This window comes from Janthinobacterium lividum (assembly GCF_034424625.1).
In the GTDB taxonomy this organism is placed as follows: domain Bacteria; phylum Pseudomonadota; class Gammaproteobacteria; order Burkholderiales; family Burkholderiaceae_D; genus Janthinobacterium; species Janthinobacterium lividum.
In genome coordinates this window covers 5,315,863-5,370,609 of record NZ_CP139976.1, presented here as the reverse complement: position 1 = coordinate 5,370,609, position 54,747 = coordinate 5,315,863, and the positions used below count along the sequence as shown (strand labels likewise).

The following is a 54,747-nucleotide window of genomic DNA, read 5'->3' as shown; positions in this document are numbered from 1 at the left end:
TACAACTTGGGACTATAGTAATCCCGCCAGACGGGGACAAGTGTTTCGCATGGCAACAAAATGTAACAGCCCAAGCCCCTTGCCCCACAGTCTGTAACATGCACTTTCAATCGATACAAGATGTTGAAATGACTTGAAACCAGCGGTTTGTAACAAATCTTGCGTTTGACATCATATTCGGGTTGATTCATGCAGGACAACACGTTACCCTAATACGCGTATGGCTTATATAAAATCGCACTGAATCGCATAAAAGTTGATACAGATCGAATCACCGCGTGCGCATTGACCCGCGTGCGGGGATGCAATAAGAAGAGCAGCTAGAAGAGATCCATACATAACAGGTCGATTTGAGGGAAAAATGAGTTTGTTACTAACCGTGCCGCCCAACCTTGTCCAGTCCATCCGTGCCTTTCGCGTGACCGAATTACAAGACGAGGCGATCCGTCTCGGGCAGCACTTTTTATATGCGCATTGCAACGCTGGACAGACCAAACAACAAGTCATCGGCATTATTGCAGAAGCATTCCTGTTTCCGAAAAACCTGGCGAAGAATTTCGATGCCCTGCGCCTGTGCCTGACGGACACCATGTCCAAGGCCGGCACGCAAACGGGTTTCCTGGTGGTGCTCGAGCAATTGCCAAATACACAAAAATTCGACAAGGAAGCGCGCGAGATCCTGCTCGACGTGTTCCGCGACGCGGCCGACTACTGGGCCGAGAAGAAAGTCCCGTTCCGCGTCTTCTATTCGTTCGAGTAAATACTTACTCTTGCCGCGGCGCCGTCAAACCGGCTTCCCGCGCAGGTGAGAATCGGCATCTTCGGGCGGCTGCGGCGCGCCGGCGCCCATGTTGCGCCGCAACAATAATGCCGGCCTTTCTAGATTCGCATCGCCATAGCGGGTACAATGCGCGCTATGAAAAATATCGTTATCCTCATTTCCGGACGCGGCAGCAACATGGAAGCGGTCGTGCGCGCGGCGCAAGCCGAGCAATGGCCAGCCCGTATTGCCGCCGTCATCAGTAACCGGGCCGATGCCCAGGGACTGGTTTTTGCCGCGGAACACGGGATAGCGACGGCAGTCGTTGCCAACAAGGATTATGCCAGCCGCGAACAGTTCGATGCGGCGCTGCAAGCTGTGATCGACGGCTTTGCCCCCGACCTGGTCGTGCTGGCCGGTTTCATGCGCATCCTGACGCCGCCCTTCGTCGAGCATTACGCGGGGCGCATGCTCAATATCCACCCGTCGCTGCTGCCGCTGTTCCCGGGCATGGCGACGCACCGCCAGGCGCTCGAGGCAGGCGTAACGGAACACGGCGCGACCGTGCATTTCGTGACTGCCGAGCTCGATCATGGCCCGGCCGTGGCGAGCGCGAAAGTCCCCGTCTTGCCAGGCGACACAGAAGAGAGCTTATCGGCGCGCGTGCTGGTAGAGGAACATCTGCTTTACCCGCGCGCCATCCGCCTGTTCATTGACGATAAACTGTCAGTCGAGCATGGCCAGGTCCGCGTGGACCCTCAATAAAATATTACAGGAAGAATAACAATGAGATTGCCACCAGCGATACTTGCCAATGCTGAAGAAGTATTGCGCGAAATTTTACGTTTCACGGCCCCGGCCGACACCACCCTGTCGCGCTATTTCCGCGACCATCCGCGCCTCGGTTCGCGCGAACGCGGCGCCATCGCCGAAGGCATTTATGCCGTGCTGCGCAACAAATCGTTCTTCACGGACTTCGCCGAAGCGGGCAGTGGCCCGACCATGCGCCGCCTGACCATCCTCGGCCTGGCCGAAGCCGTCGGGGCGGACTCCCTGGGCGGCCTGACGGAAGAAGAAGTGGAATGGCTGGAACGCATCACGCAGATCGACCGCAGCCTGATGCCGTCGAATATGCGCGCCAACATGCCGACCTGGCTGTTCGACAAGCTGATCGCCCAGTTCGGCGAAGCGGAAACCATGAAGCTGGCCGATGCGCTGAACGCGCCGGCGCCGCTGGACTTGCGCGTGAACTCGCTCAAGGCCACGCGTGAGGACGTGATGCTGGCCCTGGCCGAAGCGCCTATCCTCAGCACGCCGACGCCGTTTGCGCCGCTGGGCTTGCGCGTGATCAAGAAGCCATCGTTGCAAAACCTGCCATTGTTCCAGAGCGGCGCCATCGAAGTGCAGGATGAAGGCAGCCAGATCCTGTCGCAGATCGTCGGCGCCAAGCGCGGCGAGATGGTCGTCGATTTCTGTGCCGGCGCGGGTGGCAAGACCCTCGCATTGGGTGCGCTGATGCGCAACACGGGCCGTCTGTACGCTTTCGACGTGTCGGAAAAGCGTTTGGCCAAGCTGAAGCCGCGCATGGCCCGCAGCGGCCTGTCGAACGTGCATCCGGTGCAGATCGCGCATGAGCGCGATGCCAAGATCAAGCGCCTGGCCGGCAAGATCGACCGCGTGCTGGTCGATGCGCCATGCAGCGGCCTGGGCACCCTGCGCCGCAATCCGGACGTGAAATGGCGCCAGCAGCCGAACTCGATCGTGGAATTGCAAGCCAAGCAGGCTGCCATCCTGGCCGGCGCGGCGCGCCTGGTCAAGGGCGGCGGCCGCCTGGTGTACGCTACCTGCAGCTTCCTGAACGAAGAAAACGACTTTATCGCCGAGCAATTCCTCGCGGCCCATCCGGACTTCACCCTGGTGCCGATGAGCAAAGTGCTGGCCGAACAGAAGATCGAGCTGGAAATGGGCGACTACCTGAAATTGTTGCCGCATCTGCACCAGACCGATGGCTTCTTCGCCGCCGTGTTCGAACGCAAGGTCATGCCGAAAAAAGTCTACGCCGATGAAAAGCCGGCCGACGACGTTGACGCTGAACCAGCCGAATAAGGCAGTCACGGGCCGCCGCTGCAGCATCGCAGCGGTGGCCATGCACTTGCGCCGGCCTGTCTGGCACAAGCTGTGGGCACCCCGCCCGGATATTTCCCCGCACCATCTTCCAGACCCCATCCGCCATGAACGAAACCCCGCTGCTCAACCTGATCACTGACTTTGTCGACGATTTCCGTCAACCGGCCATCCTGTGGCAGGCGCTGGTCATCGTCGCCTGCCTGGCGCTGAGCTGGCTGCTGGTGCGGCAGTTGCGCGTGTTCCTGCACCAGCGCGCGGAAGCGGCCGCCACGCCGGCCACGCCGGAAACCTTGCAGCGCACCGATAGTTTCATCCGCATCCTCACGCCCGTGCTGGCGGCCATGCTGCTGGGCATTGCGCAGCATTTCCTCGCCAAGTTCCAGTCGGTCAATCTGCTCAGCATTGCCATCCCCCTGTGCACCTCGATGGCGCTGGTGCGCTTCGGTTTTTATGTGCTGCGCCGCATTTTTGCCCGCCATGGCGACATCAGTCCCACCATGCTGCTGCTGGAAAAGATATTTACAGTCGTGGTGTGGGCCGGCATGGCCCTGTACATCACGGGCCTGTGGCCGGAATTGCATACCTTCCTGGAAAGCATCGTCGTGCCGCTGGGACGCAACAAGGTGTCCGTGGCTGCCATCTTGCAAGCCGCTATTTCCGTGGCCGTGCTGCTGGTGCTGGCCATGTGGGCCGGCACCTCGCTCGACGAGCGCCTGATGAAAATGCAGGGCCTGCACACTTCCTTGCGCGTGGTGATGTCGCGCATGGGCCGCGCCGTGCTGATCCTCGTTTCCGTGCTGGTCAGCCTGTCGCTGGTGGGCATCGACCTGACGGTGCTGTCCGTGTTTGGCGGCGCCTTCGGCGTGGCGCTGGGCTTTGGCTTGCAAAAGATCGCCGCGAACTTCGTGTCCGGCTTCATCATCCTGCTGGACCGCAGCCTCACCATCGGCGACATGATCACGGTGGGCCAGTTCACGGGCAAGGTCACGCAAATCAATACGCGCTATACTGTGTTATTGGGTGGCGATGGCGTTGAATCCATCGTGCCGAATGAAATGCTGATTTCCGGCGGCGTGCAGAACATGTCGCTGAGCAACCGCATGGTCTGGCTGTCGACGGCCGTGTCGGTGGGCTATGAAACGGATCTAGATGTCATCTTCCCCTTGCTGGAAGCGGCGACGGCCAAGGTGCCGCGTGTGTCGCAAAGCAATCCGCCATCGGCCACCCTCGTGCGTTTCGGCGCCGACGGCCTCGATGTGCAGATCGGCTTCTGGATCGCGGACCCGGAAAACGGCACCGGCGGCGTGAAGTCGAATGTGAACCGCGCCATCTGGCGCACCTTGCAGGAACATAAGGTCACTGTACCGTTTCCGCAACGCGAATTGCGTATTGTTGGTACGCCTCCTGCCCCGCTCGCCAGCGCGGCAGAGGGTGAGTCCGCCCCATCCGGCACCCAGCCTTAACCTCGCTGCCTGCCTCCGATTTTGCCTGACCGCACCCATTAGGGCGTACAATCACGCCTAAAATTAACTCTGCCGGACCTCCAGAATCACTGGAGCGACCGTGCGCACGCCCTGTCCACTTGGAGTAGCAGTAATGACATTGAGTTCCGTTTTACACGACGTTTTGCAGTTCATGGCAACTGGCATTACCGATCTGTCCGCATGGCAAGTTTTCCTGTACACCATGGTGGTCACGCATATCACGATCGCCAGCGTCACGATTTACCTGCACCGCCACCAGGCCCACCGGGCGCTGGAGTTGCACGCCATCCCTAGCCATTTCTTCCGTTTCTGGCTGTGGCTGACGACGGGCCAGGTGACCAAGGAATGGGCGGCCATCCACCGCAAGCACCACGCCAAATGCGATACGGAAGAAGATCCGCACAGCCCCGTGACGCGCGGCATCAAGAAAGTCTTCTGGGAAGGCGCCGAGCTGTACCGCGCTGAATCGAAGAACATGGAAACCATGGCCAAGTACGGCCATGGCACGCCGACGGACTGGATCGAGCGCAACCTGTACACCAAATACAGCTGGCTGGGCGTGGTGTCCCTGTTCGTCATCAATTTCATCTTGTTCGGCGTGATCGGCATTTCCGTGTGGGCCGTGCAAATGATGTGGATCCCGATCACGGCGGCCGGCATCATCAACGGCATTGGCCACTACTGGGGCTACCGCAACTACGACTGCGCGGACGCGGCCACCAACATCATTCCGTTCGGTATCCTGATCGGCGGCGAAGAGTTGCACAACAATCACCATACATATGCGACGTCGGCCAAGCTGTCGTCGAAATGGTATGAAATCGATATCGGCTGGGCGTATATCCGCGCGCTGGAAATGTTGGGCCTGGCGAAGGTGAAAAAGCTGGCGCCGGAGCCGAAGTTCTCGCACGGCAAGCTGGAAGCGGATTTCGAGACCTTGCAGTCCGTCATCGCCAACCGCTACGACGTGATGGCCAAGTATGCGAAATCGATCAAGCATGCCTGGAAGGAGGAGCTGGAACACCTGAAGCACAAGGCCGAGCTGGAAAAGCGCTTCCTGAAATCGTCGCGCAAGCTGATGCAGCGCGAGCCGGGCAAGCTGGCCGATGCGCACCATGAGCAGTTGTCGGAGTTGTTCCAGCACAGCAAGGCGCTGGAAACCATGCACCACATGCGCGTGGAGCTGGGCGCCATCTGGGAACGTTCGCACTTTACGCGTGAGCAATTGCTGCAAAAGCTGCAAGACTGGTGCACGCGCGCCGAAGCGTCTGGCATCAAGTCGCTGCAAGATTTCTCCTTGCGCCTGCGCAGCTATGCCTGAGTAAGCTGTCGCGTCATATCAAGGCCCTGGTTTCCAGGGCCTTTTTTTTCGTCCAGGCAGAAGGGGAGAACGGCGAGATGAAAATCAGGGCGAAAAAAAACCGCTCATCGGAGCGGCTCTTTTTACAGAACACAATATCAATTACTTGATTTTGGTTTCTTTGTACGTTACGTGCTTGCGTGCTTTAGGATCGAATTTCATGATCTCCATTTTCGCAGGCGTCGTACGCTTGTTTTTGGTGGTCGTGTAGAAGTGACCCGTACCGGCGGTCGATTCTAACTTGATTTTGTCGCGGCCTGATTTTGCCATGATAGCTCCCTTATTCTGCTAATTAGACTTTTTCGCCACGAGCGCGCATATCGACCAATACGGCGTCGATGCCGACTTTATCGATGACGCGCAGACCGGCGTTGGACAAACGCAGGGAGACCCAGCGGTTTTCAGATTCAACAAAAATACGACGATTCTGCAAGTTAGGCAAAAAACGACGTTTGGTTTTGTTGTTTGCATGGGAAACATTGTTGCCGACCATCGGCTTCTTCCCAGTGACTTGGCAAACACGTGCCATGGCGCACTCCTTAAAGATATTCCAAATTGGAAAAACGAGAGTATATCCAAAATAAGCAGATTTATCAATGACTTGCGAAAAACAATTGTGTCATGTTGTATTGAAATAATTTAACAATTTGACTTTTCCCCTTCGTCATAGGTGGAAGCACTGGTAAACAGCCCTGTTTACTGTTAGATAAGCGTCTTGCTGCTGTCACGTATGTCCTTGTTTACACATGGTTAACTGCTGCCTGGCCAGCCCCGGCCTAGATCTGGCCGTGTTCCGAGAAGGAATGTACTTGCCGCCCGGCCACGACGAAATGGTCGAGGATGCGCACGTCCACCAGCGACAACGCTTGCACCAGCGCGCGCGTCAGCAACAGATCCGATTCGCTGGGTTCGGGCGTGCCGGACGGGTGGTTGTGCGCCAGCATGACGCTGGCCGCGTTGTGCAGCAGGGCCTGCTTTACCACTTCACGCGGATACACGCTGGTGTGGGTGAGGGTGCCACGAAACATTTCCTGGGTGGTGATCAGGCGGTTCTTGACGTCCAAAAACAACACGTGGAACGCTTCATGCGCCAGGTGGCCCAGGGTCAGGCGCAAATAGTCTTTCACGGCGTGCGGCGAATTGAGGGCCTGGCCCGCCTGCAAGTCTTCGATGATGGCGCGCCGCGCCAGTTCCAGCACGGCTTGCAACTGGGCAAACTTGGCGCTGCCCATGCCGTGCACGGCGGAAAAACTCACGAGGCTGGCGCCGAATAGACCCCGCAGCGAGCCGAAGTGCTCGACCGTGTCGCGCGCCAGTTCCACGGCGCTCTTGCCGCGCACGCCCGTGCGCAGGAAGACGGCCAGCAATTCCGCGTCCGACAGCGACTGCGCGCCATCCTCGATCAGGCGCTCGCGCGGCCGTTCGCCGGCCGGCCAATCCTTGATGCCCATCTTGCCTCCCGTTCGCGCCCGGCTCGTCGTGGCGCCTGCCAACGATTGTCGCGCCTTCCCCGGGCGGCCATGCTGCGCTAGCTCGTCTTCATGGCGAATCATATGAAAAAAACAAAAACCAAGATGCCCGGCCTGGCCATTTTCAAGCGCTATCATTTGCCTGTTGTTGCACTTCATGCAAGTTGCAGCGGCGGGGAGTCAGGGCCCTGAACTCAATGTCTTCCACTTGTTTTACAGGAGTCGTCATGCCGTACATCAAAGTTATCAATGGAGTCATGCAAGAGTTCAACGCCGCCGGCGTCAACACGGGCAAGGTCAGCGGCATCGGCCTCAATGCGCACGCGTATCTGGAGCACCGCAACTGGAGCGTTACCGCACCTCTGACGCCGGACGTGAAGAATCCTGATTACAGCACGGATTTTCCCTATCTTGCCGCCAACGGCTTCAAGTACCTCCAGGTGATGCTGGCGCCTTTCAACGGCGAGGATGGCGGTTGGAACTGGGGCGAGGTCGTTGGCAAGCCCAATTTCGCCACCGACAACACGCTGACCGCGCTCAATATCAAGCCTGAATACTGGGCCGCGATCCAGGCGCTGCTCGATTGCGCGCTGGCCAATGGCATCGGCATCATCGCCTGCCCATTCTGGAATCCCTACGCCGTGCCGCAATTGGTGGGCGAGGCGGGCCCTGCGGGCGCTAAAAAAGACGAGCAGGCCGCCGCCGCGCGCGTCGCACTGGCCAATCCGCAGTCGAAAACACGCCGCTACATGCGTGCCTTTGCGCAGGCTTTTGCGCAGCACTACAGCAACCATGCCGGCATCGCCGCCTGGATGGCTGCGCAGGAACTGATGGGCGTGACGGACATGAGCTTGAGCGTTTGCCGGGAAATCATCCAGGAGACGGCGCAATTGCTGCGTGACAACGATGGCCTGGCGCGCATGATTTCTTCCGGTAACGCGGGCATTGCCCATACTTCGCCCCGGCAAGGCTCGTTGCAGCAATACGTCACGGAAACCTTGCCATTGATGAATCCGGACCCGGTCGACTGTCTTTGTGAAAACCTGTTTCTGGGTAATGAATATGTGAGCAGCGCCCTGGACAACAGCGCGGATCTGCCGGCCGACTTCGTCTCGTCTTCGCTCGCTTACCTGCAAGTGATGCAGCGCGCGGCCAAGGCCTTGGGCAAGCCGTATTATCTTGGCAGCTTTTGCCTGTCGGAAAAGCAGGAGCAGGCGTTGCAAGATACCGAACGGCAAGACAACTTGCACGCCTTGCTGAGCGCCATACGCCGTACGGGCGTGCAACTGGCATGCTATTGGGACTGGAACGGCGGCAAGCCCATGGCAGACGCCGGTCTGAACCTAGTGGAAACACCCGCCTACAGCAACGGACGCAAGGCCGTCTGGGACGCCTTGCGCGGCGACGACGCCGTCCGTCAGGCGCCGCCCACGCCTTGCTTCGGCGTCAAGAAAACCTTGCAGTTCCAGCCGGGCCTCCTGCTTACCGTGCCGTCATCCGTGCGCTACGAGAGCGCCGATTTTTCGCTGTCGTATTGCATCCGGCAACAGGCATTTTCCACGATGGTGGGCCGGGGCGGGGCGTTTGTCGCGCGCCAGGCGAACCTGAAAGGATGGACGCTGCTGACGCAGGATATCCAGACGTTCCTGTTCCTGCGCAACAGTGCCGGTGCTGGCTTCAATAACAATGGTCACGGCGTGAACGTGGATAGCGCCAACCGCTGGTTTCGCTGCACCTACACCGTCAAGCATGATGGTTCCATCAGCCTGTATGTCGATGATTTCCTGATGTCGCAGGGCAACAAGATGGCGACGCCATTCGTGCAGGCCAGCGGCGCGCCCCTGGTGATCGGCCGCACCGTGGATGCGCTGGAGCAGGGCGCGCCCGCCTGGCAGTTGTCGGACGTCATCCTGTACGACCGCGTGCTGACGCCCAAGGAAGTGTATGACTATGGCCAGTATGGCATCGTGCACCGGCCCGTGGGACGCTGGAAGCTCGACGGCAACCTGGAGGACAGCTCCGGCTTCGGCAATCACGCCAGCACGGCGGGCGGGTTGACGTACGTCAACGTCTGATTCGCCGATCCGGCGTCGGATGTGTTGCGCGGCCATGTTTTTTGACAAAAGCATGGCCGCGCCGAGATGGCATGGGGCGCGCTGGCTCAGGGTGGCTTACAATATCGTTTTGCACCAGTTACCTGAAAACTACTATGTCCAACGAGCAACCAGCAGTCGTTACCGAAGCGGCTTACCTCACCCTGCATTATCGTCTTGCTACTGTTGACGGTACTGATATTGTCACTACCTTCAGCGGAAATCCTGCTACCTTGATGCTGGGACAGGGCCAACTGGCGCCATTCCTCGAGCAGCGTTTGCTGGGTTTGCCTGAAGGCACGCACCAGACATTCGAGCTGGCCGCCGGCGAAGGCTTTGGCGAGCGCAATCCGGAGCTGGTGCAGTCCGTCTCGCGCGCTACCCTGGACGAGAACTCGGTGCCCGGTGCCGACTACAAGATCGGCGACCTGGTCGACTTCGCCGCCCCGGGTGGCGGCCGCTTTGCCGGCGTGCTGCGCGAAATGCGCGACGACTCGGCCCTGTTCGACTTCAACCATCCGCTGGCTGGCCAGCCGCTGCGCTTTGAAGTCAAGCTCATTTCGGTCCTGTAAGGAGTAGCGATGGATAAAGAACTGTTACTGGCCCAGCCCCGCGGTTTCTGCGCTGGCGTCGACCGGGCGATCGAAATCGTCGAACGCGCCTTGCAGCAATTTGGCGCACCGATCTATGTGCGCCATGAAATCGTCCACAACGCCTATGTGGTGGCCGACTTGCGCAACAAGGGCGCCATCTTCATTGACGACCTCGATGACGTGCCTGCTGGCAATACGCTCGTGTTTTCCGCCCATGGCGTGTCGAAAGCCGTGCGCGCCGAGGCGGAATCGCGCGGCCTGAGCATTTTTGATGCGACTTGCCCGCTGGTCACCAAGGTGCACATGGAAGTGGGCAAGATGCGCCGCGAAGGCCGCGAGATCATCATGATCGGCCACGATGGCCATCCCGAGGTCGAAGGCACGATGGGCCAGGCCGACATGGGCATGCATTTGGTGGAAACGCTCGAAGATGTGGCGAAACTGCAGGTCGCCAATCCGGAGAGCCTGGCCTATGTTTCGCAAACAACGTTGTCAGTTGACGACACTAGCGACATTATTGCGGCCTTGAAAGCGAAATATCCGAATATCGCCGAGCCGAAAAAAGGCGACATCTGCTACGCCACCACGAACCGCCAGGAAGCCGTGAAATTCATGGCCCCGCAAGTGGAAGTGGTGATCGTCGTCGGCAGCCCGAACAGCTCGAATTCGAACCGCTTGCGCGAAGTGGCCGAGAAGATGGGCACGCCGGCCTATATGGTCGACAATGCCTCGCAAATCGATCCCGCCTGGCTGGAAGGCAAGCTGCGCGTGGGTGTGACGGCTGGCGCCTCGGCGCCCGAGGTGCTGGTGCAAGCCGTCATCGACCGCCTGAAAGAGTGCGGCGTGCGTAGCGTGCGCCCGCTCGACGGCGTGCAGGAAGCCGTCACGTTCCCGATGCCGAAAGGCCTCGATGGCATCAAGCGCGACGTCGCCTGAGTCTGTACGGCTGTTGAGTATCGATGAAATAGTTACCTCAAAACCGAATTTAATTCGGAAATGATCGATTTATTCCAAGCTTAGTTTTTGCAAAAGATCGTTATGATTGCCTCAAGCTTGAATATGTTGTCGTTATGACTAAGCAAGGTCACGCCCGTTTTCAGTGCGTGCACCATGCTGGTGAGAACGGTCCAGGGATGGCACTGCAGGAATTCTTCCTCCGGTGCCGTTTTTGTATCAGCGACCCATGTTCTGGCGGAAGTTGTTCCCGAAAAATGCATATTTGATAGGGCAATCATGGATACATTCATCCAGCAGATCATTAACGGCTTGGTGTTGGGCAGCATGTATGCCTTAGTCGCCCTCGGTTACACAATGGTGTACGGCGTTCTGAACCTGATCAACTTCGCCCATGGCGACGTGCTCATGATCGGCGCCATGGTGGGCTTGACCATCCTCAAGCTGCTGGGCATCTATGTGCCCGACTGGCCCGGTTACCTGAAACTGGCCACCGCCATCCTCGGCGCCATTCCCATCTGTATTCTGGTCAATATCATCATCGAGCGGGTCGCCTACCGCCGCCTGCGCAACGCCCCCCGCCTCGCCCCCCTGATTACCGCCATCGGCGTCTCCATCCTGCTGCAAACCTTCGCCATGATGATCTGGACGCGCAATCCCTTGCCCTTTCCGCAATTGCTGTCGACCGACCCCATCAACATAGGCGGCGCCGTGATTTCGCAAACGCAAGTGCTGCTGCTGGCCCTGGCCGCGCTGTCGATGGGCGGATTGGTGTTGCTGGTGGAAAAAACGAAAATGGGCCGCGCCATGCGCGCCACGGCGGAAAACCCCCGCGTGGCAGGACTCATGGGCGTCGATTCCGACAAGGTCATCGTTGCCACCTTTGCCATCGGCGCCGCGCTGGCGGCCGTGGCGGGCGTGATGTGGGGCGCCAACTATGCGTCCATCCAGTTCTCCATGGGCGCCATCCCCGGCTTGAAGGCCTTCTGTGCGGCCGTGCTGGGCGGCATCGGCAATATCTATGGCGCCATGCTGGGCGGTATCTTGCTGGGCATTATCGAGAGTCTGGGCGCCGGCTATATCGGCGACATCACGGGCGGTTTCCTGGGCAGCCACTACCAGGATATCTTTGCCTTCGTCGTGCTGATCATCGTGCTGACCCTGCGCCCGTCCGGCATCATGGGCGAACGCGTGGCCGACCGTGCCTGATGTGAAACTGGGAGAATAAATCATGGCACTACTCGATTTTGACGCTAAGAAAAATCCGACCAAAGCCTACGCCGGCATGCTGGGCCTGGCCGCGCTGCTGATGGTGTTCCCGTTTTTTGCCGCCCAGTTCGGCAACTCGTGGGTGCGCATCATCGACATGGCCTTGCTGTACATCATGCTGGCCCTGGGCCTGAACATCGTCGTCGGCTTTGCCGGCCTGCTTGACCTCGGCTACATCGCTTTCTATGCCGTGGGCGCCTACCTGACGGCCTTGCTGGCCTCGCCCCAGTTCGCCATCCTGCTCGAATCGGTGGTGAACCAGTATCCGGTGCTGGGCGAAACCCTGGTGCAGCTGATGGGTCCGGAAATCCGCGAAAACGGCATCCACCTGTCGATCTGGATCATCGTGCCGCTGGCCGCCTTTGTTGCCGGCCTGTTCGGCGCCCTGCTGGGTGCGCCCACATTAAAACTGCGCGGCGACTACCTGGCCATCGTGACCCTGGGCTTTGGCGAGATCATCCGCATCTTCATGAACAATTTGAACGACCCGATCAATTTCACGAATGGGCCGCAAGGCATCAATCTGATCGACCCCATCCGCATCTTCGGCGTCAACCTGGCGGGCGAGGCGGGCACCAACAGCACCGTCATGGTGGCCGGCTTTTCCATGCCGTCCGTGAATGCCTATTACTTTTTGTTCCTCTTCCTGTGCATCGCCGTCGTGTTCGTCACCAAGCGCCTGCAGCATTCGCGCCTGGGCCGCGCCTGGGTAGCCATCCGCGAAGACGAGATCGCCGCCAAGGCCATGGGCATCAATACGCGCAACGTGAAATTGCTGGCCTTTTCCATGGGCGCTTCGTTCGGCGGCGTGGCCGGCGCCATGTTTGCCTCGTTCCAGGGTTTTGTTTCGCCGGAATCGTTTTCGCTGACGGAGTCGATCGCCGTGCTGGCCATGGTGGTGCTGGGTGGCATCGGCCACATCCCCGGCGTGATCCTCGGTGGCGTGATCCTCGCCTCGATACCGGAAGTACTGCGCCACGTGGTGGAACCGGCCCAGCAGGCGCTGTTCGGCCACGTGGTGATCGAGGCGGAAGTGCTGCGCCAGCTGCTGTATGGCCTGGCCATGGTGTTGATCATGCTCAACCGTCCTGCCGGCCTGTGGCCATCGCCGAAGCACGAAGACCGGCCCGACCACGATGTGGACCAGCCGAACAAATCCACCGGCGTCGTGTCCGCTTAAGGGAGGGAATCACATGAGCGAACAGATCATTCTCAATATTGCCGGAGTAAACAAGCGTTTTGGCGGCTTGCAGGCGCTGACCGACGTGGGCATCACCATCCGGCAAGGCCAGATCTACGGCTTGATCGGCCCGAATGGCGCCGGCAAGACGACGTTTTTCAATGTGATCACCGGCCTGTACCAGCCCGATACGGGCACCTTCGAACTGGCCGGCAAGCCGTATTCGCCGTCCGCGCCGCACAAGGTGGCCAAAGCGGGCATCGCGCGCACCTTCCAGAACATCCGCCTGTTTGGCGACATGACGGCACTGGAAAACGTCATGGTGGGGCGCCACGTGCGCTCGCACCAGGGCGTGTTCGGCGCCATCTTCCGCCACAAGGCGGCGCGCGAGGAAGAGGCGTCCATCCGCAAGCGGGCCATGGAGCTGCTCGATTTCGTCGGCATCGCCCAGTTCGCCAGCCGCACGGCGCGCTTCCTGTCGTATGGCGACCAGCGGCGCCTGGAAATCGCCCGCGCGCTGGCCACTGATCCGACCCTGCTGGCCCTCGATGAGCCGGCGGCGGGCATGAATGCGACGGAAAAGCTGGCCCTGCGCGAGTTGCTGGTGAAAATCAAGGCGGAAGGCAAGACCGTGCTGTTGATCGAGCACGACGTGAAACTGATGATGGGACTGTGCGACCGCATCACGGTGCTCGAGTATGGCAAGCGCATCGCCGAAGGCTTGCCGGCCGAAATACAACAAAACCCGGCCGTCATCGAGGCTTACCTGGGGGGATCGCACGCATGAGTAATATATTGAAGGTGGCGGGCCTGCACGTGGCCTACGGCGGCATCAAGGCGGTGAAAGGCATCGACCTGGAAGTGAACGAGGGCGAGCTGATCGCCCTGATCGGCGCGAACGGCGCCGGCAAGACGACGACCTTGAAAGCCATCACGGGTACTTTGCCTGCCTGCAAGATCGAGGGCACGATCAGCTACTTGGGCGAGTCGCTGAAGGGCACGAAATCGTTTCACCTGGTGGAAAGGAAACTGGCCATGGTGCCGGAAGGGCGGGGCGTGTTTACCCGTATGTCGATCCGCGAAAACCTCATGATGGGCGCCTACACGCGCACGGACAAGGCGGGCGTCGAGGACGATATCGCCCGCTGGTTCGACGTGTTTCCCCGCCTGAAGGAACGGGCGGCGCAGATGGCCGGCACCCTGTCAGGCGGCGAGCAGCAGATGCTGGCCATGGCGCGTGCCCTGATGAGTCATCCGAAGCTGCTGCTGCTCGATGAGCCATCGATGGGCCTTTCGCCCATCATGGTCGAGAAAATTTTCGAGGTGATCCGCAAGGTGTCGTCCGAAGGCATCACGATTCTGTTGGTCGAACAAAATGCCCGCCTGGCCCTGCAGGCGGCGCACCGCGGCTATGTGATGGATTCCGGCCTGGTCACCATGGGCGGCAACGCGGCCGCCATGCTCGACGACCCGCGCGTGAAGGCGGCGTATCTGGGGGAGTAAGAGGGATCAGGCATAAAAAATGCCCCAGCTGGGCTGGGGCATAATGGCATCCGTCGGGGAAGTACGGGATGGATGCCTGGAGGAGCTGTTAACAACGGACCGCCGTAGCGGTCGCGCAGGAATTACTTGGCAGCGCGCGGCACGACTTTTTCAGCCGCTTGCGTGAACTGGTTCACGGCCGAGGTCAGGTTCGCTTCGATGGCTTCGACGGCTTGCTTGCTGGTTTTCGAGAATTGCTCGTAGCCTGCATTGGCGTTGCCGATGGCGCTTTTCAGGATGGCGACGGCGTTTTCCGAACCGGCTGGCGCGTTCTTGGTGACTTCTTCCACCAGCGACAGGACTTTGCGGTTGGTTTCAGCGATTTGCGATTCAGCAGCTTTGCTGAATTCGGCTTGCGTGCCGGACGTGATGGCAGCCAGGTGACGGCCGTAAGCGATGGCTTTTTCAGCGCCAGGCTGGGCTTGGGCAGCGGTCAGCGAGAAGAATTCTTGTGGATCTTTTGCCGACAGCAATTGCTTGGCGGCGGCGGTCGATTCTTCCAGCGTTGCCTTGGCAGCGGTCAGGTTCAGTTCGACGATCTTTTCGATGCCTTCGAAGGCTTTGCCCGTCAACGACGAGAACAGGGCGAATTGGGCTTCCAGGTTGGCTTTGGTAGCGGACGAAAATTGCTCAGGAATTGAAAACATATAAATCTCCAAAAAATCGAAATCTGGTTAATTTGATGCTGCGTGTACCGTTTGGGAAAGCAGGTGAATCTAAATTTTTCAAGCTGAACAAGAATTGTGCAACGCAACAAACCCTATTCTACGGCGAAAAAAAACGAAGTCAAGCGATTCTTGTGCGATGCAACAATTGAATAGATTTGCGTCAAAAGCCATTGTTTCTAAAGAGAAATATTTGATTTCTGAGTGTTAATGGTTTAGCCCTAAACCATTATTTCCCCGCCTTTCAGGACGGGTGCGGCGCAGCATGCTAGACTTTGCCTCCCGCACTGGCGCAGCGCCCCGGTGCCGATCCTGTTTCCCGAGTTGATACCATGTCCAATCTTCCCGCCGCGGCTGGCGCCAGCGGCAAAGCCTCTTTCCTGACGACCCTGGCGCCGATGGCCTTGCCCGGCTTCTTCGTGTTGTTATGGAGCACAGGTTTTATCGTGGCCAAGTTCGGCTTGCCGTATGCGCCGCCGCTGACCTTTTTGCTGCTGCGCTTCCTGGGCGTGCTGGTGATCCTGCTGCCGCTGGTGCTGCTGTTGCGCGCGCCGTGGCCCGTGGGCCAGTTCCGCCAGATCGCCGTGGCCGGCATATTGATGCAGGCCGGCTACCTGGCCGGCGTCTGGTGCGCCATCAAGCTGGGCATGCCGGCCGGCCTCTCTGCGTTAATTGTCGGCATGCAGCCCGTGCTGACGGCCTGCGCCGCGCCCCTGATCGGCGAATCCGTGCGCCCGCGCCAGTGGCTGGGCCTGTTCTTTGGCTTGCTGGGCGTGGCCCTCGTCGTGTATGCGAAGATCAACCTCGTGGGCCTGACGGTGGAAAGCGTGCTGCTGTGCGTGTTCGCCCTGCTGTCGATGACGGCCGGCACCATGTACCAAAAACGCCACTGCCCGCAATTCGACTTGCGTACCGGCACGGTGGTGCAGTTTGCCGCCTCCATCGTGGTGGTCTTGCCATTCGCCCTGTATTACGAAGGACTGGACTTGCATTTCAGTAATGTGCAATGGACGGCGAATTTTATCGGCGCCCTGCTGTGGTCGGTACTCGTGCTGTCCATCGGCGCCATCTTCCTGCTGTTCGCCCTGATCCGCCGCAGTGATGCGACGAAAGTGACGGGCCTGCTGTACCTGACGCCGCCCACGACGGCCGTGATGGCCTGGCTGATGTTTGGCGAAGCCTTTAATATGCTGGGCATCGCCGGCATGCTGGTGGCCGTGGTCGGCGTGGTGTTCGTGGTCAAGAAATAGACTAGATATAGCGGGAGAGCAGGGCAGTGAGCAAGCAAGCATCTGAAACACAGTCGGCGCAGCAAGCCGTGGACGCCGTCATCGTGTCGCGCCGTTCGATCCGCGCCTTTTTGCCCACGCCGGTGGCGCAGGACGATATTGCGCGCATCCTGGAGGTGGCGGCGCGCGCGCCATCGGGCGCCAACATGCAGCCGTGGAAAGTGTATGTGCTGTCGGGCGAAGCGCGCCTGCGCCTGTCGCGCCGCATCCTGGCCGCCTACGACGCGCCCAAGGCAGCCGATGCGCCCGCGCGCACGGCGTCGTACACCTATTACCCGCGCCAGTGGACGGCGCCGTTCATCGAGCGCCGCCGCAAGATCGGCCTGGACCTGTACCAGCTGCTGGGCCTGGAGCGTGGCGACACGGCCGGCATGGCGGCCCAGCATGGACGCAATTTCCAGTTTTTCGATGCGCCCGTGGGCCTGATCTTTACCATCGAACGGGTGCTGGAACAGGGTTCCTGGCTCGACTACGGCATGTTCTTGCAAAACATCATGCTGGCAGCGCGCGCGCGGGGACTCGATACCTGCCCGCAAGCGGCCTTCATCCATTACCATGACATCATCCGCGACGAGCTGGGCGTGCCGGCCAGCGAAATGGTGGTGTGCGGCATGGCCCTCGGCCATGCCGACCCGGACAAGGTCGAGAACCGCCTGAACACGGAACGCGAGCCGCTGGCCGGCTTTGTTAAATTCATGGACAAATAGACATTACTGGCGACGGACACGGTCAAACAAGCGGTTAAGGATGAGTTTGTTTGCTGATCGCCAACGATTTGTATTTCATTGCTGCAATAAATACTGTCCTAACTGTTAAATAGACTTGCGATTACTCTGCATTTCGCTACACTGCAATAAGGCAACAGCTTCACGGGGAATTATCGAATGGCTAAGTTTAAACTTGCGCTGGGTATCCTGGCTTCCCTGCTGTTTGCGCTGGCGCCGGCTGCGGCCGTGCACGCCAAGGAAGCGAACGGCAAATCCTCTGCGTCCAAGAAACAAAATACCAAGAAAGTCAAAGTCGTGCTGCGCAAGGGCGCGACGGCCGCGCCGCGCGAAAAGACCGTGCGCCGGGTCGTCATGGTGCGCGGCAAGCGCAAAGTCATCTATCAAAAAGTCAGCAGCGTGGCCGTGCCCATGGCCGCACCGATGCCGACCATGGGCGATCTGGCCGGCCTGAACCTGACGCGTGATCCGCTCGACCTCAAGTCCAGCGTGGCGCTGGTGCTGGACCAGGCCAATGCGGAAGTGCTGTTTGAAAAGAATTCCAATGTGGCCTTGCCCATCGCCTCCATCACCAAGATGATGACGGGCCTGGTGGTGGTCGAAGCGCGCCAGGACATGGATGAAGTGCTGACGATCACGGACGAGGACGTTGACCGCGCCAAGTTCAGCAGTTCGCGCCTGAAAGTGGGTTCGCAATTGACGCGCGCGAATATGCTGCACATCGCCTTGATGAGCTCGGAAAACCGCGCCGCCTCGGCGCTGGGCCGTAACTATCCGGGCGGCTTGCCGGCGTTTGTCGACGCCATGAACAGCAAGGCGCGCCAGCTGGGCATGATGGATACGCATTATGTCGATTCCAGCGGCCTGTCGAAAATGAACGTGGCCAGCGCGCGCGACCTGGGCAAGCTGGCCATGGCCGCCTTCCGCCATCCGCTGCTGCGCGAGTACTCGACGGACCCGAAAGCCATCGTCGAAGCCAGTGGCCAGCCCATGCAATTTGGCAATACGAATCACCTGGTGGCCAACCCCGGTTGGGAAATCGGCTTGCAAAAGACGGGTTTTATCAATGAGGCGGGACGTTGTTTGATGATGCAGGCTGTCATCGAAGGACGGGCCGTGATCATGGTCTTCCTCGATTCCAAGGGTAAGCAGTCGCGTACGGCCGATGCGGGACGCATGCGCAAGTGGCTCGAAGCACTGAAACCAGCCAATATGAGCCTGCCCGGCGGCTAAAAATATACAGGGTAGCGTAGCTGCCCTGTATATTTAGTCTTGCGGGATATAGCCCAGCGTGACGGAAATCTGGTTCGCCGTTTCCACCAGGTCCACCAGCCACTCATCCTGCAGACGGTCGGCCGGTGCCGAGATCGACAGGCCGGCGATCAGCTTGCCGGAGTCGTCGCGGATGCCGGCGGCCATGCAGCGCACGCCCAGTTCCAGCTCTTCATTGTCGCGCGCATAGCCGCGCTCGCGCACCAGGCTCAGTTCGCGCTCGAGTTTTTGCAGATCCGTGATGGAATTCTTGTTGTGTCCGGCCAGGCCCGTGCGCGTGGCATACGCGCGGATGGCTTTCGGCTCGTCCACCGACAGGAACAGCTTGCCGGTCGAGGTCAGGTGGAGCGGGCCGCGGCCGCCGATGGCGCGCACCACCTGCATGCCCGAGCGTTCGGAAAAGGCGCGGTCGATGTAGACGATCTCGTCGCCCTGGCGCACGGACAGGTTGATGGTTTGCTGGGTTTTCTTGTGCAGCTGGCGCATGAAGTCCAGCGCCGCTTCGCGCACGCTGAGGCGGCTTTTCACCACATTGCCCAGTTCCAGCAGGCGCATGCCCAGCCGGTACGTGCCCGGTTCGATGCGGTCGACAAAGCGCGTCAGCACCATGTCGTTGAGAATGCGGTGCGCCGTCGAGGGGTGTAGGCCGGAAACCTTCGACAATTCCTTCAGGCTGACCGGGTCCGAATATTTCGCCAGGGCATCAAGCAGGGCGACCATGCGTTCGATCACCTGTATCGTTGTCTTGGGGGCCGCGACCGGTTCAATTTTCATGATGGATTTGGTGCAATGCAGTATTCATGCTTCTTTATACCATAATGTGAAAAAATAGTGAAATGTTCCGAGATATTCAGCGAATAAATGGTCACAGTGCTATGTCGCCCCCATAATGTGCCCACTGCACTTGATTTACATATGGAAAACTATGCAACCTGTAAATGAATTCAAAAGTAAGAGTGGCTTGAAGCGGATTTTTTCCGCTTTTTTCTACTCGCTTGATGGCTTGAAAGCGGCCTGGCGCCACGAACACGCGTTCCGCCAGGAACTGGGCCTGTTCGTCGTCGGCACGGTGATCGCCTTGCTGCTGCGCATCTCCGCCTTTGAAAAACTGGTGCTGATCGGCGTGCTGCTGCTGGTGCTGATCGTCGAACTGATCAATTCCGCAATCGAAGCCGTGGTCGACCGCATCTCGCTGGAGCGCCATCCGCTGTCGAAGAACGCCAAGGACTTCGGCAGCGCGGCCGTGCTGCTGACCTGCATCCTAGCCTTCGCCACCTGGGCTGTTGTCCTGTTCAACCGTTTTTATTGAACACCTGTCAAAACCTACTGCGCGTCGGTATAGGCAGCCTGTGATGCTCACTGTGCGTTCGCACAGTTGCGCTTCTCGACCGCCTCTCCCTTCCGCTCGCTACGGTTTTGTCAGGTGTCCTTGGTCTTAACCGCTAAATCCCCGTTGCGCGCCGTCCATATGCGAAAAATGTATATCAAACGGCGAAACGCTTCGTTCTCTTTGCGGCCATAGCGCCGTAATCTGGTGGTTCTGAAAGTTCAACCACTCGGGGATCTTAGATGCTGTCGAAAAAAATCATCATTGCCGCCGCCATCAGCGCGTTTGCCATTCTGCAAACGGCGCAGGCTGCCGATATCACCCTGCTCAACGTGTCGTATGACCCGACGCGCGAGCTGTACCAGGATGTGAACACGGCATTTGCCAAGGAGTGGAAAGGCAAGACGGGCGACAACGTCAAGATCAAGCAATCGCACGGTGGTTCCGGCAAGCAGGCGCGCGGCGTCATCGATGGCCTGGAAGCGGACGTCGTGACCCTGGCCCTGGCCTATGACATCGATGCGCTGGCCGAGCACAAGCTGCTGGCCGCCGACTGGCAGAAGCGCTTGACGCACAACAGCTCGCCGTACACCTCGACCATCGTGTTCCTGGTGCGCAAGGGCAACCCGAAAGGCATCAAGGATTGGAATGACTTGATCAAGCCGGGCGTCTCCGTCATCACGCCGAACCCGAAAACCTCGGGCGGCGCCCGCTGGAACCACCTGGCAGCGTGGGGCTACGCGCTGCGCCAGCCGGGCGGCAACGAAGCGAAGGCCAAGGATTTCCTCGGCAAACTGTACAAGAACGTGCCCGTGCTCGACTCCGGCGCGCGCGGCGCCACCACCACGTTTGTTGAGCGCGGCATCGGCGACGTGCTGATCGCCTGGGAAAACGAGGCCTACCTGGCCGTCAAGGAACTGGGGCCGACCAAGTTTGACATCATCACCCCGTCCGTCAGCATCCTGGCCGAGCCGCCCGTCGCCGTCGTCGACAAGTTTGCCGACAAGCACGGCACGCGCAAGGTGGCCGAGGCTTACCTGAACTACCTGTACACGGACGAAGCGCAAGACATCATCGCGAAGAATTACTATCGTCCGGCAACGGACAAGGCGGCGAAGAAATACGCGTCGCAGTTTGCCAAGGTCAACCTGTTCACCATCGAGCAAGTGGCGGGTGGCTGGACGGCGGCACAGAAGGCGCACTTTGCCGACGGCGGCATCTTCGACCAGATCTACCAGCCTAAATAATATCGGATGGCACGATTGCCAGACCGTTACTAAAAGGATCCACCATGGCGCTGCGCAGCTTTTCCGATTACCGGGTACTGATCGTGCCGGGCTTGCATAACAGCGGTCCCGAGCACTGGCAGAGCCGCTGGCAGCGTCTGTATCCGCAATTCGAGCGGGTCGAGCAGGACGACTGGAACGCTCCCGACCTGGCCACCTGGTCGGCGCGCCTGGACCAGGTACGGCGGCAGGATGCGCGCCCGACCCTGATCGTGGCCCACAGCTTCGGCTGCCTGACGACGGCGCACAGCCTGGCCCGCGATCCGCAGGGCGTGGCTGGCGTGCTGCTGGTGGGGCCGGCCGATCCCGACAAGTTTGGCGTGGCGAAGGCATTGCCGCAAAAGCGGTTGCCTTGCCCCGGCATATTGATCGCCAGCCAGACCGACCCATGGATGACGGCCGAACACGCGGCGCAGTGGGCACGGCGCTGGAATTGCAAGTATATTGATGGCGGTGCACTGGGTCATATCAACGCCGAGTCGCGCCTCGGTGACTGGGTCTACGGCCAGGCGCAACTGCAAACACTGTTTGATCTGGCGCAAAGCGACAAGCGCCACCGTCAGGCAGCCTGATTCGACGCACATCCCATTGCCACACAACCTCACAAGGAGATCACGATGACTTTACGCCTGGGCGATGTCGCCCCTGATTTTGAACAAGACAGCTCGATCGGCCCGCTCAAGTTCCACGAGTGGGCGGGCAATTCCTGGGTGGTGCTGTTTTCCCACCCGGCCGACTTTACCCCCGTGTGCACGACGGAACTGGGCCTGACGGCCAAGCTCAAACCGGAATTCGACAAGCGCAACGTGAAGGCCATCGCGCTGTCCGTGGATGCGGCCGAATCGCACAAAAGCTGGATCAAGGATATCGAAGAGACGCAAAACACGGTGGTGGGCTTCCCCATCATCGCCGACGTCGACAAGAAAGTATCGGTGCTGTACGACATGATTCACCCGGAACAGTCTGTCACGGCCACCGTGCGCTCCGTCTTCATCGTCGATCCGAACAAGAAAGTGCGCCTGATCCTCACGTATCCGCTGAGCACGGGTCGCAACTTCAATGAAATCCTGCGCGTCATCGATGCCCTGCAACTGACGGACGGCTACACGGTGGCCACGCCCGGCAACTGGAAAGATGGCGACGACGTCATCATTCCATTGACCGTGCAAGACCCGGACGTGATCAAGCAGAAATATCCGAAGGGCTTTACGGCCGCGAAACCATACTTGCGCCTCACGCCGCAGCCAAACAAGTAAGAACGGGGTCAGATCCTATGGGTCTGACCTCAGCCGTCAAGGTGTTGGGTTAAGTGTGTGCCCAACCCCACCCCAAAAGCCGGGGTCGGACCCACAGGGTCCGACCCCTTTTTTTTCGCCCAGCGTTTCCATCGGCAACTATGCAAAATCCATCTAAGCAAATGAGAAATGGTTAGTTCTTTTTATAACGATTGCATGTGATTATTGCGGCCTATAACTCAAAAATGTAATAAGAAGGAGTTTCTATGTCTGCAGCATCAGCAGCACCGCTCAAGGCGCGCGGAGCGCCGTTTCGGGTCATGCCGGGGTTTAAGCTGTCACTGGGCTTCACGCTCTTTTACCTGGCCTTGATCGTCCTCATTCCGCTGTCGTCGGTGTTCCTGAAAACTTTCACCATGACGTGGGACGCCTTCTTCAGCGCCGTCACGTCCGACCGCGTGATGGCGTCGTACCGCCTGACGTTTGGCGCTTCGCTGATCGCCGCGCTGCTGAACGTGGTGTTTGGCGGCATCCTGGCCTGGGTGCTGGTGCGCTATAAATTCCCCGGCAAGCGCATCATCGACGCGCTGGTCGACTTGCCGTTCGCCTTGCCGACGGCCGTGGCCGGCATCACCCTGACGGCCTTGTATTCGTCGAACGGCTGGTTCGGCCAGTTCATCGAAGGCGTGCTGGGCATCAAGGTGGCATTCACGCCGCTGGGCGTGGTGGTGGCGCTGACCTTCATCGGCTTGCCGTTTGTCGTGCGCACCGTGCAACCGGTGCTGGAAGACGCGGAAAAGGAACTGGAGGAAGCGGCCGCCAGCCTGGGCGCCAATTCCCTGCAAACGTTTATCCGCGTCATCTTCCCCACGATTTTGCCATCCTTGCTGACGGGCTTTGCGCTGGCTTTCGCCCGCGCCACGGGCGAATACGGTTCCGTGATCTTTATCGCCGGCAATATGCCCATGGTGTCGGAAATCACGCCGCTGTTCATCATTACCAAGCTGGAGCAATACGATTACGCGGGCGCCACGGCCATCGCCGTGGTGATGCTGGTGGTCTCCTTTTTGCTGTTGTTGACGATTAACCTGCTGCAAGCATGGACGCGCGGAAAGGCGAAGAAATCATGAGTACGAATACGACTGCCATCGCTGGCGTGGACCATGCGCGCCCGACGGCGCGCCGCTTCGAGCCGAATGTCGGCCCCGTCGTGCTGGAACCATTGTGGGTGCGCACGGTATTGATCACCATCGCCTTGCTGTTCCTGACGACCTTTTTGATCGTGCCCCTGGTGGCCGTGTTTGCGGAAGCGTTCAAGAAGGGCTGGGAGGCGTATATCGCCGCCATCATCGACCCGGACGCGATTTCCGCCATCAAGCTGACCCTGATCACGGCGGCCATCGCCGTGCCGCTGAACCTGGTATTCGGCGTGGCCGCTTCCTGGTGCATCGCCAAGTTCGACTTCCGCGGCAAGAGTATCTTGCTGACCCTGATCGACTTGCCGTTTTCCGTCTCGCCCGTGATTTCCGGCCTGATCTATGTGCTGATGTTTGGCGCCCAGGGCTGGTTCGGCCCGTGGCTGCAGGCGCACGACATCAAGATCCTGTTTGCCGTGCCCGGCATCGTGCTGGCCACCATTTTTATTACCTTCCCGTTCGTGGCGCGTGAACTGATCCCGCTGATGCAGTCGCAGGGCAGCGAAGAGGAAGAGGCCGCCATCGTGCTGGGCGCGTCGGGCTGGAATACCTTCCGCCGAGTCACCTTGCCGAACATCAAGTGGGGTCTGCTGTATGGCGTGATCCTGTGTAACGCCCGCGCCATGGGCGAGTTCGGCGCCGTGTCCGTCGTGTCCGGCCATATCCGCGGCGAAACCAACACCATGCCGCTGCAGGTGGAGATTCTGTACAACGAGTACAACTTCGCCGCCGCGTTTGCCGTCGCCTCGCTGCTGGCCCTGCTGGCCCTGGTGACCCTGGCCTTGAAAGCCTTCATTGAGTGGCGTTTGAACGAGAGCGACGCCGACGATTCCGCCTTACGTTCTACGGAGCACTGATATGACCATCGCAGTTAAAAACATCCACAAGCGTTTCGGCGATTTCGTCGCCCTCGACAATATCTCGCTGGACTTTCCCGCCGGCGAACTGACGGCCCTGCTGGGTCCATCCGGTTGCGGCAAGACCACCTTGTTGCGCATTATTGCGGGCCTCGAACATCCGGACAGCGGCCAGGTGCTGCTGGACGCGGAAGACGCGTCGAACCGCCACGTGCGCGAGCGCCAAGTCGGTTTCGTCTTCCAGCATTACGCGCTGTTCAAGCACATGACGGTATTCGAGAACGTGGCCTTCGGCTTGCGCGTGAAGTCGCGCAGCGAGCGCCCGTCGGAAGACCAGATCCGCCGCAAGGTGAAGGATTTGCTGGAACTGGTGCAGCTGGACTGGCTGGCCGACCGCTATCCGCCGCAGCTGTCGGGCGGGCAACGCCAGCGCATCGCCCTGGCGCGCGCGCTGGCCGTCGAGCCCCGCGTGTTGCTGCTGGACGAACCGTTCGGCGCCCTGGATGCCAAGGTGCGCAAGGAATTGCGCCGCTGGCTGCGCCGCCTGCATGACGACTTGCACGTGACCAGCATTTTCGTCACGCATGACCAGGAAGAAGCGCTGGAAGTGGCGGACCAGGTGGTGCTGATGAACAAGGGCACGGTCGAGCAACTCGGTTCCCCGGAGCAAGTCTACAACCACCCGGCTTCGCCCTTCGTGTATGGCTTCCTGGGCAACGTCAACCTGTTCCACGGCCGCGTGCACGACGGCGTGATGGCCACCGGCGACGCCAGCTTCGAGGTGCCCGATTACGCGGGCGTGAGCGACAGCAAGGGCACGGCCTATGTGCGTCCGCACGACCTGGAAATCGACCGCTACACGCAGGGCGCGGAAGGCATCGTCGTGAAACTGAGCCGCGCCCATGCGATTGGCCCGCTGGCCCAGCTGGATTTGCAGCGCGTGGATAACAGCGAGCTGATCGAAGCTGTGATGTCGAACGAGCGTTTTACCCATCTGCAGCTGAAGGAAGGCGAGACATTGGTTGTCCGCCCGAAACGCCTCCATGTATTTGTTGAACCCACCCGAACTTGATACAGGATAGCCATGAACTTTCAACAATTGCGATCGATCCGCGAAGCGGCCCGCCGCGGCTATAACCTGACGGAAGTGGCCAACGCCCTGTTCACGTCGCAGCCGGGCGTGAGCCGGCAAATCCGCGAACTCGAGGATGAGCTGGGCGTGGTGATTTTCGAGCGCAACGGCAAGCGTTTGACGGGCTTGACGGAGCCGGGCAAGGGCATCCTGAAGATCGTCGACCGCCTCTTGATCGAGGCGGAAAACCTGCAGCAGGCCAGCCTCGAATACAGCGGCCAGACCAGCGGCACCTTATCGGTGGCGGCCACGCACACGCAGGCGCGCTATGCGTTGCCGAAAGTGGTGCAAAGCTTCCGCGCCGCTTTCCCCGACGTGCGTATCGCGCTGCAGCAAAGCGCGCCCGAGCACATCGCGGAATGGGTGTTGTCCGGCAAGACCGATATCGGCATCGCCACGGAAGGCTTGAGCCAGTTCCCCGACCTCGTGTCGTTCCCGTGCTACCGCTGGAGCCATTTGATCGTCGTGCCGGACGGGCACCCGCTGCTCGAGCATTCGCCCATCCGCCTGGAAGACCTGGCGAAATATCCGCTGATTACCTACGACAAGGGTTTCACGGGACGCGGCCATATCGACGACGCCTTCGCCAAGGCGGGCGTGGCGACCGATATTATTCTCACTGCCATGGATTCCGACGTCATCAAGCAATACGTGGCGCTGGGCCTGGGCGTGGGCATCGTCGCCTCGATGGCCTTTGACCATGGCCGCGACAAGGGTCTGCGGGCCGTGGAAGCGTCGCATCTGTTCGCCACCAACACGACGCGCCTGGCCGTGCGCCGCGGCGCCTACCTGCGCGCGTACGCCTATGAGTTCATCCTGCAACTGGCGCCGGACCTGACGCGCGAAGACATCGACCGTGCCATGGCGGGCGAGGACGCCCTCTAGGCGATGGCTGCCCTTTGCGCGCGCGTCAGGCTGGCCACGGCGCGCGCGTAGCTATCCTGTACCAGCTCCGCCAGATAATCGGCCGGGAAGCGCGCCACATCCACGATCGTCACCCAGTGAAAGCGGCCCATGTAACGGGCCGGTTTCACGCCCGGCATGTCCGTCAGTTCGATAAAGCGCCCGGCGCTGCCCCGCAGGCTGAAGCGCCACTGCTCCGGTGCGCTGGTCTTGAAATAAGCAAATTTTTTCCCCGCCACTGCATACACGAGGATATTCGACGGCGCACCGTACAGCACGGCTTGCGCGCCGGGCAGGGCCGCGCAAAATTCCTTCAATTCATCTATTGTCATTCGTCAACCGCCATGAATTGTTGCGTGTTGTGGTCGAAGGCATAGGCCGCGCCGGCCGGAGCATCCAGCAGGGCAATAAAACGGTCGTCCACGCTGAGCACGGCGCCCAGCGACACGAGGGCCACGTTGGCGCTGTCGTGCATGTAGTCGTCGCTCTCGTCGTTGGCCGTGAAGCGCCAGCCGCTGTCGTCGTCGTTGTCCGGCTCCTCGCGGTACAGATAACCGACGGGCGCGCCGTCTTCCAGCACTTTTTTCGTCACGAAGCACAGGCCCGCGTAGCGGTTGACGAGGTTATCGTCATCGTCGTGCTGGGTATTGATGATGTGGCGCGCATCGAAGGCGACGGGGTCTTTGGCCTGTAAATCCTGGATGTAGCCGGGCATGTTGTCGAGCTTGCCGGTGAAGTGGCCATGCGGTTCGACCGTATCCACCAGCACCCACATGCGCTCGGCGCCCGGCGCTTGCGGATCGTCGCTGTGGAAGGCGAAGATCAGCTTGACCACCTCGCCGGGGCGCACCTGGGCGATGGCCTCGGGTGGCGATTTATAGAAAGTGTAGGGATGGCGCGCCGCCAGTTCGGCGGCGTCGGCCAGGTGCCAGCTGGGCATGGTTGCTTATCCGTGATCAAAAAGAGTAAGACCCATGGTAGCCGATTGCGTGTCAGGATGACCACGCATACCTTCCGGCTTGCCATTGGTACAGGGCGACCCTGCCACTTTACATGTGCTGAGATACAACAATCCTGTTCCCCGGGACGGCGAGCGCTCATGGCAACGATGGCGGCAAGCCCCGTGATAGCAGGCCTCGCCAATAAATTGATAAGACCAATTGAAATTTTCAATGGCCGAAGATGTTTCTTTTATTGCATTTAGATTTCCTGGATGATATCTTTTGTCCAATCGCAAAAAAATATAACAAAAATATAATCAACATTGTAGTTTTTGAAATTCATCGATAGGGGAAACTATGAACATGACTAAACATGCCGTGCTGGGTCTCTGCCTTGCTGTCTCGGCTTGCCTGGCGCCATTGGCCCAGGCTGCTAGCTGGGTGGAAATCACCGACCCTGCCATGAGCGGCTTCCTGGTGGGCGGCAATACCGTCACCTATGGCAGCGTGGCAGCGGACGCGGTCTGGGTCTATGACGGCGCCAACCCGGCCGGCGCGCAAAGCGCGGCCGCCATCAAGAGCTTGGTCAGCAGCAAGTTTGGCCTGCCCTCCAGCGGTGCAGGCTCGTTGGTCTTTGCCGCCCAGGGCGACCTGGCCAGCAGCAAGTCCGGTTCGTTTACCGTCAACTCCAGCTTTGACTACCTGGCCGTGCATTATGGCCGTGGCGAACTGTTGTTCCACTGGGACACGCCGCTTGCCGCGAATACGGTCTTCAGCATTGCCAACCTGCCGCGTGGCCTGAGCAATTTCCGCGCGTACAACTCCGTCTCTGCCGTGCCTGAGCCAGCGACTTACGGCATGCTGATGCTGGGCCTGGGCCTGGTCGGTTTTGTCGCGCGCCGCCGCCGCGCCTGAGCCTGATGCGCCTGCGGGCGCAAGACATGAAAAAGCCCGGAAACGCGATGCGTTCCGGGCTTTTTGCATGGCAGAGCGCTATTTACCAGCTATAGCCAGCCTTGGCGTAGTAGTAGCGGCCGTTGAAACCGTTCGGCGCGAAGATGCTGTAAGGCTGGGTGCCGTTGACGTTCAGGTTGCCCGCGCTCGTCACTTGCGCCGGGTAGCGGTTGGTGACGTTGTCGATGCCGGCCACCAGGCGCCAGTTCTTGCCCAGTTTCACGGAACCGGACACGTCCAGCACCCATTGCGGGTCATACGTCTGGTCCAGCTTGACATCGTTCTGTGGCACGGTGAAGCTGCCGTAGCGCGTCACGACGCCATGCGCATTCCAGATGCCGAAGCCGTAGTCGGCGGCCAGGCTGAACTTGTCCTTCGGCGAGGCCACCGTGATGCGGTCGATGCTCTGGCGGTCGATCAGTTTCAGGTTGTTGGCCGTCAGGATGGCTGGATTGTCGGCGATTTTCTGTACCGTGCTCTTGTTATGGTTGTAGGCCACGGTGAGATCGAGGCGGTCCTTGTCCTGCAGGTCGATGCGGTAGGTGCTGACGATGTCCACGCCTTCCGTGCGCGTGTCGACGGCGTTGGTGAAGTAGCGCGCCGCGCCCACGCTCGAGCCTTGCGTCGCCAGCTGGGCCTTGAGCTTGTCGTTCAGCGCCAGGTTGGCCGAGAACAGGATGCGGTTGTCGATGTCGATGCGGTAGGCGTCTACCGTCGTGGTGAAGTTGCGGTTAGGCTGGAACTGCAGGCCCAGGCTGTAGTTGCGGGCTTTTTCCGGTTTCAGGTCCTGTGCGCCCAAGGCGCGCGCCTGCGGCGTGTTGACGGCAAAGGTGCCCGTCTCGATGGCCGTATTGTTGCCGTTGATGACCTGGAAGTTGGTGGTGGTGATGGTGTAGTACTGCTGCGCCAGCGATGGCGCGCGGAAGCCGCTCGATACGGTGCCGCGCAGGGACAGCGCGTCCGTGAAGGAGTAGCGGGCCGAGCCCTTGGCAGAGGTGGTGCTGCCGAAATCGCTGTAGCGCTCATGGCGCAGGGCCACGCCGCCCGACAGTTTCTTCGTCGCTTCCGCTTCCAGATTCACATAGATCGATTCGTTGTGGCGCGAGTGGCTGCCTGCGTTGACAGGGCGGAAGCCGGCAAAGCCTTGCGAGCCGCCGCCTGTGTACGACGCTGCGTCGCCGGCGCCGATGCTGTATTTCTCATGCCGCGCTTCCGCGCCGACGGCTACAGTCAGCGGACCCGTAAAGTAAGAGACGGGAAACTCGCGCGCCGCGTCCAGGTTGAATACGGTCTGTTCATTCTTCAGCGAGCCGGCATAGAAATGCGTGGGGCTGTTCGCGCCCAGCGACTGGTTGACCGTGTTGTCCAGGTCCAGTTCGAACTTGTTGCTGCCGTAATTGATGCTGGCATCCCAGCGCCAGCCGGCCGCTTCACCGCGCAAGCCCGTGACGATGGACTGGTCCGTCAGGGTGCTGTTTTGCAGCGGCAAGAAGCCTTCCGGATAGATCGGCGTGCGCTGCGAGTAGACCTTGGTGACGGGGTCCTGGATCAGGGCCGTGCGCCAGGTGGCGGCGGCCGACGTGTCGCGCTTGCCATAATTGCCGAAGGCATACCAGTCGATATTGTCGTTGATGCGGTATTCGCTGTTGAGGAAAATCGTTGCCGGCTTGCTTTCCGGATCGCCATAGCGCTGGTTGACCTTGCCGTAGCGCGGTTCCAGCGGATTGCGGAAGTCGGCGCCGGCGCGGTTGGTCGGGTCGCGCTCCGCCACTTCCGCCGAGACGCGCACCCAGCCGTCGTCACCGAGGGCGAAGCCGGCCGAACCCTTGATGGATTTTTGCTTGCCGTCGCGTTCCTGCGTCTGGCCATAGCCCACTTCGATATCGCCGCCGGCCGCGCCTTTTTTCAGGATGATGTTGATTACGCCGGCGATCGCATCGGAACCGTACTGGGCCGCCGCGCCATCGCGCAGCACTTCCACGTGGTCGATGGCGGCCAGCGGGATGGCGTTCAGGTCGACGGGCGCCGAGCCGCGGCCCAGGGAACCGTTGACGTTGACGACGGCCGAGGTGTAGCGGCGCTTGCCGTTCACCAGTACCAGGGTCTGGTCGGGCGACAGCCCGCGCAGCTGGGCCGGACGCACGGCGTCGCTGGCGTCGGCGCCCGTGGCGCGGGCAAAGTTCAGCGATGGCAGCAGGCGCGCCAGCACGGTGGCCAGCTCGCCCGAACCCGTGCTTTGCAGGTCGCGCGAGGTGAGGATGTCGATAGGCGATTCGGAATCGATGGTGCGGCGGTTCTTGGCGAAGGTGCCGGTGACCACCACCGATTGCAGTTCACCTTCGGCCGGCAGCTCTTGCTGCGCTTGCGCCTGCATTGGCAGGCTGAAGCAGGCGATCAGGCTGGCGGCGATAACGGTTTTCACGGGCAGGGCGGGAAGCTGGGAGCGGGCGGTGCTTGAACTCATCGACAATATCTCTTCGGTTGGTGGATGCGCGAACCATGGCGGTCCGGTGATGACATCAGAGTAACAGTGGGCCTGTGGCGTGCTTACGAATCGTTCTGTCTATCGATATGCAATAAATGTCTGATACACGTCCAAATGGCGCGGGTAGCGCATATGGCCTCGTTTCCAGCATACGACCGGGCACGGCAAGGCCGCAATGCTGCACAGCAGTAAATTGCCAGCTGTTGTATAAATACGACTATCTGCGATGGGCGTGGGGAGCCTGGCGGCGGCATGCGCCGCCAGACGGAGCGCGCCTACTGTCCCGGATTGGGCAGACTGGCGTGGATGGCGTCGACGGCCGCCACCAGTTCCGGCGACAGGGTAACTTGATGGGCGTCGATATTTTGCTGCAGCTGCGCCACGCTGGTGGCACCGATGATGGTCGAGGCCACGAACCAGCGCGAGTAGCACCAGGCCAGCGCCAGCTGCGCCGGCGTCAAGCCGTGCGCGCGGGCCAGCGCCGCATACTGGCTGGCTGCCGCGATGGTAGCGGGGCGCACGTAGCGGGGACTCCAGCCGGCCGGGAAGCGCGTCAAACGGCCCTTGGCCTGCGGATCGTCGATATATTTCGCCGTCAGCTGGCCGAACGCCAGCGGGCTGTAGGCCAGCAAGCTGACATTTTCCCGGTGGCAGGTTTCGTCGAGCAAGCTCGTCTCGAAATGGCGCGCCGTCAGGTTGTACAGGTTCTGGATGGCGGCGATGCGCGGCAAGCCTTTCAGCTCGGCCTGCTTGATGTATTCGCACACGCCCCACGACGATTCGTTCGACACGCCGATATGGCCGATCTTGCCCTCGTCGACCAGTTTGCCCAGCACGGCCAGGGTGTCTTCGATGGCGACCGAGGCGTGCTCCTTGCGCGGGTTGTACGCGCTGGCGCCGAAGATGGGCAGGTTGCGGCTGGGCCAGTGCAATTGATACAGGTCAATGTGCTCCGTCTGCAGCCGGCGCAGGCTGTCCTCGACGGCGGCGCGGATGTTGACCGCGTCGTGGTCCGTCTTGCCCTTGCGTATCCAGTGCATGCGCGAATTCGGCCCGGCCACCTTGCTGGCCAGGACGATCTGGCTGCGCTTGCCGCTTTTCTTCAGCCAGCTGCCGATGTAGCGCTCCGTGCTGCCCTGCGTCTGCGCGCTGGCCATCACCGGATACATCTCGGCCGTGTCGACGAAGTTGATGCCCCGCTCGAGCGCGTAATCGAGCTGGCTGTGCGCTTCGGCTTCGCTATTCTGCTCGCCGAAGGTCATCGTGCCCAGGCAGATCTTGCTCACCTCCAGGCTGCTGGAACCCAGCTTGACCCTGGCGATCATGTCGCCTGTTTGCCGCGCAGCGCGCGCGCGCAATCCTTGATCAGCGCGGGACCGGCGTAAATCAGGCCGCTGTACAGCTGCACCAGCTGCGCGCCCGCCTCGAACTTGGCCACGGCGTCGCTGCCCTGCATGATGCCGCCCACGCCGATGATGGGCAGCGCATCGCCCAGTTCGGCCTTCAGCAGGCGGATGACATTGTTCGACAGTTCGAACACGGGCGCGCCCGACAGGCCGCCCGCTTCGGCGCCGTGCGGCATGCCTTCCACGGCGCTGCGCGACAGGGTCGTGTTGGTGGCGATGACGCCATCGATACGGTGGCGCGTGAGCGACTCGGCAATGCTTTTCACCTGTTCGCCATCCATGTCCGGCGCGATTTTCAGGGCCAGCGGCACGTAGCGTTTGTGCTTGTCCGCCAGGCGCGCCTGGGCATCTTTGAGCTGCGACAGCAGGGCGTCGAGTTCCGACGCGCCCTGCAGCTGGCGCAGGTTCTTGGTGTTTGGCGACGAGATGTTCACCGTCACATAGCTGGCATACGGGTAGACTTTTTCCAGGCACAGCAGATAGTCGTCGGCCGCCCGCTCGATGGGCGTGTCGGCATTCTTGCCGATGTTCAGGCCCAGCACGCCGGCGCGGTCCTGGTAGAACTTCGACGCCTGCACGTTGGCGACAAAGGCGTCCACGCCGCCATTGTTAAAGCCCATGCGGTTGATGATGCCCTGCGCTTGCGGCAGGCGGAACATGCGCGGTTTCGGATTGCCCGCCTGCGCGCGCGGCGTGACGGTACCCACTTCGATGGAACCAAAGCCCAGGTCGGCCAGCGCGTCGATGTAGGCGCCATCCTTGTCCAGGCCGGCGGCCAGGCCGACGGGATTGGGGAAGGTGATGCCCATCACCGTGCGCGGGTCGGCTGCCGGTTTGCCGGCCAGCTTCGTCAGGCCCAGCGCGCTGGCGCGTTTCAGGGCGGGCAGGGTGAGATGGTGGGCCGCTTCGGCATCCATCGAAAACAGCAGCGGGCGGGCGAGGGAGTACAGGAATTTTTCAGACATGGGGCGCTTTGAGTAGGTGTGCGGGCCGCCGGGAAGGGCTGGCGGCACGCGAAATAAGTGCCGTATTTTACCGTGTTCCACGCAGCGGTCGGGTGTATAGTTCTTGTTGGCCAAATGCAATATTGATCCATTGATAATCCGCATCCGGCCTTGGACTTTCCTGTTTCTTCCCTGTTCTGTTTACTTCATAAGCGAGACATCGATTGAAAAAGACACGCATCTTGACGGCCATCGCGGCCGCCAGCGCACTGCTGCTGAGCCACCCGGCCCTGGCCCTGCCCAATACGCAAGACACCCGCATGCTGAGCGAACCAGCCGTCTCCAGCCGCCACATCGCCTTCATCTATGCGGGCGACCTGTGGCTGTCCAACCTCGATGGCGGCGGCGCGCGGCGCCTCACTTCCGATCTGGGCGACAAGTCCAATCCCGTGTTCTCGCCCGACGGCAGCCTGATCGCGTATAGCGCGAATATCGACGGCAATGTCGACGTGTACGTGATCGCGGCGGCCGGCGGCGTGCCGCGCCGCCTGACCTTCCACCCGGGCGCGGACCTGGCGCAGTCGTTCACGCCCGATGGCCAGGCCGTGATGTTCACCTCGCCCCGCGCCGCCTTCAACAACCGCTTCCAGAAGCTGTTTACGGTGCCCGTGGCGGGCGGCGTGGAAACCCAGCTGGAAATCCCCAACGCCTCACGCGCCGCCTATTCGCCCGATGGCAAGCGCATCGCCTACAACCCGCTGGCGCCGGCCTTCAAGCAGTGGAAGCGCTACCGGGGCGGCACCAATTCCTGGCTGTGGCTGTTTTCATCCAGCGACAAATCCATCGAAAAAATCCCCCAGCCCACCACGCGCTCGAACGACGTCGACCCCATGTGGCTGGGCGACACCGTGTACTTCCGCTCGGACCGCAACGGCGAATTCAACCTGTTTGCGTATGACGTCAAGACGAAAGCCGTGCGCCAGCTGACGCGGCACGCGGATTTTCCCGTGCTGAACGCGTCGGCCGCGAACGGCACCATCGTCTACGAGCAGGCCGGCTATTTGCACGCGCTCGACATCGCCAGCGGCCAGGCGCACAAGCTGAGCATCGCCGTGGCCAGCGACCTGGGGCAGACGCGCCCGCGCTGGGTCAAGAACGCGAAATATATCCGCGACGCGTCGATTTCGCCGTCGGGCGCGCGCATCGCCTTCGAGTACCGGGGCGAGATCGTCACCATCCCCGCCGACAAGGGCGATGTGCGCAACCTGACGCAGACGGCCGGCGCCCACGAGCGCACGCCGATCTGGTCGCCCGATGGCCGCTCGGTCGCGTATTTCTCGGACGAGTCGGGCGAGTATGAACTGCATGTGCGGGCGCAGGATGGCAAGGGCGCCGTGCGCAAGTTCAAGCTGAATGGCAGCGGCTTCTATGACAACGCCGTCTGGTCGCCCGACAGCAGGAAGATCGCGTTTGCCGACAATGGCTGGAGCATGTATGTGATCGACGTCGGCACGGGCAAGGTGCAGAAGGTCGCCACGGAGCCGATGTATGGCGTCGACAAGAGCATGCGCGCCTCGTGGGCGCCCGATTCGCGCTGGCTGGCCTACACGCTCAATTCGCCCACCTACACGCGCAGCGCCTACATCTATTCCGTCGAGCAGAACAAGTCGATGCCCGTGACCGATGGCTTGTCCGACGTGGCCCAGCCCATGTTCGACAAGAGCGGCAAATACCTGTATTTCTTCGCTTCGACGAACGCTGGTCCCAGCAACAACTGGTTCTCGCAGCAGAATGAAGACAACCTGGTGACGCGCACCGTGTGGATGGCCGTGCTGCGGCGCGACTTGCCGTCGCCCCTGATCAAGGAGAGCGACGAGGAAAAGGCCGCCAGCGCGGAGAGTAAAAAAGACACGGCAAAGGCAGAGCCGGAAGCGAAGAGCGAACCGAAGGTCGATCCGAAGACGGGCCGCGACGACCCGAAAGTGACCGTAGCGCCCGTGGCGCCGATCAGCATCGATTTCGACGGCATCGCCACGCGCATCGTCGACTTGCCGCTGCCGGCCGCGCAGTTCTCCAGTCTGACGGCGGGTGCCGCAGGGCAGATCTTTTTGCTGCGCGAAAGCGACGGCAAGAAGGCCGTGCAGCGTTTTGACCTGAAGGAGCGCAAGGCGGAAACCGTGGTGGCGGAAGCCGATGATTTCGAAGTGTCGGCCGATGGCAAGAAGCTGCTGTACCGCCAGAAGGACAATTGGGCCATGGGTAGCGCCACGGGCAAGCTGCTGGCGCCGGGCGAAGGCAAGATCAAGGTCGACGCCATCGAAGTAAAGGCCGATCCGCGCGCCGAGTGGACGCAGATTTTCAACGAGGTGTGGCGCATCAACCGCGATTACTTCTATGACCCGGGCATGCATGGCGTGGACTGGAAGGCCATGCGCGACAAGTACGCCGTCTTCCTGCCCGAGCTGTCGAGCCGCGCAGACCTGAACCGGTTGATCCAGTGGATGTGCAGCGAGCTGGCCGTGGGCCACCACCGCGGTGGCGGTGGCGATGATTTTATCGAGGCGAAGAAGGTGCCGGGGGGCTTGCTGGGCGCCGACTATGAAGTGCGCGATGGCCATTACCGCTTCAAGAAAGTGTATGGCGGCTTGAACTGGAATCCGGCCCTGCGCGCGCCGCTGACGGAGCCGGGCCTGAACGTCAAGGCGGGCGAATACCTGCTGGCCGTCGACAGCCGTCCTTTGCTGCCGCCGACGAATATCTACAGCGCCTTCGAGAACACGGCCGGCAAGGCGATCGACCTGACCGTGGGGCCATCGGCCGACGGCAAGGGCGCGCGCACGATCACCGTGGTGCCCGTGCCGACCGAGGATGCCTTGCGCAACCGCGACTGGATCGAAGGCAATATGCGCAAGGTGAATGCGGCGACGGGCGGCAAGGTGGCGTATGTGTATGTGCCGAATACGGCGGGCCTGGGCCACACCTACTTCAAGCGCTATTTCTTCCCGCAGGCGGACAAGCAGGCCATCATCGTCGACGAGCGTTTCAATGGCGGCGGCAGCGTGGCCGATTACTACATCGAGATCCTGCAGAAGAAGGAAATCGCCTGGTGGACCATGCGCTACGGCGCCGACATGAAGACACCATCCGCTTCGATCCAGGGGCCGCGCGCCATGCTGATCGACGAGACGGCCGGTTCTGGCGGCGACCTGCTGCCATGGATGTTCCGCAAAAATAACATGGGCCCGCTGATCGGCAAGGCCACCTGGGGCGGCCTGGTGGGCGTGCTGGGCTTCCCCGTGCTGATGGATGGCGGCTTCATCACGGCGCCGAACCTGGCGTTCTGGACGCGCGAAAATGGCTGGGGCGTGGAAAACGAAGGCGTGCCGCCCGATATCGACGTCGAGCAAACGCCGGCCGACGTCATCGCCGGACGTGATCCGCAGCTGGAAAAGGCGATCGAGGTGATCCAGGCCGAACTGGCAAAGAACCCGCCCGCGCAGCCCAAGCGTCCGGCGTTTCCGGACAAGAGCAAGTAGGTCGGATTAGGCGCGAAGCGCCGTAATCCGACACCATTGTTGGCATCGCAGTGTCGGATTACGCGCTTGCGCGCTAATCCGACCTGCCAAATAATCCCAGGTTTACAGGATTACCCACTGCCCCTTGATCCGTGCTTCCAGCGGCTTGAAGTTGATTTTATAGGCCATCTTCGGGCTTTGCGCGATCCAGTAGCCCAGGTAGATGTAGGGCAGGTCCAGTTCGCGCGCCTGGGCGATTTGCCACAGCACGTTGTAGGTGCCGTACGAGGCGCCCGGCACGTCGGGGTCGAAAAAGGTGTAGACGGACGACAGGCCATCGGCCAGCACGTCGATGATGCTGACCATGCGCAGGATGCCTTCGGCATCGCGGAACTCCACCAGGCGCGTGTTGACCCGGCTTTGCAGCAGGAATTGCGCATACTGGTCGCGGCTGTCCTGGTCCATGCCGCCGCCCGCGTGGCGCGTGCTCTGGTAGCGCAGGTACAGTTCGTAGTGCTCGTCGAGGAAGGACAGGGTGGCCACGCCCGCCTGCAGGTCGGCGTGCCGGCTCCAGGCGCGGCGCTGGTTGCGGTTCGGGGTGAACTCGCCCGTCACGACGCGTACGGGAATGCAGGCCTGGCAGCCGTCGCAATACGGGCGGTAGGTGAAAATGCCGCTGCGGCGAAAGCCGTTGCGCACCAGTTCCGAATACACGTCGCTGTTGATCAGGTGCGAAGGCGTGGCCACCTGCGAGCGTGCCTGGCGGTCGTCCAGATAGCTGCACGGATAGGGCGCCGTCGTGTAGAACTGCAGGGTGGCAAACGGTAGTTCGTTCAGGTGCGTCATGCTGATCCTGTCTGGTCTGTCCGCGGCAATGGAAGTCTGCGTGGAGATATCATAGCTTTTTTATGCCGGTGGTGCAGCTTGCCAATCCGTGATTTGCGCTGCTTCAATGGCGACGCGCACATGGGCGAGGAAGCGCGCGCGCGAAATGGGCGCCGCGCCCAGCGAGGCCAGGTGCTTCGTTTCTTGCTGGCAGTCAATCATGGCCACGCCGCGCGCGTGCAGAAAACGCACGAGGTGCGCCAGCGCGATCTTCGAGCCATCCGTCACGCGCGCGAACATCGATTCGCCATAGAACATGCGCCCGATCGACACGCCATACGCGCCGCCGACCAGTTCTCCATCAAGCCACAGTTCCGACGAGTGCGCGTAGCCCAGCTTGTGCAAGCCCGTGTAGCCGGCGATGATTTCGTCGGAAATCCACGTGCCCGGGCCATCCTTGCGCGGCGCCGCGCAGGCGCGCATGACGGCGTCGAAATCGCCGTCGAAGCGCAGCTGCCAGCGACCGTCCGTGGCGGCGCTGCGTTCGACCTTGCGGATCGCCTTGGCCAGGCTGTCGGAGACCTTGAAGTCCCCCGTCATCAGCACCATGCGCGGATCGGTGCTCCACCACAAAATAGGCTGGCCTTCGGAAAACCAGGGGAAGATGCCGCGCCGGTAGGCGTCGAGCAGGCGCGCGGGCGACAGGTCGGCGCCGGCCGCCAGCAGGCCGGGCGCCTCGTCGGTCAGGGCGCGCGAAACGTCGGGAAACGGGGTGTGGGTATCGAGCCAGGGAATCATGCGGCGTCAAAGGTGGCAGTTGGTGGAGGCTTACTCGGGGGCTTGCTCTGCATCCGTGCGCGCCATCGGGCGCGTGATGTCGCCCGTATGGAAACCATAGCTGCCGCCTTCGCGGATTTTCACGCGGTCGGCAAAGAACAGTTCCAGGGTGGCGCGGATGGTGGGGAAGGCCAGGTCATCCCAGGGTATCTGCGCTTCCGTAAACATCTGCACGTCCAGGCTTTCGATGCCCGGCGCGAAATCGAGGTCGCGCAGGCGCGCCAGGTAAAACAGGTGCACCTGGTGCACGCGCTGCACGTTCAGAAGTGAAAACAGGGGGCCCAGTTCGATATTCGCGCCCGCTTCCTCCACCGTTTCGCGTTCGGCCGCGTCGGATGTCGTTTCATCGTTTTCCATGAAGCCGGCAGGCAGGGTCCAGTAGCCCAGGCGCGGCTCGATGGCGCGCTTGCACAGCAAGACCTGCAGCTGGCCATCCTCTTCCCACACGGGGATGGAGCCGACCACCATTTTCGGGTTCTGGTAATGGATGGCGTCACAGTTGGCGCAGACATAGCGCGGACGGTTGTCGCCTTCCGGAATGGAGAGGCTGACAGGATGGGCGCATTCGGAGCAGAATTTCATGGGCGGGCTTGGGAAAATGGAAGTCTAGTGTAACGCTTACTGTACACCGATTGCGCGCGGCGTGGCGTGTCGGGAGGACACAATGCCAATCGGCAATTGGCCGGGGTTTTTAATTAAATAGCTCTATTGCAGCCTAAGTTGAGATAGCTATTGCCTAAGCCACCCGTTTGCCCTTATAATTCTTGTGCGGGGTGGAGCAGTCTGGCAGCTCGTCGGGCTCATAACCCGAAGGTCACAGGTTCAAATCCTGTCCCCGCAACCAATACCGGAAAGCCGCTGATTCTTGCAAAAGATCAGCGGCTTTTTCCATTGCTGGACAACGACAATATTCGGCAGACGGGGCAGGAATGACATTGTCAATTCACGCCTTTACGCCGCGCAACAATCTGGTATATAATTCGTCTGCGGGGTGGAGCAGTCTGGCAGCTCGTCGGGCTCATAACCCGAAGGTCACAGGTTCAAATCCTGTCCCCGCAACCAATTCGAAGCCGCTGATTTCTCGCAAGAGAATCAGCGGTTTTTTCGTTGTGCGCTGCAGGTCACTCCTGCGCCTGGCGTGCATACACCACCAGCCGCAGATGGCGGTCCGCATCGATGGTGAGCGAGGTATGTTCATATGCGACCTCCCCGCCGTCGATTGTCAGGCGGCGTACGCCGGCACATGGCGCATGCACGTCGTGGCGGCGCCACCATAACTTGAATTCGGGCGAGACTTTTTCCAGTTCCTCCACCAGCGCGTGGATATCCGCTTCCTGCGTGGCGCGCGCATAGTCGCGGCGAAAGCTCGACAGCATCAGCGGCGCCTGCTCTTCCCACGCCGCGAAGCGGGATCGCAGCAGCGGGTCGGTAAACAAGAGCCACAGCAGATTGCGCCGCGAGGCAGCATGCGCGCCGAAGCCAAACAGGGTGTCGGCGCCCCCGTTGAACGCCAGCACGTCCCAGCGCAAATTGAGCACATATGCCGGATGCGCCAGCTCGTGCATCAGGCGGCGCACCAGCGGCGGCACTACGCAAAACGTCTTGCCCTCTTCGGCCGGCGGACGCGCATGCGCCAGCAGGAACAGGTGGCGGCGCTCGGCCGCGTCCAGTTTCAGCACCTCGGCCAGCTTGTCGAGAAAGGCGCTCGAGACGCCGATGTCGCGCCCCTGCTCCAGCCAGGTGTACCAGGTCAGCCCCACGCCGGCCAGCGCCGCCACTTCTTCGCGGCGCAAGCCCGGTGTACGCCGCCTTCCACCGCCGGGCAAGCCCACGTCTTCCGGCGACAGGCGTGCGCGCCGCGCCTGCAGGTAGGCGGCCAGTTCGTGGCGGGTGCGGGCCAAGGTGCGCATGGTGATGCCTTTCCGGTAAGCCTGTTGCTATCAGTAATAGCATAAACAGTTAAATTGTAATTGTTTATATTGTATTCCAGAATGCCTGCTTTCTTTCCGAAAGCTTGCCCATGTCCGACTCTTCCTCCTCCAGTAGCCTCGCGCCTGCCATCGCCGCGCTGCCTGCCACCGTCTACCTGATCGCCATGGGCGCGTTCGCGCTGGGCATGGCGTCGTATGTGACGGCGGGCCTGATGCCGATGATTGCCAGTGCCTTTTCCATCTCCCTGGCGATGGCCGCGCAACTGGTGACGGCGTTTACGCTGGCCTATGGCCTCGGCTCGCCGCTGGTGGTGGCCTTGTTGCCGGCGCGCGCGCAGCGCTCGGGCCTCCTGATCGCCCTGGCCGTGTTCGTGCTGGCGAACGGGGCCAGCGCGCTGGCGCCTGGTTTCAGCGGTTTGCTGGCATGGCGCGCCATTGCCGGCGTCGGTGCTGGTGTCTACCTGGCGCTGGGCATCGCGGCGGCGGCCGGCGTGTCGGCGCCGCAGCAGCGGGGCAAGGCCATCGGCGTGATCATGGGCGGCATGGCGGGCGGCACGGTGCTGGGCGTGCCCTTGAGTTTGCTGCTGGCGCAGCAGCTGGACTGGACCGCGGCCCTGTGGCTGGTCGCCGTCCTTGGCGGGCTGGCGCTGGCGGGCTTGCTGTGGAAGCTGCCCGCGCTGCCGGCGGTGCCGGCCACGTCGCTGCGCCGCAAGCTGGTCTTGCTGGCCGATGGGCAGGTGCTGTCCATCCTGCTGGTATCGCTGCTGGCGGCCATCGCCAGCCTGGGCATGTACACGTTTATCGCGCCGTTGCTGGCGTGGTCGGCGCAGGGGGCGGCGCTGTCCACCACTCCCTTCCTGTGGGCCTGGGGCGTGGGGGGGATCGCGGGCAGCGTGCTGGTCGGACCGTGGGCGGACAAGGTGGCGGCGCCGAAACTGACCTGCTTCATCTTGCTGCTGCTGGCGCTGGCCTTGTGCGCGCTGCCGCTGGCGGCCGGCTGGTCGGCCTGGCTGATGCTCGCGCCGATCGCACTGTGGGGCGCGGCTGGCTGGGCCCTGCAAGTGCCGCAGAACCAGCAACTGCTGGCCGTGCGCGCGCGGCAGGGCGATGGCAACCTGGCCATCGCCCTCAACGAATCGGCGCTGTACCTGGGCAGCGCCATTGGCGCGGCCACCGGCGGGGTGCTGCTCCTGCTCGACTGGCCCATGTGGCTGCTGGCGGCCGGTGCCGCCCTGGTCGCCGCCGCAGCGTTGCTGCTGCAGTTGCCTGCCGCGCGGCGGACCTAAGCCTTTTTCGCCAGCTGCATGCCTACGGGCAGGGCGCGGATGCGCTTGCCCGTGGCCGCGAAGATGGCGTTGCACAGGGCTGGCGCGATGGGCGGCGTGGCCGGTTCGCCCACGCCGCCCAACTCCATGTCCAGGGTGCCCGGCACCAGGTGCGTGTGGATCACGCGCGGCGCGTCGGCGGCGCGCAGCACGGCGTAGTCGTGGAAATTGCTTTGCTCGACCCGGCCATTCTTGAAACTGATTTCGCCGCTCATGGCCAGCGACAGGCCCATGATGCAGGCGCCCTCGATCTGCGAGCGCACGCGGTCCGGATTGATTTGCGGGCCGCAATCCATGGCGATGTCGACCCTCGGCACGATGACTTCGCCGGCCGCATTGATCTCCACTTCGATCACGGCCGCCACATAGGTGACAAAGCTGTAGGAGACGGCCAGGCCCAGCCCCCGTCCCTTGGGCAGCTTGCGGCCCCAGCCCGCCTTGGCCGTCACCAGCTCGATCACGTGGCGCATGCGGCCGATGTCGACCGGATACTTCGCCGGATCTTCGCCATAGTTCCAGCCGTCGGACAGGTCGGCCGGGTTGATCTTGCGCGCGGGGCCCAGCAGCGCGAGCAGGTAGTCGCGATGATCCTTTTTTGCCGCATGCGCCAGTTCGGCCGTAAACGACTGGATGGCAAACGCGTGCGGGATATTCGACACGGAACGGAACCAGCCGATGCGCGTGTGGGCCGGCACTTCGGGCACTTCGACGCGGATGTTCGCAATGGCGAACGGCACATTGATGGCCGACATGCCCAGCTCGAACGGCGCCTGCCTGCTCGCGCCGGCGGCAAAGGTCGAGGTGATGGTGGGCGCGGCCGTGCGGTGCAGCCAGGCCGTCGGCATGCCTTTCGCGTCCAGCGACGCTTCCAGCCGTTCGACCGATACCGTGTGCAGGTAGTCGTGCTGCAGGTCGTCATCGCGCGTCCACGTCAGCTTGACGGGCGCGCCATCCATGGCTTTCGACAGCAGCGCCGCCTCGACGGCGAAATCGGGTTTCGATTTGCGCCCGAAGCCGCCTCCGAGCAGGGTCACGTGGACGGTCACGTCGTCATACGCCAGGCCCAGGGCCTTGGCCACATTGCTGCGCGTCGCCTGCGGCGCCTGCACGCAGGCCCATACTTCGGCCTTGTCGTTGGCGATGCGCACGGTGGCGGCGGGGGGCTCCATGGTGGCGTGGGCCAGGTGGGGCAGATAGTATTCGGCACTGAATGTCCGCGCGGCGGGAGCGGCGGCCAGCGTGGCCACCGTCTTGCCCTGGTCGCGCGCCGGGCTGGCCGGCTGTCGCACGGCCGCTTCCAGGGTTTTGCGGAAGGTCTTCGAATCGTAGCCGCCGTTCGGGCCATCTTCCCATTCCAGCACCAGCGCTTCGCGGCCCTTGATGGCGGCCCAGGTGTTGCTGGCGATGACGGCCACGCCGCCCAGAGGACTGAACATGGCTGGCGGCGGACTGCCCGCCAGTTCGACGATGCGCAGCACGCCCGGCACTTTCAGGGCCGCCGTCTTGTCCACGCTTTTCAGCTTGCCGCCAAAGACGGGAGGGCGGGCGATGACGGCGTACGCCATGCCGTCGAGGCGCGTGTCGATGCCGAAGTGGGTATTGCCCGTGACGATGTCGTGCAAGTCGATGCCGCGCGTGCTGGTTTGGCCGATGTAGCGCAGCTCGCCCGCCGTTTTCAGGCTGATGCGCGCGCGTGGCGGCACCGGCAATTTGGCCGCCTCTTCGGCCAGGGCGCCAAAGGACAGCGAGCGTCCGCTGGCCGCATGCACGACCGCGTGGTTGACGGCTTTGACTTCCGTCACGGGTACGTCCCAGCGCACGGCGGCCGCCGTTTCCAGCATCAGGCGCGCGGTGGCGCCCACGTGGCGCATGGCGCGGAACGAGTGGCGCATGCTGCGCGAGCCGTCTGTATCCTGGCTGCCGTAGCGCGCTTCGTCGGCGGTCGCCTGCTGCACGCGCACCTGCGCCCAGTCGGCGCCCAGTTCGTCGGCCGCCACCATGGGCAGGCTGGTGCGGATGCCCTGGCCCATTTCGGAGCGGTGCGCCACGATGGTGACGATGCCGTCGGCACCGACCGACAGGAAGACCAGGCTGTCGTCGACCACGCCGCCAGCCATCTTCTCGCCGCCGTATTTGACGGCATCGGCCGCCATCACGAGGCCGGAAGGGCCGGCCACCAGGGTCAAACCGGCCAGCGCGCCGGCGGCCTTGAGCCAGTTGCGCCGCGCAGGCGAATGTGCGGCAGGAGTGTCATGCATGCTCATTTGGCCGCTCCTTTCGCGTGGATGCTGGTCGCGGCCTGCTTGATGGCCGCGTGGATGCGAGTATAGGTGCCGCAGCGGCAGATATTGCCGCTCATCGCTTCGCGGATTTGCTGGTCGTTCGGCCTTGGGGTCTTGTGCAGCAGGGCCGTGGCCGACATGATCTGCCCGGCCTGACAGTAGCCGCATTGGGGCACGCCGTGTTCCTGCCAGGCCTGCTGCAGCGCCAGGCCGACCTTGTCTTCGCCCACGGCTTCGATGGTGGTGATATTCTTGCCGGCGGCGGCCGACATCGGCGTCACGCAGGAGCGGATGGCTTCGCCATCGAGGTGCACGGTGCAGGCGCCGCACAGGGCCATGCCGCAGCCGAATTTGGTGCCGGTCATGCCCAGTTCGTCGCGCAGGGCCCACAGCAGGGGCGTGTCTTCAGGCAGCGCAAGCTCGTGCTGCTTGCCATTGATGGTCAGGGTCGTCATGTGTATTCCTCGGTGTGGGATGGTGCGGGAAAGCGCGACGGCCATCCACCATACGGATGAGCTCATCAGTACGGGATGGTAGCACCGCCCGCCCTGCGCTGCAGGACATGGGGCCGGTGGCATACTGCGGCTTCTGATATTGGAGTTTTCATGACATACCTCACAACGGCGCCGGGCTTGCCCGACATCCTCGCTCCCGGCTTGCAAGTGGTTTTTTGCGGCCTCAATCCGGGCGTGGACGCGGCGGCGGCCGGCCACCATTTTCTCGGCCGCGGCAACCGTTTCTGGCCGGTGCTGCACCTGGCCGGCTTCACGCCGCATCTGGTGGCGCCGCAAGACGATGCCAGCGTGCTCGGTTTCGGGCTGGGTTTGACGGCGGCCGTCGGGCGCCCGACCAGCCGCGCGGACCAGGTGGGGGCGGACGAGTTTGCGCAAGCGGCGGCGGGCCTGCAGCATAAACTGGCATTGCTGCAGCCGCAGTGGATCGCATTCCTGGGCAAAGCTGCCTACGCGGCGATGACGGGGAAACGCCAGCTGGCGTGGGGCGAACAGCCGGAGCGCTTCGGCGGCGCGCGCGTGTGGATATTACCCAATCCCAGTGGGCTCAATCGCGGCTATTCGAAGGAGCGGCTGGTCGACGCGTATGCGGAACTGCGGCGTGCGCTGGACTGATACCGGGCTGGCGTTCAGCGCACTTGCGCATGGATGGCGGGGCTTAGCGGGCTTGCTCCAGCTGCGCATACACGGCGTTGGCGATCTTGCCCAGCTCCCGTTTGGGCAGGCTCGCTGAGAGGGCGTAACCAAGCTGGCCGTCGATCCAGTAAAACACGCTCAGCTCCTTTTCCTGCGTGTAGCGGAAGGCTGTTTCCTGCCTGCCTGCCCGTTCTTTCGCCACATACAGGGTCAGGCGCTTGCCGCCGGCATCTTCATACATGAATTGCGCCACGGGGCCGTCGCCATCGCCGGGCAGCAGGCGGCCGCCGATCAGGTGATAGCCGAGCGGTGACAGCGCGGGCGGCTGCAATTTGCTGTCCAGGCGTTTCGACAGCCATTGCACCAGGTGCGCCTCCTGTTCGACACCCACTTCCACGGGATGGCGCACTTCGGGCGTGTAGACGGCATGGGCGATGGCGGCGCTGCGCGCCAGCGACATCGGGCTGGCGCTGGTGGTCCGCATGTCGCCGCCATCGCCGCGCAGCAGCCAGCCGCCCGCGCCGCCTGCGATCACCAGCACGATGGCCGCTGCCGCCTGCATGGCGTGGCGCTGCCAGGCGCCGTTCGCCGACGGTGGCGATGCCGCTTGCAGCAGGTCCGGCGGCACGGCTTCGTCCAGCACGGGGTCGAACAGGGCACGCAATTGCCGGTTCTGTTCGCGCCAGGCGTCCACCCTGGCGGCATCCTCGGGGTGTGCGTGCAGGTGGGCGTCGACAGCCGCGCGCTGCGCCTGGGGCAGGACGCCGTCGGCCAGGGCGTGCAATTGCGCTTCGCTGATGGCTTGCGTTGTCATTTCACGACTTTCAGGGTAGGGGCGCCATGGCTGCCGGCGGGGCGGCCATCGAGCAGTTCGCGCAGCCGCTCGCGCCCGCGCGACAGCCGCGACATGACCGTGCCGACGGGGATGCCCAGGGTGGACGCCACCTGCTCATACGGCATCTGTTCAAGCGCGACAAGCAGGATGACTTCGCGCTGCCCCAGCGGCAAACGGGCCAGCGCCGCATCCATTTCGCCGATGGCGATGGCTTGCCCCGGCGCGTGCTCCGGGGCGGGCAGCAGGGCGTCGTCGTCGAGTTCCTGCAGCGCCAGGCCGGGGCGGCGCAATTGATCCACGTGCAGGTTGTGCATGATGGAAAACAGCCAGGGCCGCATCTCGCCACCCCGTTGCCACTGGTCGAACTTGCGCCAGGCCCGCTCCACGGTGTCCTGCACCAGATCGTCCGCGTGCACGGCGCCCACCAGCGCGCGCGCATAGCGGCGCAGGCCGGGCAGGCAGGCTTGCAGTGTGCGGCTGTCCTCTTGCGTGGTCATCGTGGCGGCGGGAGGGGGGCTTAGGGCTTGACGACGTGCCACACGTTCTTGAAGTTGTCGCCGGCCACGTCGCCCGGTTTCTTGTCTTCCTTGTACAAATACAGGGGCTTGCCCTTGTAGGTCAGCTGCATGGCGCCGTTGTCTTCGCGCTTGATGCTGCCATACGGGGCGGCGGGCGCCGCTTCGGTGGCGATGACGGCGGGCCAGGCCACCAGGCAGCCGCCGCTGCAGGCGCTCTTGCCGCTGTCGGCGACATCCTTGTCGAACACATACACGGTCATGCCGCTGGCGTTGACCAGCATGCCGTTGGCCGGCATGACGTCGGCGGCAAAGGCCAGCGGGGCGGACAAGGCGGTGAAAAGGGCGGTGGCGGCAAAAGTGGTAAAGCGCATGATGGTCTCCTTGAGGTTTTGAGGGCTTGCAAGGGATAGACGCGTGCCGCCCGCCGTTTATTCCCGCGCAGGCAAAATATTTATTTCCGGCGCATGCAGGCTGGCCCACAGGTGGGCGGCCGCCATGGTGCGGTGCGGCGCGTACTGGCGCAGCCACTGCTCCGTGCGCGCCATGTCCGGCTTGCTCTCTTCGCCGAGCAGCTTTTGCAGGGCGGCGCGGATGGCCACGTCGCCGTGCAGCGAGCAGTCGGCATAGCCGTAGCCGCGCAGCAGCGCGTAATTGACGGTCCACGGGCCGATGCCCTTAACGGCCAGCAGCGCCTGCGAAATGGCCGCCACGTCGCCGGAGGGCGGCAGCTCCAGTGACAGCTCTCCGTCGTTGACGAGGTTTGCCAGGCGCAGCACGGTTTCTGCCTTGGCGCGCGAGAATTTGCGGCTGGTCAAATCCTCGATTTCCAGCCTGGCCACGTCGCGCGCCTCGGGATAGCACCACAAGCCGTCTCCGTGCTGGCGTCCCGCCTGCAAGATGAAGGTGCGGCGCAGGGCGATGGCGAACGGCAGGTTGATCTGCTGGCCGATGATGGCCCAGGTCAGCGCCTCGAAGGGGCTGGCCGATTGCACGATGCGCAAGCCCGGATTGCGCCGGACCAAAGGCGCCAGCAGCGTGTCGCCGGCGGCCAGTTGCGCGAACGGCTGCGGGTCGATGCGCAGGCCGAGGATATTGAGCAGGGCGCCGTGCAGCGGCGTTTGAAGACCGGCAGCGTCATCGCTGTCGATCTCGGCGCGGCAGACGGCGGCAGCGTCCGTGAACGCCACGTCCAGCACCACGGGCACGCCGCGCAGCAAAATGCCCTTGCGCAGGCCCGTCGGCGTGACTTGTTCGGCCACGGCTTCCCCGTCGCGGCTGTGGAAGGCGATGACATCGTCGCGGCGGTAGCCGGCGGGAAGGGGGAGGGTCCAGTGCAGCAGGGTCATGGTGGGCCAAAGTCAAAGACGGTATCAGGGAGGCGATGCGGACGCACCGCGTTTCTTGCTGTTTGCCTTCAGCGCGCGCAGATGTCGCTGGTGGGCGGACTCAGGGCCGCCGCGTGCTGGATCTGCAGGGCGTCGGGCACGCCATTTTTCACGGCCGTCAGTTCGGCCAGGATGGAAATGGCGATTTCGGCCGGCGTCTTGCTGCCGATGTACAGGCCGATGGGGCCATGCAGGCGCGCCAGCTGTTCCGCGCTGACGTCGAACTGCAGCAGCCGCTCGCGGCGCCTGGCGTTGTTGGCGCGCGAGCCGATGGCGCCCACGTAAAACGCTGGGGACTTGAGCGCTTCCATCAGGGCCAGGTCATCGAGCTTGGGATCGTGCGTGAGGGCGACGACGGCGCTGCGGCTGTCGAGCTTTAATTCCAGCACGAGATCGTCGGGCATGGCGTGCAGCAGGGGCACGCCGGGCACGTTCCAGCCGCCCCGGTATTCCTCGCGCGGGTCGCAGACGATGACGTGGTAATCCATGGCCGTGGCGATTTGCGCCACGAAGCGCGACAGCTGGCTGGCGCCGATGATCAGCAGGCGCCAGCGCGGGCCATGCTGCGTGGTGAGTACGCCATCGTCCAGTGCCAGCACGGCGCCCGGCGTGGCGCGCTGCAGGGCGACGGCGCCGCTGCGCAAGGCGAGGCGGCGCTCGACCAGTTCATGGGCTTCCAGGCGCGCCAGCAGTTCGGCCACGCGGCTGCCCGCATGCAGCGGCTCGATGGCCAGTTCGATGGTGCCGCCGCAAGGCAGGCCGAAGCGGTGCGCCTCGTCGGCGCTGATACCGTAGCTGACGATTTCCGGCAGCGTGCGCACGATGCCATGCACGCGCACGGTGTCGATCAAATCATCTTCGATGCAGCCGCCGGAAACGGAGCCGACCACCGTGCCATCGTCGCAGATGGCCAGGGTGGCGCCCACGGGGCGGGGGCTGGAGCCCCAGGTCTTGATGACGGTAACGAGTTCGCAGCGGTGGCCGGCGTCGAGCCAGGCGGCGCTGGTTTTCAGAACTTCAAGGTCGATGCTGTCCATGGCGCGCAGGAGGAAAGCCGCAGGTACGCGGCAAAGTATGGAAAAGTATTCAAGATTGTGGATATACTACCTGTTCCATCACCCTGCGGAGAATTTTCATGTCAAATGAAGTCAAGACGCAAGAAGAGGGTATTCCCAAGTTCGGCAAGCTGCTCATCGTCCTGTTTTTAGCCGTGGTGTTCTGCGGTGCCCTGACCTGGATCATGGGCACCTACTTCCCCAACTTCCCGGGCGCCTGAGCAAACCCTGTTTGATCAGGATGAAGAACGTCTGACAGAACCGTAACGAGCGGCAGCGATTTGTGGCCGAGAAGCGCAACTGTGCTTGAGCACAGTGAGCATCGCAGACCGCAAAGCGCGACGCGCAGTAGGTTATGGTAGGCGTTCTAAGGCTTGAGCGGTTTCTTCGCCGCCTGCTTGGCGCGCACGTCGGTGACGGCGCGGTTGACGGCGGCCATGCGCGAGTTGGTGCCGGGATGCAGCGCCGTGTAGCCGTTGGCGACTGTCGCCGGCACTTGCGTGGCCAGGCGCTGCCAGAAGCGTGCGGCGTTATCGACGTTGTAGCCGGCGCGCGCCAGCAGGTAGATGGCCAGGGTGTCGGCTTGCACGTCGAGTTCCTGCGGCATGGCCTTGATGCCGGCGGCGCCCGTCAGCATCGACACGTCGGGCTGCACGGCGCCCAGGCTGTCGATGATGCTGCCGGCCGTGCCTGCCGTGCGCTGGCTGCGCGCGTGGTCAAGGATGTTGTGCGCCATTTCGCGGGCGATGACAAAGGCGATGCCTTCGTCGTTTTGCGCCGCATTGACCATGCCGCGCGTGAGCATGATGCGCGAACCGTCCGAGTAGGCGTTGACATTGTCCGCATTGCCCAGGGCGACGCGGAAGGCGCAGGCGCGCGTGACGGGAATTTTCAGGTCCTGCTGCTGGCCATCGCGGGCGATGGTCATGTTCAGGCTCGCGCTTTTCGAGGCCAGCGGGCCGACGATGGCGCCAAACGGGCCTTCCGCTTTCGGGCCGGCCGGCAGCGGCTTGCCTTCGGCGGCCAGCAAGCCGTCGCCCTTGCGCAAGCCGGCGCGCGCTGCGCCGCTGCCCGGCAAGACGCCGGAGACCTGCATCTGTTCGCCGTAGCCGAGCGCCGCCTGGGCCGCGTCGGCATAGATGCCAGGGTAGGAATACTTATTCTGCGCCGTGAAGCCCAGCAGGTTGCGCGCATACGTCTTGCACAGGTCCGCATTGTTGATCAGCAGGGGCGCCGAGACTTTCGACAGGCGGTCCTGCAGCGCCACCATCTTCACCAGTTCTTCCTGCGCCGCCTTTTGCTGCGCCGTCGGCGCGGGTGCATCGGGCGCCGGCACGACGTTGAACGGGCCGCTGACATGCGTCGCTGGCGTGGTGCAGGCAGAGAGAAGGGCAACGCAAGCCACCAGCAGTGGCGAGGCCAGATGGCGCAGCGAAGTCGGGGCTGGGATCAGATGGCGGAAACCTGGCATGAGAAAATCCTTAATGTTTGCCGGTGCTGCCGAAACCGCCAACACCGCGTTCGCTGTCGCCGAATTCCTCGACGACGTTAAAGCCCACTTGCAGCACCGGCACGATAATCAGTTGCGCCAGGCGTTCCATGGGATTGAGCGTGAAAGCGCTCTGGCCCCGGTTCCAGGTCGATACCATCAGCTGGCCCTGGTAATCGGAGTCGATCAAGCCTACCAGATTCCCCAATACGATGCCGTTTTTGTGGCCCATGCCGCTGCGCGGCAAAATCATGGCCGCATACGACGGGTCGCCGATGTGGATGGCCAGGCCCGTGGGAATGAGCACCGTCTGGCCCGCTTCGATGGTGATGGCTTCATCGATGCAGGCGCGCAGGTCCAGACCGGCGCTGCCCGGCGTGGCGTAGGCTGGCAGCAGTTCTTTCATGCGGGCGTCGAGGATCTTGATGTCGATATTTTTCATTGAAGCTAAGTCGTCTAAAAATGGATTATTTGAGCAGTGAATTTTTTGCCAGCCGCTTCGAGATTTCCGAAATCAGCTGGCGCGCCAGGTTCAGTTTCGAGGCGCGCGGCAGCACGGTATGGCCTTCCTCGTCGAACAGGATGATGGTGTTGTCGTCCTGGCCGAACGTGTTTTGGCCGATGTTGCCGACCAGCAGAGGGATGCCCTTCTTTTCGCGCTTGGTCGAGCCGAATTCCACGAGGTTTTCCGATTCGGCGGCAAAGCCCACGCAGTACGGATAGCCGGCCAGGTTGGTGCGCGCCGCCACGGTGGCAAGGATGTCGGGGTTTTGCGCGAACTGCAGCTCGGGCACGGAGCCGTCGGCCTGCTTTTTCATCTTCTGGTCGCTGGCGTTGGCGACGCGCCAGTCGGCCACGGCGGCGACAGCGACGAAGACATGCTGGCCGTCGACGTGGGCCAGTACCGCATCATGCATCTGCTGCGCGCTTTGCACATCGATGCGGCGCACGCCGAAGGGCGCGTCCAGGGCCGTGGGGCCGGAAATGAGCAGCACCTCGGCGCCTGCTTCGCGCGCCGCGCGCGCCACCGCATAGCCCATCTTGCCCGAGGACAGATTGGTGATGCCGCGCACGGGGTCGATGGCTTCGAAGGTGGGGCCGGCCGTGACCAGCACGCGCTTGCCCGCCAGGACTTTCGGCTGGAAGGCGGCGATCAGCTCCGTCAGCAGCTGCTCCGGTTCCAGCATGCGGCCCAGGCCAACTTCGCCGCACGCCTGCTCGCCGGCGGCCGGGCCGAACAGCTTGATGCCGTCGTCGCGCAGCTGCTGCACATTGCGCTGCGTGGCGGGGTTCTGCCACATTTCCACGTTCATGGCCGGCGCCACCAGCAGGGGCAGGTGGGAAGGACGGGCCAGGCACAGGGTCGACAGCAGGTCGTCGCACACGCCGTGCGCGAGCTTGCGCAGAAAATCGGCCGAACACGGCGCGATCAGGATGGCATCCGCATGGCGCGTCAAATCGATATGCGCCATGTTGTTGTCGATGCGCGCATCCCACTGGCTCGTGTGCACGGGGTGGCCGGACAGGGCCTGCATCGTGACGGCCGTGATGAAGTGGCTGGCCGCATCCGTCATCACCACTTGCACCGAGGCGCCGGCCTTTGTCAGCGCGCGGCACAGTTCCGCCGCCTTGTAGCAGGCGACGCCGCCCGAAAGTCCCAGAACGATTTTTTTGCCGGACAATTCCATGCCGTTCTCCTGCGTGTCTATTTGTTTACCCGGCGCAGTTCATCGATGATGAACAGGGCCGCACCGATGCAGATGGCGCTGTCGGCGATATTGAAAGCGGGGAAATGGCCCCAGCTTTTCCAGTGGAAGTCGAGGAAATCGACCACGTGGCCGTACATCAGGCGGTCGATGGCGTTGCCCAGCGCGCCGCCGAGTATCAGCGCCAGGGCCCAGCAGAACATGCGCTGGCCGGCGTGCTTTTTCAGCAGATAGATGATGTAGATGGCGGCCGCCAGGGCGATGCCGGTGAAGAAATAGCGCTGCCAGCCACCCTGGTCGGACAGGAAGCTGAACGCGGCGCCCTTGTTATACGCGAGCACCAGGTTGAAATACGAGGTGATGACCATCTCTTGCGCATAGCGGAAGGTCTTCAGGATCGTGATCTTGGTGATCTGGTCGAACAGGATGACGATGGCGGCAATGCCCAGCCAGGGCACGAGCGACGCCGAGGATGACGATTTCGATGAAAAACGGTTTTTAGTGGCCATATTTTTCCAGGGAAGATAAAGCCGCCGCCTGGTGGCAGGCGGCGGTTGGAAGCGGGACGCAGGCAGCGCCCCGGGGTGACAGTCTATGCGAAACGGCGCGATTCGCCCTTGCCAAACAGATTGCTGACGCAGCGGCCGCACAGGGTAGCATGCGCGGCGTCCGTGCCCACGTCGCTACGGTAGTGCCAGCAGCGCTCGCACTTCGGCGCCGTCGACGCGGTTACGACCACTTCCTCGGCCGCTTCGTCGGCCACCTCGGCCACCGTGGCTTGCGAGGTGATGAAGACGAACTTCAAGTCCTCGCCCAGGGTGGTCAACAGCTTGTACTTCATCGGCGCGGCCTTGATCGTCAGTTCCGCCTGCAGCGACGAACCGATGGCGCCCGAGGTGCGCAGGTCTTCCAGCTGTTTTGTCACGTCCGTGCGCACGGCGCGCAGTGCCGTGTATTTCTCCAGCAGGCCGGCGGCGTCCGAAACTTCCGGCAGCTGCCACCAGGTTTGCGTGAAGATGGTTTCATCGCTGGCGGCGTAAGCATCCGCTCCGGCGAAGACGGCCCATGCTTCTTCGGCCGTGAACGACAGGGCAGGGGCCATCAGGCGCAGCAGGCTTTGCGTGATGTGCCACAGGGCCGTCTGCGCAGAACGGCGCGCGTGCGACGTCAGGCCCGAGGTGTACAAACGGTCTTTCAGGATGTCCAGGTAGAAGCCGCCCAGGTCTTCCGAGCAGTACGTCTGCAGCTTCGACACCACCGGGTGGAACTCGTAGCGCGCGTAGTTGTTCTCGATCTGCGTTTGCAGCGACGCCATGTTGGCCAGCGCATAGCGGTCGATTTCGAACATTTCCGCCACCGGCACGGCGTCCGTGGCCGGATTGAAGTCCGACGTATTGGCCAGCAGGAAGCGCAGGGTGTTGCGGATGCGGCGATACGATTCCGTCACGCGTTTCAGGATCTCGTCGGAGATCGACAGCTCGCCCGTGTAGTCGGTCGACGCGATCCACAGGCGCAGGATGTCCGCGCCCAGGGTGTCCGAGATCTTTTGCGGCGCCAGGGTATTGCCCAGCGACTTGGACATCTTCTTGCCTTCGCCATCGACCGTGAAGCCGTGCGTCAGCAGGGCTTTGTACGGCGGACGGCCGTTCAGCATCGACGATACGAGCAGCGACGAGTGGAACCAGCCGCGATGCTGGTCCGAGCCTTCCAGGTACAGGTCGGCCGGGAATTGCAGCTGCGTCGAGTGCGAACCATGGCCTTGCGGGCCGCCCAGCACCGTCTGGTGCGTGGCGCCGGAATCGAACCACACGTCCAGCGTGTCCTTGTTCTTGGCGTAGATGGCCGCTTCGTCGCCGATCAGGTCTTTCAAGTCCAGCGCCTGCCATGCCTCGATGCCGTCCTTTTCGATCAGCTTGGCCACTTGCTCCAGCAGTTCCGGCGTGCGCGGATGCAGGTCGCCCGTTTCCTTGTGCACGATGAAGGCCATCGGCACGCCCCACTGGCGCTGGCGCGACAGGGTCCAGTCGGGACGGTTGGCGATCATGCCGTGCAGGCGCGCCTGGCCCCAGTCCGGGAAGAACTCGGTGTCGGCGATGCCTTGCAAGGCCGTTTCGCGCAGGGTTGCGCCGCCGTCCTTCGGCGTCACGTCCATGCCGGCGAACCACTGCGAGGTGGCGCGGTAGATGATCGGCGTCTTGTGGCGCCAGCAATGCATGTAGCTGTGGTCGAACATCTTGACTTCGAACAGCGCGCCCGCTTCGCGCAAGGCGTTGCAGATCGGCTTCGACGCTTCCCAGATGGTCATGCCGCCGAACAGGGGCAGGGTCGAGGCGAACTTGCCGTCGCCCATGACGGGCTTGATGATGTCGTCGTCCTTCATGCCGTGCGCCTTGCACGAGATGAAGTCGTCCAGGCCGTAGGCTGGCGCCGAGTGCACCACGCCCGTGC

55 protein-coding genes and 2 tRNA genes (1 of these 57 only partly in view) are annotated in these 54,747 nt (G+C 62.3%); 30 read left to right on the top strand and 27 right to left on the bottom strand.

The features are described 5' to 3' along the window. The first annotated feature begins 361 nt into the window (after positions 1-361). From U0004_RS24260 to U0004_RS24240, 5 genes are all read left to right on the top strand, one after another. A complete protein-coding gene (locus U0004_RS24260; RefSeq protein WP_034785135.1) occupies positions 362-760 on the top strand; it encodes a barstar family protein in 399 nt (132 codons plus the stop codon). Positions 761-916: 156 nt separating this feature from the next. Further along, on the top strand, positions 917-1,525 hold the full coding sequence (purN, locus tag U0004_RS24255; RefSeq protein ID WP_034785137.1) for a phosphoribosylglycinamide formyltransferase: 609 nt from the start codon (positions 917-919) through the stop codon (positions 1,523-1,525). Between the two features lie 21 nt (positions 1,526-1,546). Continuing rightward, the gene (locus U0004_RS24250) at positions 1,547-2,866 is read left to right on the top strand and encodes an RsmB/NOP family class I SAM-dependent RNA methyltransferase (protein ID WP_070256678.1); all 1,320 of its coding nucleotides are present in this window, start codon (positions 1,547-1,549) and stop codon (positions 2,864-2,866) included. 125 nt (positions 2,867-2,991) lie between these two features. Beyond that, on the top strand, positions 2,992-4,350 hold the full coding sequence (locus tag U0004_RS24245; protein WP_034785139.1) for a mechanosensitive ion channel family protein: 1,359 nt from the start codon (positions 2,992-2,994) through the stop codon (positions 4,348-4,350). 172 nt (positions 4,351-4,522) lie between these two features. Continuing rightward, positions 4,523-5,692, top strand: coding sequence for a DesA family fatty acid desaturase (locus U0004_RS24240; RefSeq protein ID WP_369811458.1), 1,170 nt, complete (start codon positions 4,523-4,525; stop codon positions 5,690-5,692). A 141-nt stretch (positions 5,693-5,833) separates the two neighbouring features. On the opposite strand, the gene rpmG is transcribed toward U0004_RS24240, so the two are convergent. The 3 genes from rpmG to radC form a co-directional block, all read right to left on the bottom strand. Beyond that, a complete protein-coding gene (gene rpmG, locus U0004_RS24235) occupies positions 5,834-6,001 on the bottom strand; it encodes a 50S ribosomal protein L33 (RefSeq protein ID WP_010400929.1) in 168 nt (55 codons plus the stop codon). Positions 6,002-6,023: 22 nt separating this feature from the next. After that, positions 6,024-6,260, bottom strand: a complete 237-nt coding sequence (rpmB, locus tag U0004_RS24230) for a 50S ribosomal protein L28 (protein WP_010400928.1) — start codon at positions 6,258-6,260, stop codon at positions 6,024-6,026. 247 nt (positions 6,261-6,507) lie between these two features. Then, complete coding sequence (radC, locus tag U0004_RS24225) at positions 6,508-7,182, bottom strand: RadC family protein (RefSeq protein ID WP_070256677.1); 675 nt, start codon at positions 7,180-7,182, stop codon at positions 6,508-6,510. Between the two features lie 245 nt (positions 7,183-7,427). Here radC and U0004_RS24220 point away from each other — a divergent pair, with 245 nt between their 5' ends. The 3 genes from U0004_RS24220 to ispH all read left to right on the top strand — a co-directional run bounded on the left by U0004_RS24220 (position 7,428) and on the right by ispH (position 10,822). Further along, complete coding sequence (locus U0004_RS24220; RefSeq protein WP_070256675.1) at positions 7,428-9,275, top strand: LamG-like jellyroll fold domain-containing protein; 1,848 nt, start codon at positions 7,428-7,430, stop codon at positions 9,273-9,275. 134 nt (positions 9,276-9,409) lie between these two features. Continuing rightward, positions 9,410-9,865: an FKBP-type peptidyl-prolyl cis-trans isomerase gene (locus U0004_RS24215; RefSeq protein ID WP_034785165.1), complete on the top strand. Its 456-nt coding sequence runs from the start codon at positions 9,410-9,412 to the stop codon at positions 9,863-9,865. A 9-nt stretch (positions 9,866-9,874) separates the two neighbouring features. Next, positions 9,875-10,822, top strand: coding sequence for a 4-hydroxy-3-methylbut-2-enyl diphosphate reductase (gene ispH / locus U0004_RS24210; protein ID WP_034785166.1), 948 nt, complete (start codon positions 9,875-9,877; stop codon positions 10,820-10,822). 80 nt (positions 10,823-10,902) lie between these two features. Here the strand turns inward: ispH and U0004_RS24205 are convergent, their stop codons facing one another. Further along, positions 10,903-11,169 (bottom strand): hypothetical protein, encoded by a 267-nt coding sequence (locus U0004_RS24205; protein WP_167468615.1) that lies wholly within the window; start codon positions 11,167-11,169, stop codon positions 10,903-10,905. Between U0004_RS24205 and U0004_RS24200 the strand changes: the two genes are divergently transcribed. Genes U0004_RS24200 through U0004_RS24185 form a run of 4 tightly spaced genes read left to right on the top strand, consistent with a single transcriptional unit; the run spans position 11,120 to position 14,792 of the window. Continuing rightward, a complete protein-coding gene (locus tag U0004_RS24200; RefSeq protein WP_034785168.1) occupies positions 11,120-12,049 on the top strand; it encodes a branched-chain amino acid ABC transporter permease in 930 nt (309 codons plus the stop codon). The two genes, U0004_RS24205 and U0004_RS24200, sit on opposite strands and share 50 nt — an antisense overlap. A gap of 22 nt (positions 12,050-12,071) precedes the next feature. Next, complete coding sequence (locus U0004_RS24195; protein ID WP_034785169.1) at positions 12,072-13,289, top strand: ABC transporter permease subunit; 1,218 nt, start codon at positions 12,072-12,074, stop codon at positions 13,287-13,289. A 13-nt stretch (positions 13,290-13,302) separates the two neighbouring features. Next, positions 13,303-14,076, top strand: coding sequence for an ABC transporter ATP-binding protein (locus U0004_RS24190; RefSeq protein ID WP_034785170.1), 774 nt, complete (start codon positions 13,303-13,305; stop codon positions 14,074-14,076). After that, positions 14,073-14,792: an ABC transporter ATP-binding protein gene (locus U0004_RS24185; RefSeq protein ID WP_070256673.1), complete on the top strand. Its 720-nt coding sequence runs from the start codon at positions 14,073-14,075 to the stop codon at positions 14,790-14,792. The genes U0004_RS24190 and U0004_RS24185 overlap by 4 nt, the downstream gene beginning before the upstream one ends. A 122-nt stretch (positions 14,793-14,914) precedes the next feature. Here the strand turns inward: U0004_RS24185 and U0004_RS24180 are convergent, their stop codons facing one another. Next, entirely contained in the window at positions 14,915-15,478 is a 564-nt protein-coding gene (locus tag U0004_RS24180) for a phasin family protein (protein WP_070256671.1), read from the bottom strand. A gap of 350 nt (positions 15,479-15,828) precedes the next feature. Here U0004_RS24180 and U0004_RS24175 point away from each other — a divergent pair, with 350 nt between their 5' ends. From U0004_RS24175 to pbpG, 3 genes are all read left to right on the top strand, one after another. Then, on the top strand, positions 15,829-16,746 hold the full coding sequence (locus tag U0004_RS24175) for a DMT family transporter (RefSeq protein ID WP_034785174.1): 918 nt from the start codon (positions 15,829-15,831) through the stop codon (positions 16,744-16,746). A gap of 26 nt (positions 16,747-16,772) precedes the next feature. Further along, complete coding sequence (locus U0004_RS24170; RefSeq protein ID WP_034785176.1) at positions 16,773-17,492, top strand: nitroreductase; 720 nt, start codon at positions 16,773-16,775, stop codon at positions 17,490-17,492. 177 nt (positions 17,493-17,669) lie between these two features. Then, positions 17,670-18,743, top strand: coding sequence for a D-alanyl-D-alanine endopeptidase (gene pbpG / locus U0004_RS24165; RefSeq protein ID WP_070256669.1), 1,074 nt, complete (start codon positions 17,670-17,672; stop codon positions 18,741-18,743). A gap of 33 nt (positions 18,744-18,776) precedes the next feature. On the opposite strand, the gene U0004_RS24160 is transcribed toward pbpG, so the two are convergent. Then, positions 18,777-19,556 carry an IclR family transcriptional regulator gene (locus U0004_RS24160; protein WP_034785179.1) on the bottom strand — a complete coding sequence of 260 codons (780 nt, stop codon included), beginning with the start codon at positions 19,554-19,556 and terminating at the stop codon, positions 18,777-18,779. 151 nt (positions 19,557-19,707) lie between these two features. Here U0004_RS24160 and U0004_RS24155 point away from each other — a divergent pair, with 151 nt between their 5' ends. From U0004_RS24155 to U0004_RS24120, 8 genes are all read left to right on the top strand, one after another. Continuing rightward, positions 19,708-20,091 (top strand): diacylglycerol kinase, encoded by a 384-nt coding sequence (locus U0004_RS24155; RefSeq protein ID WP_035821531.1) that lies wholly within the window; start codon positions 19,708-19,710, stop codon positions 20,089-20,091. 260 nt (positions 20,092-20,351) lie between these two features. Beyond that, positions 20,352-21,356: a sulfate ABC transporter substrate-binding protein gene (locus tag U0004_RS24150; RefSeq protein ID WP_034785183.1), complete on the top strand. Its 1,005-nt coding sequence runs from the start codon at positions 20,352-20,354 to the stop codon at positions 21,354-21,356. Positions 21,357-21,400: 44 nt separating this feature from the next. Beyond that, complete coding sequence (locus U0004_RS24145) at positions 21,401-21,967, top strand: RBBP9/YdeN family alpha/beta hydrolase (RefSeq protein ID WP_034747509.1); 567 nt, start codon at positions 21,401-21,403, stop codon at positions 21,965-21,967. A gap of 45 nt (positions 21,968-22,012) precedes the next feature. Continuing rightward, positions 22,013-22,651 carry a peroxiredoxin gene (locus U0004_RS24140; protein WP_034785187.1) on the top strand — a complete coding sequence of 213 codons (639 nt, stop codon included), beginning with the start codon at positions 22,013-22,015 and terminating at the stop codon, positions 22,649-22,651. A gap of 299 nt (positions 22,652-22,950) precedes the next feature. Beyond that, the gene (gene cysT / locus U0004_RS24135) at positions 22,951-23,760 is read left to right on the top strand and encodes a sulfate ABC transporter permease subunit CysT (RefSeq protein ID WP_099408869.1); all 810 of its coding nucleotides are present in this window, start codon (positions 22,951-22,953) and stop codon (positions 23,758-23,760) included. Further along, positions 23,757-24,683, top strand: coding sequence for a sulfate ABC transporter permease subunit CysW (gene cysW, locus U0004_RS24130; protein ID WP_070256709.1), 927 nt, complete (start codon positions 23,757-23,759; stop codon positions 24,681-24,683). The genes cysT and cysW overlap by 4 nt, the downstream gene beginning before the upstream one ends. Position 24,684: 1 nt before the next feature. Next, complete coding sequence (locus U0004_RS24125) at positions 24,685-25,755, top strand: sulfate/molybdate ABC transporter ATP-binding protein (RefSeq protein ID WP_034747519.1); 1,071 nt, start codon at positions 24,685-24,687, stop codon at positions 25,753-25,755. A 12-nt stretch (positions 25,756-25,767) separates the two neighbouring features. Continuing rightward, on the top strand, positions 25,768-26,700 hold the full coding sequence (locus U0004_RS24120; protein WP_070256667.1) for a CysB family HTH-type transcriptional regulator: 933 nt from the start codon (positions 25,768-25,770) through the stop codon (positions 26,698-26,700). Here the strand turns inward: U0004_RS24120 and U0004_RS24115 are convergent. Together U0004_RS24115 and U0004_RS24110 are read right to left on the bottom strand one after the other, a co-directional pair. Further along, a complete protein-coding gene (locus tag U0004_RS24115) occupies positions 26,697-27,050 on the bottom strand; it encodes an MmcQ/YjbR family DNA-binding protein (protein ID WP_070256665.1) in 354 nt (117 codons plus the stop codon). The two genes, U0004_RS24120 and U0004_RS24115, sit on opposite strands and share 4 nt — an antisense overlap. Beyond that, a complete protein-coding gene (locus tag U0004_RS24110) occupies positions 27,047-27,658 on the bottom strand; it encodes an immunity protein Imm33 domain-containing protein (RefSeq protein ID WP_070256663.1) in 612 nt (203 codons plus the stop codon). The genes U0004_RS24115 and U0004_RS24110 overlap by 4 nt, the downstream gene beginning before the upstream one ends. 358 nt (positions 27,659-28,016) lie before the next feature. On the opposite strand from U0004_RS24110, the gene U0004_RS24105 reads away from it, so the two are divergent. Next, positions 28,017-28,574 (top strand): PEP-CTERM sorting domain-containing protein, encoded by a 558-nt coding sequence (locus U0004_RS24105; protein WP_092608397.1) that lies wholly within the window; start codon positions 28,017-28,019, stop codon positions 28,572-28,574. A gap of 82 nt (positions 28,575-28,656) precedes the next feature. On the opposite strand, the gene U0004_RS24100 is transcribed toward U0004_RS24105, so the two are convergent. The 3 genes from U0004_RS24100 to U0004_RS24090 form a co-directional block, all read right to left on the bottom strand. Further along, positions 28,657-31,077: a TonB-dependent receptor plug domain-containing protein gene (locus tag U0004_RS24100; protein ID WP_052140383.1), complete on the bottom strand. Its 2,421-nt coding sequence runs from the start codon at positions 31,075-31,077 to the stop codon at positions 28,657-28,659. Positions 31,078-31,373: 296 nt separating this feature from the next. Beyond that, positions 31,374-32,423 carry an aldo/keto reductase gene (locus U0004_RS24095; protein WP_269462269.1) on the bottom strand — a complete coding sequence of 350 codons (1,050 nt, stop codon included), beginning with the start codon at positions 32,421-32,423 and terminating at the stop codon, positions 31,374-31,376. Continuing rightward, complete coding sequence (locus tag U0004_RS24090; RefSeq protein WP_070256659.1) at positions 32,420-33,469, bottom strand: quinone-dependent dihydroorotate dehydrogenase; 1,050 nt, start codon at positions 33,467-33,469, stop codon at positions 32,420-32,422. Before U0004_RS24090 ends, U0004_RS24095 begins: the two co-directional genes overlap by 4 nt. 203 nt (positions 33,470-33,672) lie before the next feature. On the opposite strand from U0004_RS24090, the gene U0004_RS24085 reads away from it, so the two are divergent. Further along, entirely contained in the window at positions 33,673-36,984 is a 3,312-nt protein-coding gene (locus U0004_RS24085) for a S41 family peptidase (RefSeq protein ID WP_070256657.1), read from the top strand. Positions 36,985-37,086: 102 nt separating this feature from the next. Here U0004_RS24085 and U0004_RS24080 read toward each other — a convergent pair whose 3' ends face one another. The 3 genes from U0004_RS24080 to U0004_RS24070 are packed head-to-tail and all read right to left on the bottom strand — an operon-like array spanning position 37,087 to position 39,207. Beyond that, positions 37,087-37,809, bottom strand: a complete 723-nt coding sequence (locus U0004_RS24080) for an arginyltransferase (protein ID WP_070256655.1) — start codon at positions 37,807-37,809, stop codon at positions 37,087-37,089. Between the two features lie 60 nt (positions 37,810-37,869). Beyond that, positions 37,870-38,586, bottom strand: a complete 717-nt coding sequence (gene aat / locus U0004_RS24075) for a leucyl/phenylalanyl-tRNA--protein transferase (RefSeq protein ID WP_070256654.1) — start codon at positions 38,584-38,586, stop codon at positions 37,870-37,872. Positions 38,587-38,616: 30 nt separating this feature from the next. Then, positions 38,617-39,207, bottom strand: a complete 591-nt coding sequence (locus tag U0004_RS24070) for an NUDIX hydrolase (protein WP_034785201.1) — start codon at positions 39,205-39,207, stop codon at positions 38,617-38,619. Positions 39,208-39,392: 185 nt separating this feature from the next. On the opposite strand from U0004_RS24070, the gene U0004_RS24065 reads away from it, so the two are divergent. After that, positions 39,393-39,469, top strand: a tRNA-Met gene (locus U0004_RS24065). A 141-nt stretch (positions 39,470-39,610) separates the two neighbouring features. Then, a tRNA-Met gene (locus U0004_RS24060) sits at positions 39,611-39,687 on the top strand. Positions 39,688-39,746: 59 nt separating this feature from the next. Here U0004_RS24060 and U0004_RS24055 read toward each other — a convergent pair. Then, positions 39,747-40,535 carry a helix-turn-helix transcriptional regulator gene (locus U0004_RS24055; protein ID WP_070253688.1) on the bottom strand — a complete coding sequence of 263 codons (789 nt, stop codon included), beginning with the start codon at positions 40,533-40,535 and terminating at the stop codon, positions 39,747-39,749. A 110-nt stretch (positions 40,536-40,645) separates the two neighbouring features. Here U0004_RS24055 and U0004_RS24050 point away from each other — a divergent pair, with 110 nt between their 5' ends. After that, a complete protein-coding gene (locus U0004_RS24050) occupies positions 40,646-41,842 on the top strand; it encodes an MFS transporter (RefSeq protein WP_070253689.1) in 1,197 nt (398 codons plus the stop codon). Here the strand turns inward: U0004_RS24050 and U0004_RS24045 are convergent. Further along, positions 41,839-44,145 (bottom strand): xanthine dehydrogenase family protein molybdopterin-binding subunit, encoded by a 2,307-nt coding sequence (locus U0004_RS24045; RefSeq protein WP_070253690.1) that lies wholly within the window; start codon positions 44,143-44,145, stop codon positions 41,839-41,841. The genes U0004_RS24050 and U0004_RS24045 overlap by 4 nt on opposite strands. Next, on the bottom strand, positions 44,142-44,618 hold the full coding sequence (locus U0004_RS24040; protein WP_070253691.1) for a (2Fe-2S)-binding protein: 477 nt from the start codon (positions 44,616-44,618) through the stop codon (positions 44,142-44,144). Before U0004_RS24040 ends, U0004_RS24045 begins: the two co-directional genes overlap by 4 nt. 150 nt (positions 44,619-44,768) lie before the next feature. On the opposite strand from U0004_RS24040, the gene mug reads away from it, so the two are divergent. After that, on the top strand, positions 44,769-45,290 hold the full coding sequence (mug, locus tag U0004_RS24035) for a G/U mismatch-specific DNA glycosylase (protein ID WP_070253692.1): 522 nt from the start codon (positions 44,769-44,771) through the stop codon (positions 45,288-45,290). Between the two features lie 43 nt (positions 45,291-45,333). Here the strand turns inward: mug and U0004_RS24030 are convergent, their stop codons facing one another. The 5 genes from U0004_RS24030 to U0004_RS24010 all read right to left on the bottom strand — a co-directional run bounded on the left by U0004_RS24030 (position 45,334) and on the right by U0004_RS24010 (position 49,086). After that, positions 45,334-46,125, bottom strand: coding sequence for an anti-sigma factor family protein (locus U0004_RS24030; RefSeq protein ID WP_070253693.1), 792 nt, complete (start codon positions 46,123-46,125; stop codon positions 45,334-45,336). Further along, positions 46,122-46,643, bottom strand: coding sequence for an RNA polymerase sigma factor (locus tag U0004_RS24025; RefSeq protein WP_070253694.1), 522 nt, complete (start codon positions 46,641-46,643; stop codon positions 46,122-46,124). Before U0004_RS24025 ends, U0004_RS24030 begins: the two co-directional genes overlap by 4 nt. 20 nt (positions 46,644-46,663) lie before the next feature. Further along, positions 46,664-47,035, bottom strand: a complete 372-nt coding sequence (locus tag U0004_RS24020) for a COG4315 family predicted lipoprotein (RefSeq protein ID WP_058050557.1) — start codon at positions 47,033-47,035, stop codon at positions 46,664-46,666. Between the two features lie 57 nt (positions 47,036-47,092). Beyond that, on the bottom strand, positions 47,093-48,010 hold the full coding sequence (locus U0004_RS24015) for a DNA-3-methyladenine glycosylase family protein (protein ID WP_070253695.1): 918 nt from the start codon (positions 48,008-48,010) through the stop codon (positions 47,093-47,095). A 68-nt stretch (positions 48,011-48,078) separates the two neighbouring features. Next, a complete protein-coding gene (locus U0004_RS24010; RefSeq protein WP_070253696.1) occupies positions 48,079-49,086 on the bottom strand; it encodes an XdhC family protein in 1,008 nt (335 codons plus the stop codon). A gap of 98 nt (positions 49,087-49,184) precedes the next feature. Here U0004_RS24010 and U0004_RS24005 point away from each other — a divergent pair, with 98 nt between their 5' ends. Then, positions 49,185-49,325, top strand: coding sequence for a hypothetical protein (locus U0004_RS24005; RefSeq protein ID WP_162835767.1), 141 nt, complete (start codon positions 49,185-49,187; stop codon positions 49,323-49,325). A gap of 146 nt (positions 49,326-49,471) precedes the next feature. On the opposite strand, the gene U0004_RS24000 is transcribed toward U0004_RS24005, so the two are convergent. The 5 genes from U0004_RS24000 to ileS form a co-directional block, all read right to left on the bottom strand. After that, positions 49,472-50,575 carry a M48 family metallopeptidase gene (locus U0004_RS24000; RefSeq protein WP_070253697.1) on the bottom strand — a complete coding sequence of 368 codons (1,104 nt, stop codon included), beginning with the start codon at positions 50,573-50,575 and terminating at the stop codon, positions 49,472-49,474. Between the two features lie 10 nt (positions 50,576-50,585). Continuing rightward, positions 50,586-51,035, bottom strand: a complete 450-nt coding sequence (gene dut / locus U0004_RS23995) for a dUTP diphosphatase (protein ID WP_034785229.1) — start codon at positions 51,033-51,035, stop codon at positions 50,586-50,588. A 25-nt stretch (positions 51,036-51,060) separates the two neighbouring features. After that, positions 51,061-52,281, bottom strand: coding sequence for a bifunctional phosphopantothenoylcysteine decarboxylase/phosphopantothenate--cysteine ligase CoaBC (coaBC, locus tag U0004_RS23990; protein WP_034785232.1), 1,221 nt, complete (start codon positions 52,279-52,281; stop codon positions 51,061-51,063). Between the two features lie 17 nt (positions 52,282-52,298). Beyond that, positions 52,299-52,808: a signal peptidase II gene (lspA, locus tag U0004_RS23985; protein WP_034754175.1), complete on the bottom strand. Its 510-nt coding sequence runs from the start codon at positions 52,806-52,808 to the stop codon at positions 52,299-52,301. An 83-nt stretch (positions 52,809-52,891) separates the two neighbouring features. Further along, positions 52,892-54,747: the 3' portion of an isoleucine--tRNA ligase gene (gene ileS, locus U0004_RS23980; protein WP_070253698.1), read on the bottom strand. Its footprint extends 1,045 nt past the window's final position; 1,856 of the gene's 2,901 nt are visible here — the last part of the coding sequence; its start codon lies beyond the right edge, outside the window — the gene reads right to left on this strand; its stop codon occupies positions 52,892-52,894.

Bases quoted from the DNA above. Each gene is read 5' to 3' on its own strand.
- U0004_RS24260 (WP_034785135.1), top strand. From the start codon at position 362: ATGAGTTTGTTACTAACCGTGCCGCCCAACCTTGTCCAGTCCATCCGT.
- purN (WP_034785137.1), top strand. From the start codon at position 917: ATGAAAAATATCGTTATCCTCATTTCCGGACGCGGCAGCAACATGGAA.
- U0004_RS24250 (WP_070256678.1), top strand. From the start codon at position 1,547: ATGAGATTGCCACCAGCGATACTTGCCAATGCTGAAGAAGTATTGCGC.
- U0004_RS24245 (WP_034785139.1), top strand. From the start codon at position 2,992: ATGAACGAAACCCCGCTGCTCAACCTGATCACTGACTTTGTCGACGAT.
- U0004_RS24240 (WP_369811458.1), top strand. From the start codon at position 4,523: ATGGCAACTGGCATTACCGATCTGTCCGCATGGCAAGTTTTCCTGTAC.
- rpmG (WP_010400929.1), bottom strand. From the start codon at position 6,001: ATGGCAAAATCAGGCCGCGACAAAATCAAGTTAGAATCGACCGCCGGT.
- rpmB (WP_010400928.1), bottom strand. From the start codon at position 6,260: ATGGCACGTGTTTGCCAAGTCACTGGGAAGAAGCCGATGGTCGGCAAC.
- radC (WP_070256677.1), bottom strand. From the start codon at position 7,182: ATGGGCATCAAGGATTGGCCGGCCGGCGAACGGCCGCGCGAGCGCCTG.
- U0004_RS24220 (WP_070256675.1), top strand. From the start codon at position 7,428: ATGCCGTACATCAAAGTTATCAATGGAGTCATGCAAGAGTTCAACGCC.
- U0004_RS24215 (WP_034785165.1), top strand. From the start codon at position 9,410: ATGTCCAACGAGCAACCAGCAGTCGTTACCGAAGCGGCTTACCTCACC.
- ispH (WP_034785166.1), top strand. From the start codon at position 9,875: ATGGATAAAGAACTGTTACTGGCCCAGCCCCGCGGTTTCTGCGCTGGC.
- U0004_RS24200 (WP_034785168.1), top strand. From the start codon at position 11,120: ATGGATACATTCATCCAGCAGATCATTAACGGCTTGGTGTTGGGCAGC.
- U0004_RS24205 (WP_167468615.1), bottom strand. From the start codon at position 11,169: ATGCTGCCCAACACCAAGCCGTTAATGATCTGCTGGATGAATGTATCC.
- U0004_RS24195 (WP_034785169.1), top strand. From the start codon at position 12,072: ATGGCACTACTCGATTTTGACGCTAAGAAAAATCCGACCAAAGCCTAC.
- U0004_RS24190 (WP_034785170.1), top strand. From the start codon at position 13,303: ATGAGCGAACAGATCATTCTCAATATTGCCGGAGTAAACAAGCGTTTT.
- U0004_RS24185 (WP_070256673.1), top strand. From the start codon at position 14,073: ATGAGTAATATATTGAAGGTGGCGGGCCTGCACGTGGCCTACGGCGGC.
- U0004_RS24180 (WP_070256671.1), bottom strand. From the start codon at position 15,478: ATGTTTTCAATTCCTGAGCAATTTTCGTCCGCTACCAAAGCCAACCTG.
- U0004_RS24175 (WP_034785174.1), top strand. From the start codon at position 15,829: ATGTCCAATCTTCCCGCCGCGGCTGGCGCCAGCGGCAAAGCCTCTTTC.
- pbpG (WP_070256669.1), top strand. From the start codon at position 17,670: ATGGCTAAGTTTAAACTTGCGCTGGGTATCCTGGCTTCCCTGCTGTTT.
- U0004_RS24160 (WP_034785179.1), bottom strand. From the start codon at position 19,556: ATGAAAATTGAACCGGTCGCGGCCCCCAAGACAACGATACAGGTGATC.
- U0004_RS24155 (WP_035821531.1), top strand. From the start codon at position 19,708: ATGCAACCTGTAAATGAATTCAAAAGTAAGAGTGGCTTGAAGCGGATT.
- U0004_RS24150 (WP_034785183.1), top strand. From the start codon at position 20,352: ATGCTGTCGAAAAAAATCATCATTGCCGCCGCCATCAGCGCGTTTGCC.
- U0004_RS24145 (WP_034747509.1), top strand. From the start codon at position 21,401: ATGGCGCTGCGCAGCTTTTCCGATTACCGGGTACTGATCGTGCCGGGC.
- U0004_RS24140 (WP_034785187.1), top strand. From the start codon at position 22,013: ATGACTTTACGCCTGGGCGATGTCGCCCCTGATTTTGAACAAGACAGC.
- cysT (WP_099408869.1), top strand. From the start codon at position 22,951: ATGCCGGGGTTTAAGCTGTCACTGGGCTTCACGCTCTTTTACCTGGCC.
- cysW (WP_070256709.1), top strand. From the start codon at position 23,757: ATGAGTACGAATACGACTGCCATCGCTGGCGTGGACCATGCGCGCCCG.
- U0004_RS24125 (WP_034747519.1), top strand. From the start codon at position 24,685: ATGACCATCGCAGTTAAAAACATCCACAAGCGTTTCGGCGATTTCGTC.
- U0004_RS24120 (WP_070256667.1), top strand. From the start codon at position 25,768: ATGAACTTTCAACAATTGCGATCGATCCGCGAAGCGGCCCGCCGCGGC.
- U0004_RS24115 (WP_070256665.1), bottom strand. From the start codon at position 27,050: ATGACAATAGATGAATTGAAGGAATTTTGCGCGGCCCTGCCCGGCGCG.
- U0004_RS24110 (WP_070256663.1), bottom strand. From the start codon at position 27,658: ATGCCCAGCTGGCACCTGGCCGACGCCGCCGAACTGGCGGCGCGCCAT.
- U0004_RS24105 (WP_092608397.1), top strand. From the start codon at position 28,017: ATGAACATGACTAAACATGCCGTGCTGGGTCTCTGCCTTGCTGTCTCG.
- U0004_RS24100 (WP_052140383.1), bottom strand. From the start codon at position 31,077: ATGAGTTCAAGCACCGCCCGCTCCCAGCTTCCCGCCCTGCCCGTGAAA.
- U0004_RS24095 (WP_269462269.1), bottom strand. From the start codon at position 32,423: ATGATCGCCAGGGTCAAGCTGGGTTCCAGCAGCCTGGAGGTGAGCAAG.
- U0004_RS24090 (WP_070256659.1), bottom strand. From the start codon at position 33,469: ATGTCTGAAAAATTCCTGTACTCCCTCGCCCGCCCGCTGCTGTTTTCG.
- U0004_RS24080 (WP_070256655.1), bottom strand. From the start codon at position 37,809: ATGACGCACCTGAACGAACTACCGTTTGCCACCCTGCAGTTCTACACG.
- aat (WP_070256654.1), bottom strand. From the start codon at position 38,586: ATGATTCCCTGGCTCGATACCCACACCCCGTTTCCCGACGTTTCGCGC.
- U0004_RS24070 (WP_034785201.1), bottom strand. From the start codon at position 39,207: ATGAAATTCTGCTCCGAATGCGCCCATCCTGTCAGCCTCTCCATTCCG.
- U0004_RS24055 (WP_070253688.1), bottom strand. From the start codon at position 40,535: ATGCGCACCTTGGCCCGCACCCGCCACGAACTGGCCGCCTACCTGCAG.
- U0004_RS24050 (WP_070253689.1), top strand. From the start codon at position 40,646: ATGTCCGACTCTTCCTCCTCCAGTAGCCTCGCGCCTGCCATCGCCGCG.
- U0004_RS24045 (WP_070253690.1), bottom strand. From the start codon at position 44,145: ATGAGCATGCATGACACTCCTGCCGCACATTCGCCTGCGCGGCGCAAC.
- U0004_RS24040 (WP_070253691.1), bottom strand. From the start codon at position 44,618: ATGACGACCCTGACCATCAATGGCAAGCAGCACGAGCTTGCGCTGCCT.
- mug (WP_070253692.1), top strand. From the start codon at position 44,769: ATGACATACCTCACAACGGCGCCGGGCTTGCCCGACATCCTCGCTCCC.
- U0004_RS24030 (WP_070253693.1), bottom strand. From the start codon at position 46,125: ATGACAACGCAAGCCATCAGCGAAGCGCAATTGCACGCCCTGGCCGAC.
- U0004_RS24025 (WP_070253694.1), bottom strand. From the start codon at position 46,643: ATGACCACGCAAGAGGACAGCCGCACACTGCAAGCCTGCCTGCCCGGC.
- U0004_RS24020 (WP_058050557.1), bottom strand. From the start codon at position 47,035: ATGCGCTTTACCACTTTTGCCGCCACCGCCCTTTTCACCGCCTTGTCC.
- U0004_RS24015 (WP_070253695.1), bottom strand. From the start codon at position 48,010: ATGACCCTGCTGCACTGGACCCTCCCCCTTCCCGCCGGCTACCGCCGC.
- U0004_RS24010 (WP_070253696.1), bottom strand. From the start codon at position 49,086: ATGGACAGCATCGACCTTGAAGTTCTGAAAACCAGCGCCGCCTGGCTC.
- U0004_RS24005 (WP_162835767.1), top strand. From the start codon at position 49,185: ATGTCAAATGAAGTCAAGACGCAAGAAGAGGGTATTCCCAAGTTCGGC.
- U0004_RS24000 (WP_070253697.1), bottom strand. From the start codon at position 50,575: ATGCCAGGTTTCCGCCATCTGATCCCAGCCCCGACTTCGCTGCGCCAT.
- dut (WP_034785229.1), bottom strand. From the start codon at position 51,035: ATGAAAAATATCGACATCAAGATCCTCGACGCCCGCATGAAAGAACTG.
- coaBC (WP_034785232.1), bottom strand. From the start codon at position 52,281: ATGGAATTGTCCGGCAAAAAAATCGTTCTGGGACTTTCGGGCGGCGTC.
- lspA (WP_034754175.1), bottom strand. From the start codon at position 52,808: ATGGCCACTAAAAACCGTTTTTCATCGAAATCGTCATCCTCGGCGTCG.